The sequence below is a fragment of the Streptomyces sp. NPDC001348 genome (assembly GCF_053597535.1).
The window spans coordinates 56,819-114,489 of the sequence record NZ_JBSFIK010000002.1; the positions used below are offsets into that span (position 1 = coordinate 56,819).

Annotated in this window: 50 protein-coding genes (2 of these 50 running past the window's edge); 25 read left to right on the forward strand and 25 right to left on the reverse strand. The window is 72.9% G+C overall.

The genetic code is table 11. From position 1 onward, the window contains the following. The 12 genes from ACWC21_RS02045 to ACWC21_RS02100 form a co-directional block, all read left to right on the forward strand. On the forward strand, positions 1-664 hold the final stretch of the coding sequence (locus ACWC21_RS02045) for a purine-cytosine permease family protein (RefSeq protein ID WP_450877138.1). Its footprint begins 1,031 nt before the window's first position; 664 of the gene's 1,695 nt are visible here — the last part of the coding sequence; its start codon lies off the left edge, out of view; its stop codon occupies positions 662-664. 246 nt (positions 665-910) lie between these two features. Further along, the gene (locus ACWC21_RS02050; protein WP_450877140.1) at positions 911-2,785 is read left to right on the forward strand and encodes a M1 family aminopeptidase; all 1,875 of its coding nucleotides are present in this window, start codon (positions 911-913) and stop codon (positions 2,783-2,785) included. Positions 2,786-2,905: 120 nt separating this feature from the next. Further along, the gene (locus tag ACWC21_RS02055; protein WP_450877142.1) at positions 2,906-3,316 is read left to right on the forward strand and encodes a hypothetical protein; all 411 of its coding nucleotides are present in this window, start codon (positions 2,906-2,908) and stop codon (positions 3,314-3,316) included. Continuing rightward, positions 3,313-5,229, forward strand: coding sequence for a GMC family oxidoreductase (locus ACWC21_RS02060; protein ID WP_450877144.1), 1,917 nt, complete (start codon positions 3,313-3,315; stop codon positions 5,227-5,229). The genes ACWC21_RS02055 and ACWC21_RS02060 overlap by 4 nt, the downstream gene beginning before the upstream one ends. Beyond that, a complete protein-coding gene (locus tag ACWC21_RS02065) occupies positions 5,226-7,058 on the forward strand; it encodes a peroxidase family protein (protein WP_450877146.1) in 1,833 nt (610 codons plus the stop codon). The genes ACWC21_RS02060 and ACWC21_RS02065 overlap by 4 nt, the downstream gene beginning before the upstream one ends. 1 nt (position 7,059) lies before the next feature. Further along, positions 7,060-9,135 carry a trypsin-like serine peptidase gene (locus tag ACWC21_RS02070; protein WP_450877148.1) on the forward strand — a complete coding sequence of 692 codons (2,076 nt, stop codon included), beginning with the start codon at positions 7,060-7,062 and terminating at the stop codon, positions 9,133-9,135. Positions 9,136-9,291: 156 nt separating this feature from the next. Further along, a complete protein-coding gene (locus ACWC21_RS02075) occupies positions 9,292-10,866 on the forward strand; it encodes an acyl-CoA carboxylase subunit beta (RefSeq protein ID WP_450877684.1) in 1,575 nt (524 codons plus the stop codon). Positions 10,867-10,959: 93 nt separating this feature from the next. After that, positions 10,960-12,708: a fatty acyl-AMP ligase gene (locus ACWC21_RS02080; protein ID WP_450877150.1), complete on the forward strand. Its 1,749-nt coding sequence runs from the start codon at positions 10,960-10,962 to the stop codon at positions 12,706-12,708. Then, positions 12,705-16,691, forward strand: coding sequence for an acyltransferase domain-containing protein (locus ACWC21_RS02085; RefSeq protein WP_450877152.1), 3,987 nt, complete (start codon positions 12,705-12,707; stop codon positions 16,689-16,691). Before ACWC21_RS02080 ends, ACWC21_RS02085 begins: the two co-directional genes overlap by 4 nt. Before the next feature lie 22 nt (positions 16,692-16,713). Then, positions 16,714-17,658 (forward strand): alpha/beta hydrolase, encoded by a 945-nt coding sequence (locus tag ACWC21_RS02090; RefSeq protein WP_450877154.1) that lies wholly within the window; start codon positions 16,714-16,716, stop codon positions 17,656-17,658. Between the two features lie 122 nt (positions 17,659-17,780). Next, positions 17,781-19,046, forward strand: a complete 1,266-nt coding sequence (locus ACWC21_RS02095; RefSeq protein WP_450877156.1) for a PucR family transcriptional regulator — start codon at positions 17,781-17,783, stop codon at positions 19,044-19,046. Positions 19,047-19,129: 83 nt separating this feature from the next. Next, the gene (locus tag ACWC21_RS02100) at positions 19,130-19,771 is read left to right on the forward strand and encodes a cutinase family protein (RefSeq protein WP_450877158.1); all 642 of its coding nucleotides are present in this window, start codon (positions 19,130-19,132) and stop codon (positions 19,769-19,771) included. A gap of 72 nt (positions 19,772-19,843) precedes the next feature. On the opposite strand, the gene ACWC21_RS02105 is transcribed toward ACWC21_RS02100, so the two are convergent. Next, on the reverse strand, positions 19,844-21,577 hold the full coding sequence (locus ACWC21_RS02105) for a hypothetical protein (RefSeq protein WP_450877160.1): 1,734 nt from the start codon (positions 21,575-21,577) through the stop codon (positions 19,844-19,846). Positions 21,578-21,678: 101 nt separating this feature from the next. Continuing rightward, entirely contained in the window at positions 21,679-25,434 is a 3,756-nt protein-coding gene (locus tag ACWC21_RS02110) for an nSTAND1 domain-containing NTPase (protein ID WP_450877162.1), read from the reverse strand. A gap of 318 nt (positions 25,435-25,752) precedes the next feature. On the opposite strand from ACWC21_RS02110, the gene ACWC21_RS02115 reads away from it, so the two are divergent. Then, on the forward strand, positions 25,753-25,899 hold the full coding sequence (locus tag ACWC21_RS02115) for a hypothetical protein (protein ID WP_450877164.1): 147 nt from the start codon (positions 25,753-25,755) through the stop codon (positions 25,897-25,899). A gap of 1 nt (position 25,900) precedes the next feature. Continuing rightward, positions 25,901-26,902, forward strand: a complete 1,002-nt coding sequence (locus ACWC21_RS02120; protein ID WP_450877166.1) for a peptidoglycan-binding protein — start codon at positions 25,901-25,903, stop codon at positions 26,900-26,902. Between the two features lie 61 nt (positions 26,903-26,963). Here the strand turns inward: ACWC21_RS02120 and ACWC21_RS02125 are convergent, their stop codons facing one another. The 4 genes from ACWC21_RS02125 to ACWC21_RS02140 form a co-directional block, all read right to left on the reverse strand. After that, a complete protein-coding gene (locus tag ACWC21_RS02125; RefSeq protein WP_450877168.1) occupies positions 26,964-28,025 on the reverse strand; it encodes a type I phosphomannose isomerase catalytic subunit in 1,062 nt (353 codons plus the stop codon). Between the two features lie 109 nt (positions 28,026-28,134). Next, positions 28,135-29,622, reverse strand: coding sequence for an RICIN domain-containing protein (locus ACWC21_RS02130; RefSeq protein ID WP_450877170.1), 1,488 nt, complete (start codon positions 29,620-29,622; stop codon positions 28,135-28,137). Positions 29,623-29,929: 307 nt separating this feature from the next. Continuing rightward, a complete protein-coding gene (locus ACWC21_RS02135) occupies positions 29,930-30,811 on the reverse strand; it encodes a YegS/Rv2252/BmrU family lipid kinase (RefSeq protein ID WP_450877172.1) in 882 nt (293 codons plus the stop codon). 63 nt (positions 30,812-30,874) lie between these two features. After that, the gene (locus ACWC21_RS02140; protein WP_450877174.1) at positions 30,875-32,470 is read right to left on the reverse strand and encodes an FAD-binding oxidoreductase; all 1,596 of its coding nucleotides are present in this window, start codon (positions 32,468-32,470) and stop codon (positions 30,875-30,877) included. Between the two features lie 47 nt (positions 32,471-32,517). Between ACWC21_RS02140 and ACWC21_RS02145 the strand changes: the two genes are divergently transcribed. From ACWC21_RS02145 to ACWC21_RS02170, 6 genes are all read left to right on the forward strand, one after another. Then, positions 32,518-33,117, forward strand: coding sequence for a TetR/AcrR family transcriptional regulator (locus ACWC21_RS02145; RefSeq protein WP_450877176.1), 600 nt, complete (start codon positions 32,518-32,520; stop codon positions 33,115-33,117). Continuing rightward, positions 33,114-34,700 (forward strand): glycerol-3-phosphate dehydrogenase/oxidase, encoded by a 1,587-nt coding sequence (locus tag ACWC21_RS02150; protein ID WP_450877177.1) that lies wholly within the window; start codon positions 33,114-33,116, stop codon positions 34,698-34,700. The genes ACWC21_RS02145 and ACWC21_RS02150 overlap by 4 nt, the downstream gene beginning before the upstream one ends. A gap of 71 nt (positions 34,701-34,771) precedes the next feature. After that, positions 34,772-34,933, forward strand: a complete 162-nt coding sequence (locus ACWC21_RS02155) for a hypothetical protein (RefSeq protein WP_450877179.1) — start codon at positions 34,772-34,774, stop codon at positions 34,931-34,933. Positions 34,934-34,936: 3 nt separating this feature from the next. Beyond that, a complete protein-coding gene (locus ACWC21_RS02160) occupies positions 34,937-35,212 on the forward strand; it encodes a DUF4190 domain-containing protein (RefSeq protein ID WP_450877181.1) in 276 nt (91 codons plus the stop codon). A gap of 91 nt (positions 35,213-35,303) precedes the next feature. After that, positions 35,304-35,738 (forward strand): hypothetical protein, encoded by a 435-nt coding sequence (locus ACWC21_RS02165; RefSeq protein WP_450877183.1) that lies wholly within the window; start codon positions 35,304-35,306, stop codon positions 35,736-35,738. 7 nt (positions 35,739-35,745) lie between these two features. Continuing rightward, the gene (locus tag ACWC21_RS02170; protein ID WP_450877185.1) at positions 35,746-36,669 is read left to right on the forward strand and encodes a hypothetical protein; all 924 of its coding nucleotides are present in this window, start codon (positions 35,746-35,748) and stop codon (positions 36,667-36,669) included. Positions 36,670-36,746: 77 nt separating this feature from the next. Here the strand turns inward: ACWC21_RS02170 and ACWC21_RS02175 are convergent, their stop codons facing one another. Continuing rightward, positions 36,747-38,543, reverse strand: a complete 1,797-nt coding sequence (locus tag ACWC21_RS02175) for a CHAT domain-containing protein (protein ID WP_450877187.1) — start codon at positions 38,541-38,543, stop codon at positions 36,747-36,749. On the opposite strand from ACWC21_RS02175, the gene ACWC21_RS02180 reads away from it, so the two are divergent. Next, complete coding sequence (locus ACWC21_RS02180; protein WP_450877189.1) at positions 38,544-39,611, forward strand: WD40 repeat domain-containing protein; 1,068 nt, start codon at positions 38,544-38,546, stop codon at positions 39,609-39,611. A 34-nt stretch (positions 39,612-39,645) separates the two neighbouring features. Here ACWC21_RS02180 and ACWC21_RS02185 read toward each other — a convergent pair whose 3' ends face one another. Beyond that, the gene (locus ACWC21_RS02185; protein WP_450877686.1) at positions 39,646-40,086 is read right to left on the reverse strand and encodes an ATP-binding protein; all 441 of its coding nucleotides are present in this window, start codon (positions 40,084-40,086) and stop codon (positions 39,646-39,648) included. 211 nt (positions 40,087-40,297) lie between these two features. On the opposite strand from ACWC21_RS02185, the gene ACWC21_RS02190 reads away from it, so the two are divergent. Next, positions 40,298-40,801: a MarR family winged helix-turn-helix transcriptional regulator gene (locus ACWC21_RS02190; RefSeq protein ID WP_450877191.1), complete on the forward strand. Its 504-nt coding sequence runs from the start codon at positions 40,298-40,300 to the stop codon at positions 40,799-40,801. Between the two features lie 97 nt (positions 40,802-40,898). On the opposite strand, the gene ACWC21_RS02195 is transcribed toward ACWC21_RS02190, so the two are convergent. The 6 genes from ACWC21_RS02195 to ACWC21_RS02220 form a co-directional block, all read right to left on the reverse strand. Next, positions 40,899-42,623, reverse strand: a complete 1,725-nt coding sequence (locus ACWC21_RS02195; RefSeq protein ID WP_450877193.1) for a PP2C family protein-serine/threonine phosphatase — start codon at positions 42,621-42,623, stop codon at positions 40,899-40,901. After that, a complete protein-coding gene (locus ACWC21_RS02200) occupies positions 42,607-43,680 on the reverse strand; it encodes a SpoIIE family protein phosphatase (protein ID WP_450877195.1) in 1,074 nt (357 codons plus the stop codon). Before ACWC21_RS02200 ends, ACWC21_RS02195 begins: the two co-directional genes overlap by 17 nt. Beyond that, positions 43,677-44,126, reverse strand: coding sequence for an ATP-binding protein (locus tag ACWC21_RS02205; RefSeq protein WP_450877197.1), 450 nt, complete (start codon positions 44,124-44,126; stop codon positions 43,677-43,679). Before ACWC21_RS02205 ends, ACWC21_RS02200 begins: the two co-directional genes overlap by 4 nt. Next, on the reverse strand, positions 44,123-44,530 hold the full coding sequence (locus tag ACWC21_RS02210) for an STAS domain-containing protein (RefSeq protein ID WP_450877199.1): 408 nt from the start codon (positions 44,528-44,530) through the stop codon (positions 44,123-44,125). Before ACWC21_RS02210 ends, ACWC21_RS02205 begins: the two co-directional genes overlap by 4 nt. Then, positions 44,527-45,420, reverse strand: coding sequence for an STAS domain-containing protein (locus ACWC21_RS02215; protein WP_450877201.1), 894 nt, complete (start codon positions 45,418-45,420; stop codon positions 44,527-44,529). Before ACWC21_RS02215 ends, ACWC21_RS02210 begins: the two co-directional genes overlap by 4 nt. Positions 45,421-45,577: 157 nt before the next feature. Then, positions 45,578-46,738, reverse strand: a complete 1,161-nt coding sequence (locus tag ACWC21_RS02220; RefSeq protein WP_450877203.1) for a PP2C family protein-serine/threonine phosphatase — start codon at positions 46,736-46,738, stop codon at positions 45,578-45,580. A 146-nt stretch (positions 46,739-46,884) separates the two neighbouring features. Here ACWC21_RS02220 and ACWC21_RS02225 point away from each other — a divergent pair, with 146 nt between their 5' ends. Beyond that, complete coding sequence (locus tag ACWC21_RS02225; protein WP_450877205.1) at positions 46,885-47,370, forward strand: MarR family transcriptional regulator; 486 nt, start codon at positions 46,885-46,887, stop codon at positions 47,368-47,370. 202 nt (positions 47,371-47,572) lie between these two features. On the opposite strand, the gene ACWC21_RS02230 is transcribed toward ACWC21_RS02225, so the two are convergent. The 5 genes from ACWC21_RS02230 to ACWC21_RS02250 form a co-directional block, all read right to left on the reverse strand. Beyond that, complete coding sequence (locus ACWC21_RS02230; protein WP_450877207.1) at positions 47,573-48,751, reverse strand: GDSL-type esterase/lipase family protein; 1,179 nt, start codon at positions 48,749-48,751, stop codon at positions 47,573-47,575. Between the two features lie 133 nt (positions 48,752-48,884). Further along, positions 48,885-49,463 (reverse strand): TetR/AcrR family transcriptional regulator, encoded by a 579-nt coding sequence (locus tag ACWC21_RS02235; protein ID WP_450877209.1) that lies wholly within the window; start codon positions 49,461-49,463, stop codon positions 48,885-48,887. A 72-nt stretch (positions 49,464-49,535) separates the two neighbouring features. Next, on the reverse strand, positions 49,536-50,006 hold the full coding sequence (locus ACWC21_RS02240) for an O-methyltransferase (protein ID WP_450877688.1): 471 nt from the start codon (positions 50,004-50,006) through the stop codon (positions 49,536-49,538). Between the two features lie 154 nt (positions 50,007-50,160). Continuing rightward, entirely contained in the window at positions 50,161-50,736 is a 576-nt protein-coding gene (locus ACWC21_RS02245) for an exonuclease domain-containing protein (protein ID WP_450877211.1), read from the reverse strand. Positions 50,737-50,801: 65 nt separating this feature from the next. Next, positions 50,802-51,740, reverse strand: coding sequence for a GlxA family transcriptional regulator (locus ACWC21_RS02250; RefSeq protein ID WP_450877213.1), 939 nt, complete (start codon positions 51,738-51,740; stop codon positions 50,802-50,804). Positions 51,741-51,876: 136 nt separating this feature from the next. Between ACWC21_RS02250 and ACWC21_RS02255 the strand changes: the two genes are divergently transcribed. After that, positions 51,877-52,293, forward strand: a complete 417-nt coding sequence (locus ACWC21_RS02255; RefSeq protein ID WP_450877215.1) for a DUF6010 family protein — start codon at positions 51,877-51,879, stop codon at positions 52,291-52,293. A gap of 7 nt (positions 52,294-52,300) precedes the next feature. Here ACWC21_RS02255 and ACWC21_RS02260 read toward each other — a convergent pair whose 3' ends face one another. The 4 genes from ACWC21_RS02260 to ACWC21_RS02275 form a co-directional block, all read right to left on the reverse strand. Further along, the gene (locus ACWC21_RS02260) at positions 52,301-53,863 is read right to left on the reverse strand and encodes a hypothetical protein (protein ID WP_450877217.1); all 1,563 of its coding nucleotides are present in this window, start codon (positions 53,861-53,863) and stop codon (positions 52,301-52,303) included. 118 nt (positions 53,864-53,981) lie between these two features. After that, a complete protein-coding gene (locus tag ACWC21_RS02265) occupies positions 53,982-54,176 on the reverse strand; it encodes a hypothetical protein (protein WP_450877219.1) in 195 nt (64 codons plus the stop codon). Between the two features lie 72 nt (positions 54,177-54,248). Further along, on the reverse strand, positions 54,249-54,569 hold the full coding sequence (locus ACWC21_RS02270; protein ID WP_450877221.1) for a hypothetical protein: 321 nt from the start codon (positions 54,567-54,569) through the stop codon (positions 54,249-54,251). A 29-nt stretch (positions 54,570-54,598) separates the two neighbouring features. Beyond that, on the reverse strand, positions 54,599-55,504 hold the full coding sequence (locus ACWC21_RS02275; RefSeq protein ID WP_450877223.1) for an NAD(P)H-binding protein: 906 nt from the start codon (positions 55,502-55,504) through the stop codon (positions 54,599-54,601). Between the two features lie 132 nt (positions 55,505-55,636). Here ACWC21_RS02275 and ACWC21_RS02280 point away from each other — a divergent pair, with 132 nt between their 5' ends. Beyond that, entirely contained in the window at positions 55,637-56,515 is an 879-nt protein-coding gene (locus ACWC21_RS02280; RefSeq protein ID WP_450877225.1) for a LysR family transcriptional regulator, read from the forward strand. On the opposite strand, the gene ACWC21_RS02285 is transcribed toward ACWC21_RS02280, so the two are convergent. Then, a complete protein-coding gene (locus ACWC21_RS02285; RefSeq protein ID WP_450877227.1) occupies positions 56,491-57,222 on the reverse strand; it encodes an FG-GAP repeat domain-containing protein in 732 nt (243 codons plus the stop codon). The two genes, ACWC21_RS02280 and ACWC21_RS02285, sit on opposite strands and share 25 nt — an antisense overlap. Positions 57,223-57,239: 17 nt before the next feature. Beyond that, positions 57,240-57,671 carry the 3' portion of a lysozyme gene (locus ACWC21_RS02290; RefSeq protein WP_450877229.1) on the reverse strand. 402 nt of this gene lie beyond the right edge of the window, so the window shows 432 of its 834 coding nt (coding positions 403-834); its start codon lies beyond the right edge, outside the window; its stop codon occupies positions 57,240-57,242.

Below are 57,671 nucleotides of genomic sequence, written 5' to 3' on the forward strand. Positions count from 1 at the left end.
CTGGTCCAACTTCTTCTCCCGGCTGACCCACCGTCACCCGGGGCGGGTGGTCTACATCTTCCTGAACGTGGGCATCGCCCTGGCCCTGATGGAGGGCGGCGTCTTCGGCTTCCTCAACACGGTGCTCGGCTTCTACTCCAACGTGGCCATCGCCTGGATCGGCGCGGTCGTCGCCGACCTGGTCGTCAACAAGCCGCTGAAGCTCAGCCCCTCGTACATCGAGTTCAAGCGGGCCCATCTGTACCACTTCAACCCCGTCGGCTTCGGCTCGATGCTGATCGCCTCGGCCGTCTCCATCGCCGCGTACTTCGAGGCCTTCGGCGACTACGGCAAGGCGTACTCCCCCTTCATCGCACTGTTCCTGGCCATGGTGCTCTCGCCCCTCTTCGCGGTGCTCACCAAGGGCAGGTACTACATCGCCCGCACCGACGACCTGGCCGAACCGCTGCTCGGCGCCGACGGGCTGCCCTCGGCGGCCGTCCTGGTCTGCTCGGTGTGCGCGACCGGCTTCGAACGTCCCGACATGGCGGGCTGCCCCTTCCACCGGGGTGCCGTCTGCTCGCTGTGCTGCAGCCTGGAGAAGGACTGCCACGACTCCTGCAAGAGCGGCGGCGCCACGGGGCCGGTGGACCTGGCGCCGCCCGCCGTGCGCGCCGCGGACTGACCACCGCCGCACCCCGCCCCCGGTCCCCGGCCGGCCCGTGCTCCTCGGCGCGGGCCGGCCGGGTACCGGAGGCGCCACCACCACAGCCACCGCCACCACCGCCGCCACCACCGCGATCTGGCATGCCCCGGTCAAATCTGTCAGGCTTCGAGCGATACACGCACCCCACGGCCGACCCGGCGCACCCCAGCCGACCGGAAGGCCGCCGAGCAGGCCGTCGATCCCGGCCGCGCAAAGGAGTCACGCGTGAGACAGACCCCCCACAGACCCACCGCCCACCGGACCCTCGCGGCGGGCGTGTTCGCCGTCGCCGCGCTGGCCGCGGTCTCGCTGCCGGGCACCCCGGCGGCGGCCGCACCGCCCACCGCGGAGCGCGCCGCCGCCTGCAGTCCGGCGCAGGTGGTCGCCAACGGCGGCTTCGAGGGCGGCACTTCGCCGTGGAGCCAGTCGTCGACGAGCGTCATCAGCAGCCGCACCGGCCAGACCGCCCACGGCGGAACCTCCTTCGCCTGGCTGGACGGTGTCGGCAGCACCCACACCGACACGCTCACGCAGAGCGTCACGATCCCGAGCGGGTGCGACAACGCCACCCTCACCTTCTGGCTGCACGTCGACACCGCCGAGACCACCTCGTCCACCGCGTACGACAAGCTGACGGCGAAGATCGGCAGCACCACGCTGGCGACCTACTCGAACCTCGACAGGAACACCGGATACGTCCAGAAGTCCTTCGACGTGTCGGCGTTCGCGGGCCAGACCGTGAACCTCGCCTTCACCGGCACCGAGGACTCCAGCCTGCAGACCAGCTTCGTCGTGGACGACGTCGCCCTCGACACCTCCGGCGACACCGCCCCGCCCGCGGACTCCACCCGCACCCCGGCCGCGCCCTCGTACACCGTCAGTCTGAGCAGCGACACCAGCGGTACCGTCTGGACCGGTCACGAGAGCGCGACCTTCACCAACGCCTCCGCCACCGCGCTCAGCGAGGTGTACCTCAGGCTGTGGGACAACTACCACGGCACCTGCTCGGCGATGCCGATCACGGTCAGCAACGTCACCGGGGGCACCGCCGGCTCGCTCTCCGTCGGCTGCACCGCCCTGCGGATCGCCCTTCCGGCGCCGCTCGCCCAGGGCCAGTCGGCCACCATCGGCTTCGACCTGGGCATCACCGTACCCAGCGGCGCCGACCGCTTCGGTCACGACGGTTCCTTCAGTTTCATCGGCAACGCCCTGCCCGTCCTCGCGGTCAAGGACGGCGCGGGCTGGCACCTGGACCCGTACACGAACAACGGCGAGTCGTTCTACTCGCTGGCCGCCGACTTCCGTGTGACCCTCGACCACCCGAGCACCCTGCTGGTCCCGGCCACCGGCACCTCGGTCGACACACCCGGCACCGGCGGACGCACCGTCACCACCGCCACGGCCGCCAAGGTCCGTGACTTCGCCTGGGCCGCGGGTCCCTTCACCAAGATCTCCGGCACCTCCGCCGCCGGTACGACGGTGAACGTCTACTCCGTGTCGGGCATCAGCTCCTCCTCCGCGCAGTCGATGCTCAGCACCGCCAAGTCGGCCGTGGACGCCCACGCCGCGCGGTTCGGCGCCTACCCGTACGGCGAGTTGGACGCGGTCATCGACAACAACTACTGGTTCGGCGGCATGGAGTACCCGGGCTTCGTCCTCGACCTCGTCAGCACGACCGCGCTCACCCACGAGATCGGTCACCAGTGGTTCTACGGCATCGTCGGCGACGACGAGTACAACAGCCCCTGGCTGGACGAGGCGTTCACCGACTACGCCACCGACCTGGCGCAGGGCAAGACCGGCGGCAACTGCTGGAGCAGCGTCTCCTGGGCCTCGTCGGCGGAGAAGATCACCAACTCGATGGCGTACTGGGACGCCCACTCCTCCCGGTACTCGACGGTCGTCTACGGCTACGGCAAATGCGCCCTGCACGATCTGCGGCGCGTCCTCGGCGACACCGCCATGGCGAAACTGCTGAAGGACTACGCCACTTCGCACTGGTACGGCGTCTCGACCACCGCCGAGTTCAAGGCCGCGGCCCAGGCCGCCACGACCACGGACCTGACCTCGTTCTGGACCACACACCGCATCGACGGCTGACCGGCGCACCGGCCGCCTCGGGTGGCGCCGGCCGGCGCCACCCGAGGTGCGAGGGGGCGGTCACACCCATATCGTGGTGCTTGGAGCGCTTCCAGGGTGTACCTCTCCCCAGGAGCCGTCATGGCCAAGAAATCCGCCTCCCCCCGCTCTGCCCCGGTCTACGCCCTCGCCGGAATCCGGCTGTTCAACGGGGCCACCGGACTGCTGGCGCCCGACCTGCTGATCCGGCGTCTCGACCCCGGTCACGAGCCGCCCAGTCCGGCGGCCGTCTACGCGTTCCGGCTCTTCGGGATCCGTACGGTGCTGCTCGGTCTCGACCTGCTGACCAGCCACGGCGACCGGCTGCGGCAGGACCTGCGTGAGGGCGTCCTGATCCACGGCAGTGACACCGCGACGGCGGCCTCGCTGGGACTGGGCGGCCGGCTTCCGCCGCGTACCGCGGTGCTGACCACACTCATCTCGGCCGTCAACACGGCCCTGGCCGTCACGGCGGCCGACTCGCTCGCGGAGCCGAAGGACAACCGGAAGTGACCGCGGAGCCGCCTGCCACCGGCCCGGCCGAGACGGGCTTCGACTACGTCGTCGTGGGTGCCGGCGCGGGCGGCGGCCCGCTCGCGGCCAATCTCGCCGCCGGGGGTTTCCGTACGCTGCTGCTCGACGCGGGCGGCGCCGAGGACGACGACAACTACCTGGTCCCCGCCTTCCACGCGGACGCCTCCGAGGACCCGGTCCAGTGCTGGAACTACTTCGTACGGCACTATGCCGACGAGCAGCAGCACCGTCGCGACAGCAAGTTCGTCGCGGACCGCGGCATCCTCTATCCGCGCGCCGCGGCGGTCGGCGGCTGCACCGCGCACCACGCGCTGATCACCGTCTACCCGTACAACAGCGACTGGGACGCCATCGCCGAGGAGACCGGTGACGCCACCTGGCACAGCACGGCCATGCGGCGGTACTTCGAGCGGCTGGAACGGTGCACCTACCGGCCCCGGCCCAAGGAGCCGCCGCGCAATCGGCTGCTGGCGGCGCTGCTCGGATCCCTGCCCCTCACGTCCTCCCGGTACCGCAACGACGCCCGGCACGGGTTCGACGGCTGGCTGCCGACCGCGCTCGCCGACCCCCGGCTCGCCGTCACCGACGAGCAGTTGCTGAAGGTGGTCCTCTCCGCCGCCGAGGACACGCTCGCCGACTTCCTCGACCGTCCGCTGTCCCCGCTGGAGGGATTCGGTTCGTTCGTCGACCCCAACGACTGGCGGGTGCAGACGCATGCCCTGCAGGGCCTGTGGCAGATCCCGCTCTCCACGGCGGGCGGCCGGCGCAGCGCGGTGCGGGAGCGTGTCCGGGCGGTGCAGCGCGACCACCCCGGCCGACTGGTGGTCCGTACCCACACCCTCGCCGCCAGGGTCGTACTGGACGGAGACGGAGCGGCCAGGGGCGTCGACTGTCTGCACGAGGCGCACGCCTACCGGGCCGACCCGGGCAGACCGGAGGCCCCCCGGCCACCGGTTCTGCACCGGGTCCTCGCGTCCCGCGAGGTGATCCTGTCCGCAGGAGCCTTCAACACCCCGCAGCTGCTGATGCTTTCGGGCATCGGACCGCGCGAGGAACTGGCGCGGCACGACATCCCCGTACGGGTCGACCTGCAGGGCGTCGGCGCCCATCTGCAGGACCGGTACGAGATCGGCGTGGTCAGCCGGACGGACCGGCCGTTCCGGCTGATCGAGGACTGCGGCTTCCACGCACCCGCGCCCGGCGCGGAACCGGACCGCTGCTACCGGGACTGGCAGCGCGGCGAGGGCCTGTACACGACCAACGGCGCCGTCGTCGGTATCACCCGCAAGTCCCGGCCCGAACTGGACGCCCCCGACCTGTTCGTCTTCGGCGGCCCCTTCGACTTCCGCGGCTACCGCCCCGGGTACTCCCAGGACCTGACCCGCCACCGGGACCGTTTCACCTGGGCCATCCTCAAGAGCCGCACCCACAACACCGGCGGCCGGGTACGGCTGCGCTCCGCCGACCCCCGTGACACCCCCCTGGTGAACTTCCACTACTTCACCGAGGGCACCGACAAGGACGGCCTGGACCTGGAGGCCATGACGGGCGCCGTGGAGTTCGTGCGCGGGATGAACCGCCGGGCCTCGGCCGTGATCCGCGAGGAGCTGTGGCCCGGCGAGGAGGTCGAGGGCCGCGACGCGATCCGCCGTTTCGTCCAGGACGAGGCCTGGGGCCATCACGCGTCCTGCACCTGCCGGATGGGGCGGGCGGACGACCCGTCGGCCGTCGTCGACAGCCGTTTCCGGGTGCGCGGCGTGGACCGCCTCCGGATCGTCGACGCCTCGGTCTTCCCCCGTATTCCCGGCTTCTTCGTCGCCGCGCCCATCTACATGATCAGTGAGAAGGCGAGCGACGTGATCCTCGAATCCGCACAAGGAGTACCACGATGAGCACGCAACGAGCCGGTTACCGCACCTCACTGCCCTGGCGGATCCTCACCACCGTCGCCGAGAAGGTCGACCGGCGCGTCGGCTGGGACCGGCTGCCCGTCGTCGCGGGCCTGCTCACCATCGTCGGCCTGCGTGTGGGGCTCCGGCGGAAGAACCTCCACGACACCGGCCGGCTGCCGTCGGTGAACCTGCCCGAACCCGCGCCCCCGTCCGCGGACCACAAGGTCAACCGCACCGCCGACGGCAGCCACAACGACCTCGGTGAGCCGCGCATGGGCATGGCCGGCACCCGCTTCGGCCGGAACATCCCGCTCGACAAGATCGCCCCGGCCACGCCCTCGGACGTACTGGCCGGCCCCAATCCGCGCGAGGTCAGCCGGGCCGTGCTCACCCGCCGCGAGTTGATCCCGGCCGAGTCGGTCAACTCGCTGGTGTCCGCCTGGCTGCAGTTCATGATCCGGGACTGGTTCAGCCACGGAACCAGCCCCACGGACCGCCCCTGGGAAGTCCCGCTCACGGACGACGACCCGTGGCCGGAACACCCCATGCGGATCATGCGGACCCCGGACGACCCGACCCGCGACCCCCAGGCACCGCCCGGCACGCCCGACACCCGCGTCAACGCCTCCTCCCACTGGTGGGACGCCTCCCAGATCTACGGGTCGAACGAGACGGAACAGCGGCTGATGCGCACCGGCTCCCTCGGCAAGCTGCACCTGTGGGACGACGAGCAGTCCCCCATCCCCTCGGACCCCTCCCGCGACCCCTCGCAGGTCCCCGGCTTCTGGCTGGGCCTGGCGATGATGCACGACCTGTTCACCCGGGAGCACAACGCGATCTGCGACCATCTGCACGCCGCGTACCCGTCCTGGGGCGACGAGGAGCTGTTCCAGCGAGCCCGGCTCGTCAACGCCGCCCTGCTCGCCAAGATCCACACGGTGGAGTGGACCCCGGCCGTGATCAGCCACCCCACCACCGTCAAGGCGCTGCACGCCAACTGGTGGGGCGTCGCGGGCGAGCGCGTCCACGACCTGTTCGGCCGGATCAGCGGCAGTGAGGTCGTCAGCGGCATTCCGGGCGCGCGGACGGACCACTACGGCGTCCCGTACGCGCTGACCGAGGAGTTCGTCGCCGTCTACCGCATGCACCCGCTCATCCGCGACGAATGGCATCTGCGCTCCGCCGCGGACGACTCGACCCTGCGCCACTGCACGCTGCGCGACATCTCGGGCCCCGGTGCGCTCAAGTTCCTGGAGACCACGGAGATGACCGACCTGCTCTACAGCTTCGGCACGCTCCACCCCGGGCTGGTCACCCTGCACAACTTCCCCAGGTTCCTGCAGGAGTTCGAGCGCCCGGACGGACATCTGCAGGACCTCGCCGCCACCGACGTCCTGCGCTCCAGGGAGCTGGGCGTGCCCCGCTACAACGAGTTCCGGCGGCTGCTGCGGCTCAAGCCCGCGGAGAGCTTCACCGAGCTGACGGACAACCCGACGTGGGCCGAGGAGATCGAGCGGCTCTACGACGGCGACATCGAGAAGGTCGACCTGACGGTCGGGCTGTACGCGGAGAAGCTGCCGCGCGGATTCGCGTTCAGCGACACGGCGTTCCGCATCTTCATCCTGATGGCCTCGCGCCGGCTGAACAGCGACCGGTTCTTCACCGAGTACTACACCCCCGAGGTCTACTCCAGGGCCGGCATGGCGTGGATCGACGACAACACCATGGTGACCGTGCTGCTGCGCCACCACCCCGAGCTGCGTACGGCCCTCGCCGGGCTGGACAACGCCTTCCTGCCCTGGCACACCACCGGACGGGCGGCGAGCTGAGATGGACGCGGTGGACAGGTCCCGTGAGGAACTTCGGCGGCACATCACGGCGGCGGCCGACCGGTACCGGGAGACCAGTGACGAGCGCCGGGAGGTCGAACGGCAGCAGGACGCCGGAGTCGCGTTCCCGGACTCCCAGGAGCACCTCGCCGCACGCGCCGCACGCCTGCTCGACCGGCAGGCGGTGCCCGCCGCCATGGTGGTCGAGGCCGTACGTGCCGAGCCGCTGGCACCGCCCGCCGCGTACGAACGCATCCTCGGCGTGTCCAAGGAGCTGCAGGCGTGGAGCTTCCTGCCGCGCGGTGCGCGGGCCGCACGCACGGTCGCCCGGATCTCGGTGCGGGACGGCGGCCGTGAACTGCCGCTCGGTACCGGGTTCCTGGTGTCGCCGAGCCTGCTGATGACCAACCATCACGTGCTCACCGACGCGGACGCGGCCCGGCAGTGCTTCGTGGAGTTCGACGCCCAGGTGACCGTCGACAACGCACCGCAGGCATCGACGCGGCTGGAACTCGACCCCGACGGGTTCTTCCTGGCCGACCAGGGCCTGGACTTCGCTCTGGTCCTGGTCGCCCCGGGCCCGGACGGGCGGCCGCCGGGTGAGACGTTCGGCTGGAACCGGCTCAGCGCCCAGCCGGGAAAACTGGTCATCGGCGAGCCGGTCAACGTCGTCGGGCATCCGATGGGGCGGCTGAAGGAGATCGCCGTCCGCGACAACATGCTCCAGGTGCGGCTCGACGACTTCCTGCACTACAAGACGGACACCGAGCCGGGGAACTCCGGTTCCCCGGTCTACAACGACCAGTGGGAGGTCGTCGCCCTCCACCACAGCGGCGTACCCAGGACCGACGACCAGGGCCGGGTCCTGCGCGCCGACGGGCAGCTCTGGGAACCCGGTGACGGCGACGACGCCATCGACTGGGTGTCCAACGAGGGCGTACGCGTCAGCTCGATCCTCACGTACCTCGCCGCCCTCCCCCTCACCGAGCGGCAGCGGGAACTGCTGGCGGGGACGGGACCGGAGTCCGGCCTGCAGCAGCCCCAGCCCGCCGCCGGTCCCGCGGTGATCCCCGCCGGTCCCGCGGTGATCCCCGCCGGTCCCGCGGTGGCCCCCGCCGCCGTCACCGTGCCCGCCCCGGCCCCCGAGCGGGCCGGCCCCCGGACGGCCGGCCCGGCCGCGCGGGACGGTGCGTTCGGTGGCGACCGGCACCTGGTCTTCCTGCACGGCCGCTCGCAGGAGGGCAAGGACCCCGAGAAGCTGCGCCGCGAATGGACGGCCGGACTGAACCAGGGACTCGTCCGCGCCGGGCTCCCGCCGGTCGATCCGGCGGACGTCTGGTTCCCCTTCTACGGCGACCGGCTGGCACAGGCGCTCGCCCCGCCCGCGGCCGTCCCCACCATCGGGGAGTCCACGGTCCTCGCGGCGGCGGAAGCGGTCGCACCCGCCGCTCCGGGCGCGCACGCGGTGTACGGCGACATCGTCGGCGAGGCCGCCGCCAAGTGGGACATCCCCCGGGAGGGGCTGCCGGTCGCCGAACGGATCGGCCTGCCCGACGTGGTCGGGGCCCTGCAGCGGCAGCTGAGCTGGCTGGCCGCCCGGAGCGACCTCGACGCGCTCACGATCAGCCTGGTCTTCCGTGACGTGGCCGCCTACCTGGAGGACCGGCGCATCCGGGACGACGTCCTGGACTGCGTGCTCCAGACGGTGCCGGACGCCGGAGAGGTGGTGCTGGTCAGCCACAGCCTCGGCACGGTCGTCGGCATGGACCTCACCACCCGCCTGTCCCCCGGCGTACGGGCGGTCCACCTCACCACGGCGGGGAGCCCGCTGGGGCTGGACAGCGTGTACAGCAGGCTGCTCGTCGGCGGGGCGAAGCGGCCGGACAAGGTGGTGGACTGGCTCAACGCCTGGTGCCCGACCGACGCGGTGGCCATCGGCTGTCCGCTGGCCGACGACTGGGCGGACGGCCTCGTGGACATCGCCGTGCTCAACGCCCGCGACCGGGCCCACAGCATCGTGGAGTACCTGTCGCACGCCGAGGTGGCCTCGGGGATCGGCAAGCACCTGCTCGGCTGAGCCCGCCCACCAGGGGGCCGCCCCGCGGGGGGCGGTCCCTTGTCACGCAGGCACGAACCCCGCCGTCGCGGGACTCACATCACGCACACAGAGAGGCCATCCACTCGGCCCGTCCCCCGGTCGCTGCCATATTCGAAAGCCACTTCGGAGGTGGCTGTGACGACAGAGGCGACGACGTCCGAGGCGCGGGAGACGGGGGCCCACGGGTCCGACCGCACCGCCGACCGCATCATCGAGCTGGAGCACCGCCGAGCGCGCGCGGTGGCGCCCGGCGGGCCGCGAAGGCGGGGTGAGTTCACCGCACGGGAACGGATCGGGCTGCTGCTGGACGCCGGTTCCTTCGCCGAGACCGGCCTGTTCGTCCGGGCCCGCCCCACCGGGGACGATGCCCGCCGCCCGTACGGCGACGGGGTCGTCACCGGGCACGGCACGGTGGACGGGCGTCCGGTCTGCGTCTTCGCCCAGGACTCCGCGGTCTTCGGCGGCAGCATGGGCGAGGCCTTCGGGGAGAAGACCGTCGCACTGATGGAGCTCGCCCTGAAGACCGGCTGCCCGGTCATCGGGCTCAACGACGGGGGTGGCGCCCGCATCCAGGAGGGCGTCGCCTCGCTCGCCCTCTATGCCGAGCTGGTGCGCCGGAACGTCAAGGCGTCGGGGGTGATCCCGCAGATATCGGTCGTCCTGGGGCCGTGCGCCGGCGGGGCCGCGTACTCGCCGGCCATCACCGACTTCACCGTGATGGTGGACGGCGCCTCGCACATGTTCGTCACGGGACCCGACGTCATCGAGGCGGTCACCGGCGAGCGCACCAGCGCCGAGGACTTGGGCGGCGCCCGCACCAGCAACACGGTCAACGGCAACGCGCACTTCCTCGCCGCCGACGAGCGGGACGCCATCGACACGGTGCGCGACCTGCTGTCGTACCTGCCCGCCAACAACCTGCAGGAGCCGCCCCGGTACGCCCCTGGAGCGGCACCCGACGGACGACGGCTCGACCGGGTGGTCCCGGACCGGCTCGAGCAGGCCTACGACATGCGGGAGATCCTGCGCGAGGTCGTCGACGACGCCGAACTGCTGGAGGTGCAGGAGCTGTTCGCGCCGAACATCATCTGCGCCCTGGCCCGTGTCGAGGGCGCGTCGGTGGGCGTCGTCGCCAACCAGCCACTGCACGCCGCCGGCGTCCTCGACATCGACGCCTCGGAGAAGGCGGCGCGCTTCGTGCGGTTCTGCGACGCCTTCGGCCTTCCGCTGCTGACCTTCGCCGACGTCCCCGGCTATCTGTCCGGTGTCCGCCAGGAGCAGGGCGGGATCATCCGGCGCGGCGCCAAACTGCTGTACGCGTACGCCGAGGCGACCGTACCGAAGGTGACCGTGGTGGTGCGCAAGGCGTACGGCGGCGGGTACGCCGTGATGGGCTCCAAGCACCTGGGCGCCGACGTCAACCTCGCCTGGCCCACCGCCCGGATCGCCGTGATGGGCGCCGAGGGCGCGGTCGGCCTGCTGCACCGGCGTGAACTCGCCGCCTCCGACGACCCCGAGGCGCTGCGCGCCCGCCTCGTCACCGCCTACCAGCGCACGCACGGGACGCCCTATACCGCCGCGGAGCGCGGCTACGTCGACGCCGTCATCGCGCCGCGCGAGACCCGCGCCCACGTCTGCCGCGCCCTGTGCGCGCTGCGCGGCAAGCGTGCCCAGATGCCGGAGCGCAGGCACGGCAACATCCCGCTCTGACCGCCGCGCTCCGCCCCGCTGCTCTGACCGCCGTGACCGCGCCGCCCGCGCCGACCCGCAAGCCCGTTTCCGTGACGTGAGGAGCCATGCCCGATGGACAGCCGCCGCCCCCCGCTCGCGCCCGCGTACCGGACCCTGCCCGAGTACGTGCGGCACTGGGCCGAGACCATCCCCGACCGCCGGGCGTTCACCTTCGTCGACCATCCCGCCGCGAACTCGCGCGGCGTCCACCGCACCCTGATCTGGCGGCGCCTCGACCTGCGGGTCCGGGCGCTGGCGGCCCGGCTCACCGAGGAGGCCGGGCCCGGAGCGCGGGTCGCGCTGCTGTGCCCGCAGGGAACGGAGTACGTCACCGCCTTCCTCGCGGCGCTCACCGCCGGCCTGGTCGCCGTACCGCTGTATCCGCCCGGTCTGCCCGGGCACGGCGACCGGCTCTCGGCGGTCCTCGCGGACGCGTGTCCGGCGGTCGTGGTGACGACGAGCGGTGCGGCGGAGGAGGTGCGGGAGTTCTGCGCGGGCACGGCGGTGCGGATCGTCGTCGCGGACGAGGTGCCCGACGCCGCCGCCGGGGACTGGCGGCCGGGCACGCCCGACCCGGCAGGGCTCGCCTATCTGCAGTACACCTCCGGTTCGACCCGCACCCCGGCGGGCGTGGAGATCACCCACGGCAACGTCGTCGCCAACGCCCGCCAGGCGCTCACCGCCTACGGCGCCGACGAGCATCCGCCGACCTGCGTCGGCTGGCTGCCGCTCTACCACGACATGGGGCTCGTGCTCAGCGTCGCCGCACCGGTCCAGCGGGGTCTGCTGTCGGTGCTGATGGACCCGGTCGCCTTCCTTCACGAGCCGGCGCGCTGGCTGCGGCTGCTCGGCGCCCATCCGCGCACGGTGAGTGCCGCGCCGAACTTCGCCTACGACTACTGCGCATCGGTGGTCACCGACGCGCAGAAGGCGGACCTCCGGCTGGACGGTGTCTCCGCGCTGATCAACGGCAGCGAGCCGGTCCGCCCGGACACCGCCGACCGCTTCCACGCCGCCTTCGCCGCGCAGGGTCTCGCGCCGGGCACCCACTGCCCGTCGTACGGACTCGCCGAGGGAACCGTCTTCGTCAGCGCCGCCGGGCCCGGGGAGCCGCTGCGCGTGTTCACCCTGGACCGCGACGCCCTCGCCACCGGGAAGGCCCTGCCCGCGCCGGCCGACGACGCCACGGCCGTGCGGTTGGCCGGCTGCGGCATCCCGGCGGGCCAGCGGGTCCGCATCGCCGATCCCGTCTCCCGCACCGCCCTGTCCGAGGGAGAGGTCGGGGAGATCTGGGTGCAGGGGCCGAACGTCGGACGCGGCTACTGGAACCAGGAGGAGCAGACCCGGCGGGTCTTCGGCGCCGTCCTCGCCGGTGACCCGGCCGCCGGGGGCGGCTGGCTGCGCACGGGGGACCTGGGCACGGTCCTCGACGGCCAGCTGGTCGTGACCGGTCGGCTGAAGGACCTCATCGTCGTCGACGGCCGCAACCACTACCCGCAGGACGTCGAGGCCACGGCCCAGGACGCGCACCCGGTGGTGCGGCGCGACAGGCTCGCCGCCTTCGGCGTGCCCGGACCCGACGGGGAGCGGGTGGTCGTGGTGGCCGAGCACGTGCGGACCACGAACCTCGCGGGGATCGACGTACCGGACCTGGTGCGCGCCGTGCGCGCGGCCGTCTCCGCGCGGCACGGCCTGCGCCTCGCCGACGTGGTCCTCGTCCAGCCGGGCGCCGTTCCCCGTACCTCCAGCGGCAAGGTGTCGCGGGCACTGACCCGTGCCCGGTACCTGGAGGGCGCCTACACGGCGGAGAGCACCCGGTGAGCGCCCCCGACGAGAGCTCGGTGCGCCGCCTGATCGCCGAGCGGGTGGCCCTCTGGAGCGGCACCCCGGCCGGGGACGTACCGATGGACCGGCCGCTGGCGGACCTCGGCATGGCCTCGCGCGACGCGGTCGTCCTCGCCGGGGAGCTGTCCCGTCTGACGGGCCGTGAACTGCCTCCGACCCTGCTGTGGGAGGCGCCCACCGGCGAGGCCCTGGTGGCGCGCCTGTGCGCCACGGTGACGGAGGCCGCACCGGCCACCGGGGCCCCGGTGGCTCCGGCGGTCCCGACGGCTCCCGCCGAACCCGTGGCGGTCATCGGGGTCGGCTGCCGGCTGCCGGGGGGTGTGCACGGCCCGGCGGACTACTGGCGGCTGCTGAGCGAGGGTGTCGACGCGATCCGGCGGGTGCCGGAGGACCGCTGGCGGGACTTCACCGCCTTCCCACCCGCCGAGGCGCCCCGCCACGGCGGCTATCTGGACGACATCGCCGGATTCGACGCGGACTTCTTCCGCATCACCCCGCGCGAAGCCGCCGTCATGGATCCGCAGCAGCGGATCCTCCTCGAGGTCGTCCACGAGGCACTCGACCACGCCGCCGTCCCGGCCGCCTCCCTGGCCGGCACCGCCACGGGTGTCTTCGTCGGCGTGTCCGCCCCGGAGTACGGACAGTTGACCGGCGCCGATCCCACGGGGGTCGATCCGTGGGCGCCGGCGGGCGCGGCCCTCGGTGTCACCGCGGGCCGTCTGGCGTACGTCCTGGACACCCGCGGGCCGAGCATGGCCGTCGACACCGCCTGTTCCTCCTCGCTGGTCGCCCTGCACCACGCGTGCGTGAGCCTGCGCACCGGCGAGAGCGACACGGCGATCGCCGCGGGGGTCAACGTGCTGCTCTCCCCCACCGTGACCGTCGCGTTCCGGCGGGCGGGAGCCCTCGCCCCGGACGGCCGGTGCAAGCCGTTCTCCCCGGCGGCGGACGGCATCGGACGCGCGGAAGGGTGCGCGGTCGTGCTTCTGAAGCGACTGGAGGACGCCGAACGGGACGGCGACCGTGTGCTGGCCGTCATCCGCGCCACCGCCGTCAACTCCGACGGCCGTTCGGGCGGCCTCCTGGCGCCCAACCCCGCGGCCCAGCAGGCACTGCTGAGGAGCGCCTACGCACGGGCCGGACTCGCCGCGCAGCGGGTCGACTACGTCGAGGCGCACGGCACCGGCACCCCGCTCGGCGACCCGATCGAGGCGGGCGCGCTCGCCGCCGTGCTCGGTCCGGGCCGCGACCCGGACCAGCCGCTGCTGCTCGGCTCGGTCAAGGGCAACCTCGGGCACCTGGAGTCGGCCGCGGGCCTCACGGGGCTGGTGAAGACGGTGCTCGCGCTGCACCACGACCTGATTCCGCCGTCCCTGCACTGCGCCGACGGCAGCGCCCTGGCTGACACACGGCTGCGGGTGGTGACGGAGCCCGAGCCGTGGCCCCGCTACACCGGAACGGCCACCGCCGGGGTCTCCGGGTTCGGCTTCGGCGGCACCAACGCCCATGCGGTACTGGAGGAATGGCGGCCCGGTGCCCCGGTGCCGCCGGCCGACGGGCCGGCCACCCGGCTGCACCTGCTCGGCGACGTCGACACGGAACGGGTGCGGGACACCGCGGCCCGGCTCGCCGACTGGCTGCTCACTCCCCAGGGAGGCGCCGCGCACCCGGCCGACGTGGCACGCACCCTCGCCGGGCGTACCCGCCGCGGACCGGTGCGGGCCGCCGTCGTCGCCCGCGACCGGGAGGAACTCGCGGAGGGACTCGTCGCGTTGGCGGGCGGCCGCCCCCACGCCCGGGTGGTCACCGACGAACGCGACCTCGTCGGGCGCGGGCCGGTGTGGGTGTTCTCCGGGTACGGCAGCCAGTGGGCCGGCATGGGGCGCCGGCTGCTGGCGGAGGAGCCCGCGTTCGCCGCCGCCGTGGAGAAGCTCGACGCGCAGCTCGCCGCGGAGTGCGGTCTGTCCCTGTACGACCACCTGGCCTCGGGAGGCGGCCTGGACCGGCTGGAGGTGGCCCAGCCCGTCCTGTTCGGCCTGCAGGTGGCGCTCGCGGAGCTGTGGCGGGCGTACGGTGTCGAGCCCGCCGCCGCCATCGGTCACTCCATGGGCGAGGTGGCCGCCGCGGTGTGCGCGGGCGCCCTGGACGTGTCGGACGCGGCCCGGGTCGTCGCCGTACGGGCCCGGCTGCTCAGCGGGCTGCGGGGCGGCGCGATGGCGGTCGTCGACCTCGACGACCACGAAGCGGACTCCCTGGAACGGGACTTCCCGGGCGTGTACGTGGCCGTCCATTCCTCGCCCGGCCAGAAGGTCGTCACCGGCGAGGAGCCCGCGGTGACCCGGCTGGTGCGGCGGCTGGAGCGGGAGGGCCGGGCCGCCCGGACCATGCGGGTCGTCGGCGCCGGTCACTCCCCCCAGGTCGACGGGCTGCTGCCCGAGCTGACCGACGCGCTGGCCGACGTCCGGGGCAGGGCGCCCCGTGTCCCGTTCTACTCCACCGTCCTCGACGACCCGCGCGGCTCCTCCGCCTTCGACGCCGCCCACTGGGCCGCGAACCTGCGGCGGCCCGTGCGCCTGGACCGGGCCGTCGCGGCGGCCGCGGCCGACGGGCACACCGCCTTCGTGGAGGTCTCCCCGCATCCGGTGCTGACCCGGGCCGTCACCGGCACCGTCCCCGGCGCGCTCGCCGTCGGCACACTGCGCCGCGACGCGGACGGCTGCGAGGGTTTCCTCACCCACCTGGGCGCGCTCTACGCGGCGGGGGGACGCCTGCCGCTGCCGCCCGGCCGGGTCATCGACCTTCCCGGACCGCGCTGGCGGCATGTCCGGCACTGGTGGACGGACGGACGGCCGCCCGTCGCTGCCACGCCCGCGGCTCCCCCGGCTCACGGGGAAGCGGCCGCCGTCGCGCCGGACGACACCTCGGTCCCGGCCCGCCTGTGCCACCACATCGCCACCGTCACCGGTCATCCGCAGGGCCGTGTCACCCCGGCCACCGCACTGGCCGGCCTCGGGCTGGACTCTCTGATGGCGGTCCGCGTCCGCAGCGCGATCGAACGCGAGTTCCGCGTCCAGCTCCCCCTGCGCGACCTGTTCGGCGCCGCGACCGTCGGGGACGCGGCCGACCGCATCCAGCAGGCCCTTTCCGCAGGCCCGCTCCGCCCGCTGCGCGTCACCGGCTCCCGGCCCCCGCTCTTCCTCGTGCACGCGGCCGGCGGCACCCCGGACGTCTACCGCGCGCTCGCCGACCGGCTCGGGGACGACCGGCCGGTGTACGGGCTGGACCGGATCGAGGAGGCCCGGACGGTGCCGGAGAAGGCCAGGCGCTACGCCGAGGCGGTCGCCGCCGCCCACCCGGACGGCCCCTGCCTGCTGGGCGGTTGGTCCTTCGGCGGATTCGTCGCGCAGGAAACCGCGCGGCAGCTCACCGCCGCCGGGCGGGACGTCGGACTGGTGGTACTGATCGACTCCGTGCGGCCCCTCCCCCGGCCCGGCCGCTCCCCGGCCGACCGGCTCCGCGCCCACTTCACGGGTTTCGCCCGGCACGTCGCCGACACCTACGGGGTGCGGCTCCGGCTGCCGTACGACGAGCTCCTCGCGATGGACGACGACGGCGAGCGCATCGACACCGTGCTGCGGGCCCTGAGGGAGGCCGCCGACGTGCCGGCCGCCGCGCTGGAGCACCAGCGCGCCTCCTATCTGGATCTGAGGATCGGCGAGGCCCACCAGCCGGGCCGCCACGAGGGGCGGGTGGTGCTGTACCGGGCCACCGAACCCGCCCCGCACACCGTGCGCGACCCGGCGTACGAGCGGGACGACCAGGCGCTGGGCTGGGACGACGTGTGCCCGCGCCTCACCGTCGTGCCGGTCGCGGGCCACCATCTGTCGCTGCTCGACCCGCCGCACGTCGACGAGATCGCCGCCCATCTGCGGCGCGAGCTCGCCGCACAGAGCCGCTGAACCGGAACCACGAGGAGCCGCCATGTCCCACCCCACCACCGGAGTGTCCCGACGCGCCGTCACCAGAGCCGCGGCCGCCACCTCGCTGGCCGTCCTGTTCGGCGCCGCCACCGGCACCACGCGCGCCCGGGCGGCGACCCGGCTGGGACCACGCACCTTCGACGTGTCCGTGTCCTCCGCCGCACTGGGCCGCAGCGCGCCGGTACGCCTGATCCTGCCGACGGACCACGCCACGCAGACCGGACGGACCTACCCCGTGCTGTACCTGCTGCACGGCGCCCACGACGACTACACCTCCTGGACGCGGGAGACGGACATCGAGGCCTTCACCGAGGGCCGCGACCTGATCGTGGCCATGCCGGACGGAGGCCCCACCGGCATTCCCACCGACTGGCTGAGCGGCCCCGACTACGAGACCTTCCAGCTCAAGGAGCTGCCGTCACTGCTCGCCCGGAACTACCGGGCCTCCGGGGTACGGGCGGTCGCCGGTGTCTCCACCGGCGGCTACGGTGCCATGGCCCACGCGGCCCGCCACCCGGGCGCGTTCGCCGCGGCGGCCTCCTACAGCGGCATCCTGGACACCACCGCGCCGGGTGTTCCCCCGATCGTCGACGCCATCGTGGCCCGCGAGAAGCTGCTGCCCCTGAATCTCTGGGGCAACTCGATCCTGAACCTGCTCACCTGGCAGGACTTCAACCCGCGCGCCCGCGCCTCCGGGCTGCGCGGCACCCCCCTGTACGTCTCCAGCGGCAGCGGACTGGCCGGCGGGACCGACGAGTTGTGGCCCGAGGCGCTGGAGAGCGCCCTGTGGCTGTCCGCCCACGGCTTCACCGACACGCTCGCCCTGCTCGGCATCCCGGTCACCACCCACTACTACACCGGCGGCGCCCACAGCTGGACATACTGGAAAAGGGAGTTCACCGCCTCGTGGCCGATGCTCGCCCGTGCCCTGGGGGTACCGGAGTGATGTCGGTGCCGTCGGGGCACGGAACGGAGCGCGGGGGACGTCCGTCAGACACAGGACGCCCCCCTCACCCCACGGGCAGCGGCCCCAGGGTGAGCCGGTTCCGGGTGAAAGGAGTGTCCGCGATGGCCGTCCCCACCCCGCGCGGCGTGCCGGACGGACCGGCGGCCCCGCCGCTGCCGCCCGGCCTTGCCGAACTGCTGCGGGCCCAGCTCGAAGCGGTGGCCGACCAGGTGGAGGAGGAGGTCCGCGGCCAGGTTCCCGAGTACGCACGCCCGGCCGACGGGACGTACCGCCGCAATCTCCGGGCCGGGGTGGTGCAGGCGCTGACCCTGTTCGTCGACCACATCGCCGATCCGCGCGGTCAGGGCGACGCGATCGCCGCGACGTACTACGAACTCGGACGCGGTGAGGCCCTGGAGGGCCGCAGCCTGGACGCGCTGCAGTCCGCGCTGCGGATCGGAGGGCTGCACGCCTGGCGGCTGATGGGCCGTACGGCCAAGGAACTGGGGCTGGACTCCGCGGTCGTGGCGGCGCTGGGCGAACTCGCGTTCCGGACCGTGCACGAGGTGGCGGAGGCGGCGGCGGCCGGGTACGCCGAGGCCCAGCTGCGCAGCACGGACGAGCTGGAGCGGCGCCGCAGGCGGCTGCTCGATCTCCTGCTGGGCGACGGTCCGGTGTCGCCGGAGGCCGTGCACGACCTGGCGCACGGGGCGCGCTGGCCGGTGCCCCGGCACGTCGCCGTCGTCGCGCTCGCGGCCACCCCCGAACAGCGGGAGGAGGACCGGCCCCTGGCCACGGCCGGGGCGCTGGTGGACATGGCGTCCCGGCCGCCACGGATGCTGGTACCCGACCCGGACGGTGCCGGCCGGTTCGGCGGGCGGGCGTTCGCCCTCGCGCTGCGCGGCCGTCCGGCCGCGATCGGCCCGACGGTTCCGCTCACCGAGGCCGCGCAGTCGCTGCACTGGGCCACCCGGGCGCTGGGGCTGATGGGGCGCGGGATCCTGCCCCGGCAGGGCGTGGTGCGCTGCGCCGACCATCTCTCGACGCTGCTGCTGCACAGCGACGAGTCGCTGCTGAACCGGTTGGAGGCGCGTGTCCTCGCCCCCCTGGACGGGGTCTCCGACGGCCAGCGTGCCCGGCTCGCCGAGACGCTGCTGGCCTGGCTGCTCAGCGGCAGCAATGTGCCGGACGTCGCCGCGCGGCTGCACGTCCACCCGCAGACGGTCCGCTACCGTCTGCGCCAGCTGGAGAAGTTGTTCGGTGACGCCCTGCACGACCCCGGCACCCGTCTGGACCTCATCCTGGCACTACGCGCCGGGGAATTACGGGAACCCTCGGTACTCACACCGGCAACAAAAAACATGGAATCTCTGAATTCCCGTCCATAACAGCTGACCGGTCAACGCGAATACCTTCGGGGCATCCTTTTCCGCAGGCGCGTCAACGCGCCCCACCCCCGCAAAGGATCCCCATGCGCATCCGCTTGTGCCTCGCCGCGCTCTCGCTGCTCGGCGGGGCCGGACTGACCGCCCTTTCGGCCCCCTCGGCCTCGGCCGCCACCTGCTCGGACATCGACGTCGTCGCCGCCCGCGGCACCTTCGAGCCGGGCACGCTCGGCGCGATCGTCGGCGACCCGGTGTATTCCGCGCTGCAGAAGAAACTGACGGGCAAAAAGCTGTCCGGTTACAAGGTGAACTACCCGGCGGATCTCTCCCTCACGTCGGCCGCGCAGGGCAACGCGGACCTGGTGAACCACGTCGAGAGCCAGGCCACGGCCTGTCCGAACCAGCGTTTCGTTCTGGTCGGTTATTCGCAGGGCGCGAATGTCGTCGACAACTCCATCGGCATCAGCAGCGCCGGTGCGGTGGTCGGCAGCCCCATCGTGGCCACGATCCCGGCCGCGCTGGAGCCGAGGGTCGCCGCGGTGCTGCTGTTCGGCAACCCGATCCGTGCCCTCGGCAAGAGCGTCACCGGCACCTACCAGAGCCGCACCATCGACTTCTGCGCCAAGGGCGACCCGATCTGCGAGAACGGCGGCGGTGACGTCCTCGCGCACCTCGGCTACACCGCCGACGCCGACGCGGCGGCCGCGTTCGCCGCCGGCAAGGTCTGATTCGTTCGGACCCGCGGGCACGGCGGGGCCCGGGAGGAGATCCTCCCGGGCCCTTCGGCCGTGCCGCAGAGGTTACTTCGGGCTGCGGGCGAAGCTCGCCAGGCTGGTGGAGACCGGCTCGGGGCGCCCGTTGTTCTGCACCGGCGCCGCGGTCAGCACGTCGAGGTGCTGGTAGCCGTCGGCGACCACGGGGTGCAGGTCGGCCGGTATCCGGCCGGCCAGCAGTCCGTCGCCCGCGAGCACCGTGAGCGTCGGATCGGCGGTGAGCCCCTCCGGGTGCGCGACGAGCCGCTTCACCTGCGGGGAGGTGGCCAGTTCGAGGTCGGTGACCAGCTTGGTCGGGAAGTACTGCTCGGTGAAGTCCAGCGGCTGCTCGGCCAGGCTGCGGGCGAGCTCCCGGATGTCGGTGACCTCCTTCCCGGCGTTCGTGAAGGGCGTGCCGTCGGCCGACTTGTACCCGGGGTCGTCGGGGTCGCCGACACGGTCGTAATTCCGCCATGTGTACAGCGGCCCGTGCGGCTGCTCCGGGATCGCCTTGTACTCGGTGCCGAACAGCGCGGGCTGCCGCGATCCGCCGTTGGCGACGGGGAAGTTCTTGTCGGTGATCGGTCCGCCGTCGAAGAAGCCGACGCTGCTCTGCAGGAACGCCAGCGGTACGGAGTCGTCGTCCATCAGCGCGCCCAGTACCGCGTCGTTGCTGAGCCGGAAGTCCTTCACCGCGGGTGAGCCGGTGAGGAAGGCGGCGGCGTCCTTGGAGAACAGGAAGCGGTTGGTGGCCTCGATGTCGGTGTTGGCGGGAAGGTAGGAGGGCAGGTCGGCCTCGGCGTCCGGCGCCTGGAGGGCACCCACGCCGGCGATGGCCAGCAGGGTCATGGTCTCCGGGTTGAGCAGGACCGGCGCGGACAACGAGCGGGGCAGGACTCCGCTGTCGAGGCCGGCCTGCACGACGCCGTAACCGAGACCGATGTCGGGGAGGTCGGTGTCGTCCGGGATGCTGCCGCTGAGGTCCCCGAGATCGGTGGAGACGGTGGTGTCGAGGGCGAAGTAGCCGGCGCACTGGTTGTATCCGGCGTCCGCCGTGGTGGCGTCGTCGCCGTCGAAGTCGGCGGCCGCGAAGTACCCCGTGATCACACCGCCGAGGGAATGTCCGCCGCACAGCACCTTCCGCTTGCGCAGCTGCTGGTCGGGCAACTCGGCGGTGAGCAGGTCGTACTGGTCGCGGACCGTCTGCTCGATGCCGAGTTTCGCCATCCAGCCCAGCCGGTCGTTGCCGGTGAACCCGGCGAAGGTGCGGCCGTTCACCTTCTTGCCGCGGTAGTAGTAGTCGACGGCCGTGTGCTGGTCACCGGAGTCGATGCCGGTGTGGTCCTCGAGGCAGTTGGAGCGGCGGTCCAGGGCCCAGAACTCGATGTGCCGGCCCTGTTCGGCGGCGCGCGCCACGGTGTTGCGGGCGACGCTGTCGAACGCCCCGGCTCCCTCCAGGATGCCGGGCTGGGCGACCAGGATCCGGTCGGCGTCGGCCGAGGCGGCCGGACCGTCGGAGGCGCGGTAGCGCAGGTACGACAGCCAGTCGCACGCCGCCGGGCGGTCCCCGAAGGACGCCGGCAGCGGCACCTTCACCCGCACCACCGACTCGGTCACCCCGGCCACCGGACTCGTCGACGCGACCGGCGTCTCGGTCCGCGCGGCCGCCGCCGCCCGGGCGCCCGGGGCCACCGCGGTGAGCGTGCCGGTGGTCAGCAGCACCGCCAGCGCGGCGCTGCGCAGGGTCTTCGCGGTTCTTCTTCTGCTGCGACTCGTGTTCATAGCCGGACGGTAGGACCACGCGGGGCGCCCGACCGGCCGATGCTCACGGATACGCAGCAGCGGGGAGCGCCGTTGTCATGGCGGGCGCGATCGGGCGGGCGTCAGCACACGTTCCGGTAGGGCAGTTCGGGGAGGTAGGTGTGCCACTGGTCGCGGGTCAGGCCTCCGCCGGCCCGTCGGCATACGGTGGCGGCGATGCGGTCGGGGTCGACGGGGTACGTGCGCAGCGGGATGTGTTCGCCCGCGACCTGGAGGGTGCGGCCGTCAGGGGTGAAGGACAGATCCAGGACCTTGTCCCCGGAGGTCGGCAGGGGGAAGCCCAGTTGCTGCGCGGAGTTCACGTCCCACAGGGTGATGGTCCCATCGAGCCCGCCCACCGCGAGGGTGCTCCCGTCCGGGGAGAAGGCCAACGCGGTGACGTCGTAGGGTCCGGCGGTGAAGTCCCCGGACAGGGTCCCCGCGAGTTCGGCGAGGCGTCGTCGGCCGTCCTGGTCCCAGACGGACACCCATCCCATGTCGTCACCGACCACCAGCCGGTCGCCGGACGGACTGAAGGCCAGTACGGTGGATGTCCCGTCCCGGCTCAGTTCGCGAGCGACCGAGCGGCCGGACGGCAGCTCGACGAGCGCGGAATAGCTGGTTGCCAGAAGTCGGCCGTCCGGCCGCAGAGCCATGGAGTGCGACGCTTCGGCCCAGCTGAGGGGGCCATCGCCGGGCCGTCGGATCCGATGGCGCGCGGTTCTGTGTCGAGTGCGCAGGTCCCAGCGTTCCCACGCGTCCGCAGATGTTCGGTAGACCAGGAGGGAGTACCGGTCCGGGCCGAGTACGACGCCGTCGTCGAGGGTTGCGTCCGGGTCCCGGGGCGCAATGTCCAGGGACACGGTCTCCCGTTTCCGCCGGGTGTCCCAGACCCTGATCCGCTCCGGCCATCCTCGGGTCGACGGGCCGTCGAAGGTGCCGGTCCCGTAGGCGAAGGCACGCCCGTCCGGGCTGAACGTCAGGTTGACGACGCACTCGTCGTCCTCGTCGTCGGATTCGCAATGCGCGGACGTCAGACGGGTGCCGATGCTTCCGCTGGCGGGCCGCAGTTCGAACACGGCCGTGTTCCCGACGAGCCGAGCGGTCCCGACGAACCGGCCGTCCGGGCTGAACCGCGCCTGGCGGGCGATGGCGCGCTGATGCCACTGCACCTCGGCCGCGGTGTCGAAGGCGACCGTCTTGACCGCGGCGGGCCGCCCTCCGGCCGTCACCAGGTAGCGGATCACTCCCGCCTCCGGATCGATGTGCCCGTCCCCGGCCACTTCGTTGCGAGGTGTGTGCTGTAGGACCACACGCGGGGTGCCCGCCATCCGCCAGACGGCGACTGTTCTGCCGCCGGTCACGGCCAGATACCTGCCGTCCGCACTGAACGCCACCTCACTCGCGTCGTCCTGGTCGAGTTCCGGCAGGTCACGCCTGCGGCCGGAGGCGGTGTCCCAGACGCGCACGCCGTCGTCGGTGGTGACCGCCAGAAGTCCGCCGGCTCCGAAGGCGGAATACCCCTCACAGGCGCTTCGTCCGGCCGCGCGCACCCACGGCGCCGACACCCGCCGTCGGCCGACGACGTCCCATACCTGCAACGGGCCCTCTGTACTGGGGCACAGAGCCATCAACCGGTCGTCGGGGCTGATGAGCGCCGTCTGTGCCTCCGCGACCTTGGGTTCCAGCAGCAGCCGGTGACGCGGGACGTCCCACAGTTGCACGAACTTGTCCCCGACGACGATCAAAGTCCTGCCACCGGGCCCCAATTCCACCTGTGAGGCACCGCTCCACAACCGGAAGGTTCCGATCACCGTGCCCGAGCGGGCGTCGCGTACCTGGAAACCTCCGCTGCCCAGCGTCATGAGAAGCCGATGACCGTCCGATGACACATCCGTCAGGCTGTCGTCGGCGGACTTCTCGACCTTTCCATCAGGTCGTCGGGTGACGACGTTCCAACGCTGTATCCAGCGGCTTCCCTCGGTCACCAGAGTCCTGCCGTCAGCACTGAGGAACGGGTCGTGACCGTCCGAGCCCACCGGCACGTGGAACACCGCCCGCTCCGGCTGAGTGTCCGCCGCGAACAACGCACCCTTCGTCTCCGACGTCCCGCTCGTCCGCCACGCCGCCACACTCAGTCGCATCGCCAGCACCGGATCGGTGCCGCGCATCGAGTCCGCCAGGAAGGCCACGCGCCGGGCCGTGGCCTCCGCCCGGCGCCGGTCGCCCTCGAGGTTCTGCTGCCAGGCCACGACCCCGGCGACCAGGGCGAGTGCCAACAGCAGCGCCACGGAAGCGGTGAAGCTTCGCCGCCGTCGGCGCTCCCGGCTCCGGGTCGCGCGGGCGGCGGACAGGAAGTCCCGCTCCAGGGAGTTGAGTTCGGCGGCTGCGCCACCGGCGCCGAAGGTCTCCTCCGCCGTGGCCAGCCGGGCCCCCCGGTACAGGGCGCCGGCATCCCGCCCGAGGTCTTCCCAGGCACGCGCGTCCTCGGTCAGCCGGCGGTGCAGCAGCAACCGTTGCCGGTCCTCCTCGATCCAGCCGCGCAGGCGGGGCCAGGCCGTGAGGAGTGCCTCGTGGGCCAAGTCGACAATATCGCCGTCGAGGGTGATCAACCGGGCCTCGGCCAGGCGTTCCAGGACCTCCTCCCGGTCCCCGGCCACGGTCTGGGCCAACTCGGCCCGCTCCGCGGGACGGCGGGTGTCGGGGGTGCCCTCGCCCGGTGTGACGAGCCGCAGCAACAGTCCCCGCGCCAGGCGCGCCTGGTCGGGAGAGAGCCGGGCGTACAGGTCTTCCGCCGTGCGGGCGATCGCGCCGTGCAGGCCTCCGGCGGCCTGGTAACCGTCCAGCGTGAGGGCGCGTCCGCGGCGGCGGCGCCAGGTCTCGAGTAGCGCGTGCGACATCAGGGGCAGGCCGCCGGGCTCGCCCTCCGCCTCGGCGACGAGCCGGGCGGTCAGGGCCCGTTCCACGATCAGGCCGTCGGACGCGGCGGGTTTGACGATGGCTTCCCGTAATTCGTCACCGCTCATGGGGCCCACGGGCACGGCGGCCGTGCGCAGCACCTCGACCAGTCCGTGATGGCGCAGGCAGCGGCCGTAGAAGTCCGCCCGCAGTCCCAGGACCACGCGCAGCCGGCTGTCTGGATCCGCGGCGGACAGTAGCCGATCGATGAACTCCTGCCGCTCGGCCGGATCACGGCAGAGGGTGAAGACCTCCTCGAACTGGTCCACGACCAGCCAGGTGTCACCGGGGGCCTCGGCGGGCCGGAACAGCGCGCCATGCGTGACCATCGGCCGGTCACCCGGTGTCAGGATGCGCAGGGCGGACGGTCGTTCGCCGCCCTGGGCGCGTTGGAGGAGTGGGATGAGGCCGGCGCGCAGCAGTGAGGACTTGCCGCTGCCGGAGGGGCCGACGACCGCCGAGCACCGGGAGGCGAGAGCGACGCGGGCGATTTCGTCGACGAGCCGCTCCCGGCCGAAGAACCGGTCGTGGTCGGCCGGTTCGAAGCGCGCCAGCCCCCGGTAGGGCGGTTCGGCGTCCGGATCGTCGGCGAGTGACAGAGCGGACGCTTCCCGCTCCTCCGCCGCGGCCTGCCGCCAGCGCCGCTCCCACTCCTCCGGGTCGCCGCCGCACGCCCGTACGTAGGCCAGGGCCACCGGCAGTGTCGGAAGGCGCTCGCCCGCCGCGGCCTGCGACAAGGTGCTCGCCCCGTGCCCGGTGCGCCGCGCCATGACACGGTAGGTCGGACTGCCCGCCTCCGTGCGCAGTTCGCGCAATTCGGCGGCGAACCGCTGCACCGGGCCCGCGCCGGGATCGATCGGGCTCTCCGGACGCCCCGCCATCGGCACCTCCCCCTCCGCCCGCCTCCCCCGTGGACGCGGCGCGAGGCCCGCAAAGTACGCAGGCCCGCGGCCGTAGGGCAAGCCGGGGACGTCCTCTTCGGTCAGTGTCTCGAGGCCGGGCCCATGACCTGCGGCATCGCCGTTGTTCAGGGTGACGGATGGGGCTGCCCATTCAATTCCGGGGCCGCTGAACTCGGTGGTGCACGGCGGTCGCACAGCATCCAAGGCGGCCTCCCGAACGTACGGCGTCCGGGAGGGCGCACCTGGGTGGCGCGGCCGCTCACCATCCGCAACCAACCGATCTCAGGAGCTGCGCTCATGAGCGAGAGCGAGCAGACCCCGCCGTACCCGGCCGCAGGGGCCGGGGTGTTCGACGTCGATCCGGACCAGAGCGGTGTCAGTCAGGACCCGAACCACGAAGTGACCTCGGACATCGACGCCCTCGACGAAGACTGGGAGCTGTGACATGGGAACCGCCAAGGGCATGATCGCCGCCGCACGTCAGCTGCTGGGCACCACCGAGCACCCGCCCGGCTCGAACCACAACGTCGTCACCTCGTGGTACGGCTTCTCCGGCCCGTGGTGCGACATGTCCATCAGCTACGAGGCCGCCCACTCCGACAACCTCAAGGCCGTGATGGGCAAGTTCGCCCTGACCACCGCCCACGCCCGAGCCTTCCAGAGCCACGGCCGCTGGCACTACGGGCTCGGCGGTGTCCGGGCCGGTGACGTCGTCTTCTTCGACTGGTCCGGTGGCCGCTCCATCAGCGGTATCGACCACGTCGGTCTGGTGGAGGCCGTGCACTCCAACGGCACCGTCACCACCCTGGAGGGCAACACCTCCGACGCGTTCCGCCGCCGTCTGCGCAACTCCGCCTGTGTGGTGGGCTACGGCCGCCCGGCCTACGACGGCGCCGCGCCCCTGCCGTCCCACGACGGCATCCTGCGCAAGGGCTCGACCGGCAAGGCCGTGAAGGCCCTGCAGAAGAACCTGAACACCGTGCAGCACGCCGGGCTGACCGTGGACGGCGAGTTCGGGGCCGCCACCGACAAGGCGCTGCGCGCCTTCCAGGCCAAGCACAAGCTGACCGTCGACGGCGAGTACGGGCCGCACACCGCCGCGGTGATGAAGGCCGCCCTGGCGGGGAAGCCGGGGGTCATCAAGCCCAAGGCGCTCGTCGCCGCGGCCGAGCAGCTCGTCGTGGACGGCCAGTTCGGGCCGGCCACGTGTGCGGCCCTGCAGCGGGCCCTCAACAGCAGGACGGGCGCGGGACTCGACGTCGACGGGGCGTTCGGCCCGCTGACGATCAAGGCCTTGCAGGCCTACGTCGGGGTCACCGCCGACGGGATCACCGGACCCGACACCGTGACCGCCCTCAACAAGCACCTGGGGCTGCCGCCGCACGACAGCTGGGACGACGCCACCACGACCCAGCTCCAGAAGGCCCTCAACGCCGGCGCCTTCTGACCGTCGGCCGACCGGCCGGGTGCCCCCGTACGGGGGGGGCGGGGGCACCCATGGTGGAGGCTCAGCCGAGACCTTCGCCCAGCCTCGCCACGGCGCCGGGACCGTAACCGGCCGAGAGCAGGGGGTTCCGGATGTCGGCGTCCAGGTCGGGCACGTAGCCGGCGAGGACGTCGGCGGGGCCGTGGAGCCGTACGGCGCCGAGCGCGGCGGGCAGCAGTGCCGTCTCGGCGCGGGGCAGCGTCTGTGCCGTTCCCCCGCTGGAGAAGGTCACGGGTGCGCCGGCGTTGCTCAGTACGAGCGCGGTGGTGACGGGGCGGTCCAGCCGGGCGCCGGCCGCGACCTGCCACCGCTCCAGCGCGAAGTAGGGGCCGGCGCACAGGATCACCCGCCGGGTGCCGTCGCCCGCGGGCAGGCTCAGCCCCTGGGTGAACTCCGGCCGGTGATCCGGGTGCCACTGTTCCAGCAGCGCCTCCACGTTGGCGTGCCACTCGGCGTCGTCGAGCGGCGCGCCGTCCTGCATGCGGTGGCGCATGGCGTGCTCCTGGAGGTCCGAGGTCTGCTCGATCTCGTACACGAGCGTGCCCGGGCCGAAACTGTGCACGGTGCCTGCCGGGACGTACAGGGTCTGTCCGGCCCGGACGGGCAGCCGGCGCAGCACGGCGTCGAAGTCCTGGTCCAGGAGGGCCTGCCGGAGCCGTTGCCGTCCCACCCCGGGGTGGACGCCGACGAGGGCGGTGGCGCCGGGCTGCGCCTCGAGGATGTGCCAGGCCTCGGTCTTGCCGTTGGGTTCGCCCTGTGCGTGCGCGTCCCGGTCGTCCGGGTGGAGGTGCACCGGCAACGGGGCGGCGGCGTCGATGAACTTGGTCAGCAGCGGGAAACGCGGTCCTCGCGGACCGCGTCCCAGCAACTCCCGCGGGTGCTCGCGGACGAGGTCGCGCAGCCGCGCCCCGGCCAGCGGGCCTTCCCGCACGTGTGCTTCGTCGCCGTCCACGTCACTGATCTCCCAGGTCTCGGCGATCCGCCCCGGGGGCAGGCCACCGCGGCCGAGGCGGTCGGGGATGGCCCGGCCGCCGAAGACGTGCCGCTTGACCGCTGTGGTCAGCCGTAGTGGGTACCAGTCCACGTCCCGTCCTCGCTCGTCCTGCCCTCGCGTGCGCGTCCGCCGGGTAGCCCGGCACGGGCACGTCCACACACGCGAGGTGAGCAAGCCGGTCCGGCTCGGTGCCGCGTGGTCAGGAGACGTTCCACTGCTGGCTGGTCGCGCCGGTGCCGGTCTCCTGGTCCACCGCCGCGTTCTGGGTGGTCGAGCCGCCCGCGGCACCGATGTCCAGGTCGCTGCCCACGCCGGCGAGCATGTAGGTGCTGCCGGTGTAGCTGCCGACCAGGTCGAGGAACCACTGCTGGTTGGCACCGCCGTTGCAGGTCCACTGCTGCAGCTGCACGCCGGTGGCGGTCGACTGGTTCGGTACGTCCAGGCACAGTCCGCTCTTGACGCTCTTGACGGTGTAGACGTTGTCGGCCACCCGGGTGAGGGTCCACTGCTGGTTGGCGCCGCCGTTGGACGGCCACTGGATGATCTTCGCGCCGTTCGAGGTGGAGCCGCTCGCCACGTCCATGAGCAGGGAGCTGTTCCGGTTGGCCAGGGTGTGCACGCCTGTGGAGGGCAGTCCGCCGCCGGCGGTCCAGGTGCCCGCGCCGGGGTCGAGGGACCAGGTCGGGTACTGGCCGAGGTTGACCGTCGTCCCCCTGATGGTCAGCGGCAGCCAGATCAGCTTCGAGGCGCCGAGGTCGGAGGTGTTCCAGCGGTCGCCGGCGTAGATGTAGGTGGTTCCGGAGGAGCCCTGCACGGTGATCACGTTGGCCGTCTGGCTGCCGTAGGTGTGGGTGCCGGGCGCGGCGAAGTCACGGAACGCCGACCACGGCCCGCTCAGCGAGGTGGCGGTGGCGTAGATGTTGTCGTTCAGGCTCCAGCCCGTCAGATGGGAGCCGAAGACGTAGTAGGTGCCGTCCTTCTTGATCATGGCGGGCGCCTCGACGCTGCCGCTGCCGCTGCCGCCCAGCACCGCCACGGCGCTGTCCACGGTGAGGTAGTCGGCGGAGAGCCTGTCGATGCGCAGGCCGTTGTTGCGGTCCTCGCTGAGCAGGTAGGCGGTGCCGTCGGTGTCCTGGAACAGGCCCAGGTCACGGCTGAGGTTGCCCAGCGGCCGGAAGCTTCCCCGGTAGGTGTAGGGGCCGCACGGCGTGCTGCTGGTCGCCACACCGACCTTGGCCTCGGAGTAGTTGGTGCTGTCGATGTGCATGTACATCACGTACATGCCGGTCGACGAGTTGTAGATGACCTTGGGGCGCTCCACGATGCGGCTGGGTCCCAGGTCTCCGCTGCTCTGCCTGCTGAGGGCCTCGCCCTTGTAGGTCCAGTTGGCGAGGTCGGTCGAGGTGTAGCAGGTGATGTCCTGGAACGAGGTGTCCGACGAGGTCTCACCGGTCTTGTCCTCGCCGAAGCCGTACCAGGTGCCGCCCACCTCGATGATGCCGAGGCCGTGCAGTTGCAGCGCGTTGCCGTTCTGGTCGGTGCGTGCGTCACCCGTGGTGAACGACACCGTGGCCGCGTGTGCCTCGGTCGCCGGAAGCAGGAGGGCGGCGAGGGCGCCGAGCAGTGCCAGGAAGGCGGAGACGGCCCTGCGTCGGCGGCCGGCCGGTGGACGGGGTCTGAGGGACATGCGCTTGCCTTTCCTCGGCCATGCCCTTGTTCCGGGCGAGTCGGGGGTCAATGAGAGGGCGGGGCCGGGGTCGACGTCAAGCATCGCGATCGATTTTGTTGATCCTTGACCGGTCGGGTCGGGTTCTGCAGAAGTTCTCCACGCCGAGCTGTTGACCGCCCCGACGACCCGGCACTAGAAACGTCGTTGACTTTGAGTCTCTGTTTCTTCCTGGTCGGATTTGTTGAGACCGGCGGTGTGAGTGGTGAACGTGTCCCGTCGCGGAGGCACCTCGGCGGCCTCCGTCGTGCCGAGGCCGCGGTGAGCGTCAGTACAGCATCCGCAGCGACCCGGGCAGCACCCTCAGCGTGACCGGCAGGACCGCCTCGACCTCCCCGTCGGCGCCGTAGGGCACCTCGCGGTCCGCTTCGATCCGGATCTCCCGGCCGCGCAGGATCTCGACCTCGGGCCGCTGGACGTGGGCTCCCGAGCCGAGCTCGTTCATCAGGGTGAAGAACAGCCGGCGCGGTGCCTGACGGATCATCACGACCTCCAGCAGGCCGTCGTCCACGCGGGCGGCGGGGGCGATCATGCGACCGGAGCCGTAGTAGGGGGAGTTGGCGGCGACGACGGTGTAGCCGCGGTGCTGGTGTCGCAGGCCGTCGACGGTGACCCGGTAGTCCACCGGGCGCCAGGTGGCCGCGGCACGCAGGCCGCCCGCGTAGTAGGAGGCGGCACCGCGCAGCAGACGGGCTCGGTTGGCGTGGCGGTTGGCCAGCGCGTCGACGCCCGCGTACACGCTCCCGAGGACGACGGTCCCCCGGTGGACGGCCGAGCGCACCTCGATGGTGTCCACCGGCCGCGGGTCCCCGTCGAGCAGGGTCCGGGCCAGGGCCTCGGGCTCCACGGGCAGGCGCAGGGCCCTGGCGAAGTCGTTGCCCCGCCCGGCCGGGACGAGGCCGAGCACCGCGTCGGTGCCGCTCAGCCCGCCGCCGATGCCACCCGCGATGCCGTCGCCGCCGACCGCCAGCACCACCCGCCCCCGCTCCGCAGCGCGGCGCGCGATGTCCTGGGCGTGCCCCAGGCTGCGGCTGTACTCCGTCTCCAGTCCGGCCCCGGCCTCCCGCAGTACGCGGGCCACCCGGAGCAGGATGGCCGCCGCACCCGCTGAGCCCGCGGTGGGGTTGACGACGGCGGTGAACTGTCGCATGGGGGCGCCTTTCGAAAGCGGTGGTACGCGCGGAGTGTGCCGGGTCGGCGAGAGGGCGGTTCGTCAGTCCGTGGGCAGCAGGACGCCGGGGTTGAGCAACCGTCCGGGATCCAGACGCTGTTTGACCGCCCGCAGGGCCGCGACCCCGAGAGGACCGGCTTCGCGGACGTACCAGTCGCGGTGGTCGGTGCCCACACCGTGGTGGTGGCTGATGGTGCCGCCCGCGGCGAGGATCGCCTCGCACGCCGCCCGCTTGGCGGGGCCCCAGTGGGCCACCGGGTCGTCACCCTGGGCGCAGACGACGGTGAAGTACAGCGAGGCACCGTTGTCGTAGACGTGCGAGATGTGGCACATGACCAGGGGCGGGGTGCCGGCCTCGGTGAGGGAGGCGGTCAGGGCGGTGCGGACCGAGGCGTACAGCGCGGGGATCCGCGACCAGAAGGCGGCGGTCTCCAGTGTTTCCGCGAACGCTCCCGCGTCGAGCAGGGAGTCCCGCAGGTAGGGCGCCGAGTAGCGGCCGTGCGCCCAGCGCTCGCCCGGCTCCGTGCCGGCGTAGGTGCCGCCCGCTTCGCGCAGCACGGCGGCGGCCCGTTCCCGGCGGTGGGCGGTGTCCTCCTCGGTGCCCTCGTACCCGGCGATCGCCAGGCATCCGGTGTCCCGCGGCGCGTCGTCGGCGCCGATCGCGTCGGGCTGGGCGAGACCGACCAGCGTCTCGCTCTCGTCGGACAGGCGCAGCACCGTGGGACGCGGGCCGTCCTGGGCGAGCCGTCGCAGCGCGGCGGTGCCCTCCTCGAAGGAGGGGAAGTGCCAGCCCTCGTACCGGCGGACCTCCGGGAGGGGTCGCACCCGGACGGTGACGGACGTGATGACGCCGAACGCCCCCTCGGAGCCCAGGATCAGCTGGCGCAGGTCCGGTCCGGCGGCGGAGCGCGGAGCCCGGCCGGTCTCCAGGGTGCCCTCGGGGGTGGCGACGGTGAGGCCGAGCACCATGTCGTCGAAGCGCCCGTATCCGGCGGAGGCCTGTCCACTGGACCGGGCGGCGGCGAATCCGCCGATGGTGGCCCACTCGTAGGACTGCGGGAAGTGCCCGAGCGTGAAGCCGTGTTCGGCGAGGAGGGCTTCGGCCCGGGGGGCCCGCAGTCCGGGTTGGAGGGTGGCTGTGCGGGAGACGGGGTCGACGTCGAGCAGCCGGTCCATCCGGCGCAGGTCGAGGGCGACGAAGGGTCCGCGAGGTTCGGGGGCGAGCCCGCCGACGACGGAGGTTCCGCCGCCGAACGGGACCACCGCGAGGCCGTGTCCGGCGCAGACGCGGAGGACGGCGAGTACGGCGTCGTGAGTCGCCGGGAGAACGACGGCGGCGGGCACGTCGCTCATGTCACCGGCGCGGATCCGCAGCAGGTCCGGGGTGGACCTGCCGCGGGTGTGCCGGACGCGGGTCTCCGCGTCCCGTCGCACGTGCTCGTCGCCGCCCACGGCTTCGGACAGCGCCCGCAGGGCGGCGGGGTCGAGCGGTGCGGCGGGGACGACGACGTCGTCCAGCCGAAGCGGTGCGGCCGGGCACGGCTTGACGCCCAGCAGGTCGCGCAGCAGCGCGCTCACCGTCTCGGGCAGTGGTGCCGCCTCGGCCGGGTCGCCCCAGCCACTCCACAGCATGTCCATCGCGGTCGTCCTCGTCGCTCGCTTCCAGGGGCGTTACACTGTGACACATGACGCCTATTCGTCACAATGAGCGGGACAGCGATCCGGTGCTCGACGCGGTGCGCGACTGCGTGCTGGCCGTCGGAGTCCGTCGTACGACCCTGACCGACGTGGCCCGCCGGGCCGGTGTCTCGCGGATGACGCTCTACCGGCGCTGGCCCGATGTCCGTTCCCTCGTCGGGGACCTGATGACGCGCGAGTGGATCGGCGTGGCCACGCGTGCCATGCCGGATCCCCGGCCCGGCCGGTCCGCGCGCGACCTGGTCGTCGAGGGGCTGGTGGACGGGGTGGAGGCCTTCCGCGCCCACCCGCTCTTCCGGAAGATCGTCGACGTCGATCCCGAACTCCTCCTGCCGTACGTCCTCGACCGCCGCGGCGCCAGCCAGGACGCCCTGCTGGAACTGCTGGCCGGTGCCCTGCGGGACGGACACGCCGACGGGTCGGTACGGGTGTGCCCCCCGGGGCGGCAGGCGCGGTCCGTGCTGCTGATCGTGCAGTCCTTCACCCTGTCGCTGCGGACCATGACCGAGGAGGACGACCCGGAGCTGACCCCCGCCGCCTTCCTCGCGGAGCTGCGGACCATCCTGGAGAGGACCCTCACCCCATGAGCCCCACCGGCAGTTCGTCCCTGTCCGCCGCGCGCCGCTCCCGGGAACTGGCCGGCACCGTCGGCGGGCCGGCAGTGGACGTCCTGGTCGTCGGCCTGGGCGCCACCGGCGCCGGAGCCGCCCTGGACGCCGCGGCCCGCGGACTGACGGTCGTCGCCGTCGACGCCCACGACCTGGCCTTTGGCACCTCGCGCTGGAGTTCCAAGCTCATCCACGGCGGTCTGCGCTATCTGGCGTCCGGCCAACTCGACGTGGCCCACGAGAGCGCCGTGGAGCGGGGCGTGCTGATGCAGCGCACCGCGCCGCACCTGGTGCGCGCCCAGCCGTTCGTGCTGCCGCTCACCCCTCTGGTCCCGCGCGCCGGAGCGGCCCTCGCGTGGGCCGGTTTCCGGGCCGGCGACGCCCTGCGGCTGGCGGCCCGTACGACCCGCGCCACCCTGCCCGCGCCCCGCCGGCTGTCCCTGGAGGAGACCCGGCACCTGGCCCCGGCCCTGCGCACCGACGGGCTGCGCGGCGGCCTGCTGTCCTGGGACGGCCGGCTGACCGACGACGCCCGCCTGGTGACCGCGCTCGCCCGCACCGCCGCCGCCCACGGCGCGCGTGTCCTGACCCGGGTCAGGGCCCTGCGGCTGTCCGCCTCGGGCGCTGTCGTGCGCGACGAACTCACCGGTGAGGAGGGCGAGATCAGGGCCCGTGCGGTGATCAACGCCTCCGGTGTGTGGGCGGGCGGCCTGGTCGACGGTGTCCGGATCCGGCCGTCCCGGGGCACCCACCTCGTCCTGCGTGCCGAGCGGCTCGGCCCACTGCCGGCCGGGCTGCACATACCGGTCCCGGGCGAGACCGACCGCTTCGTGCTCGTCCTGCCGCAGGGCGACGGCCGGGTGTACGTCGGCCTCACCGACGAACCCGTCGAGGGTCCCGTCCCCGATGTCCCCGAGGTGCCGGAGGCGGACATCGGTTTCCTGCTCGACGTGCTCGGCTCCGTCCTGGACGCCCCCGTCCACCGCGACGACGTCGTGGGCGCGTTCGCGGGACTGCGTCCCCTGCTGGACAGCGCGCCGCAGCGGCCGGGAGGGACGGTCAGGACCGCCGACATCTCCCGGCGGCACGCGGTGCTGACGTCCGCCGAGGGCGTCGTCACGGTGGTCGGGGGCAAGCTGACCACCTATCGGCGCATGGCCGAGGACGCCGTCGACGCCGCCGTCTCGGCCCGGCGTCTGCCGGCCGGTCCCTCCCCCACCGCGGCGCTCCCCCTGGTGGGCGCCGCCCCGCCGTCCCGGCTCGGCACCCTGCCCGTGCCCCGGCGCCTGGTCCGGCGCTACGGCACCGAGGCCACGACGGTGCACGCCCTCGGCGACCGGGACCGCCGGCTGCGCGAACCCGTCGTCCCCGGCCATCCGGTCACCGGCGCCGAACTGCTGTGGGCCGTACGGCACGAGGGCGCGCTCGACACGTCGGACCTCCTCGACCGGCGCACGCGCATCGGCCTGGTCCCCGAGGACCGTGCGGCGGCGCTGCGGGCCGCCCGGGAGATTCTGGACGGCTCCGGGGATCTCCTGAGTGATGCGGCCGATCGCGGGTAACCCGCGATCCCATGAACGCGCTGAGGAAACGTCAGTACCTTTCCGATCCCCTGCCCGAAGGGAGGTAGCCCGTGCTCTTCCTGGTTGCCGCCCTGCTCCTGCTGGGCATCGTCGTGGGGAGCGCGGCGTACCTCCCCTGGCCCGTCACGGCCGTCCTGGGCACGGTGATCGCCGTCTGGCTGCTGGTCTTCGCGGCGCGGGAGCGTCGCCGCCGCGGGACGGGGAGGGCGTAGGCGATGCGCCTGACCGCACCCCCCTCGCGCCGGACGGGACGGCGGGACACCGAGGGCATGGCCGTGGCCTCCTTCGTCCTGGGACTCGTCGGCCTGCTCGTGCTCAACCTCGTCCTCGGCCCGATCGCCATCGTCCTGGCCGTGGTCGCGCTGCGCCGCGACACCCCGCGCCGGTTCCGGGCGCTGCTCGGTCTCGGCCTGGGCATCGCGGACATCGTCGTCCTCGCCGTGCTGGCGGCCGTGCACGGCACGGCCTCATGGTCCTTCTGGGGCGGCTGAGAACGGGCACCCCGGACGCCCCTCCGTGTCTTCCCCGCTCCGGATCGAAGCGGCTACGGTGACAGCCGGGCGAGGGGGGTGCGAGGTGGGCGTGACGGGTGACGACCGACTGCTGTACGCCGCCGAGGCGGTTCGGGAGCGGCTGGGCGAACTGGCGCCGCTGGACGGGGAACGGCTCGACGCGGAACTCGCGGAGTTGCTCTCCCGGCGGCCGGCCGGTCCCGAAGTGACGCGGCGTGTGACCGAGGTCCTGAGCAGCGACCGGCGGGTCTGGGCGTTCGTGCAGGACTGGCTGGCCCGGGCCGAGGCGTCGTCGCCGGTGGCGTACACCGCCATGCCCCAGCCGGGTTCCCTCGAGCGGGCGTCGTACGGGGCGCTGCCGCCCACGCTGGGTCCGGTGTCGGCGCCCGAGTTCGGCTGCCGGGAGCATCCCTGGGTGGAGCGCTGGTACCGGCACAGTGTGCAGGAGGCGCCGCCGCGCTGCCCGGAGCCCGGGTGCGGCCGCGTCTTCGTACGGATGGGCTGAGCGCTTCGTGCCGGTGTTCTGGAACGCGGTCGCCACACGACTCGCCGATCGCTGGGTGGCCCACGCGCTGCCCGCCTCCGTCTGCTGGCTCGGTCTGGTCGCCGCGTGGTACGCCGGACACGGCGGGCACCGCGCGCTGAGCGGCCGGCTGGACGCGCTCGCCGGGCAGCCGGGGGCGGTGCAGGTGACGCTGCTGCTGGCGGTGCTCGCCGGGGTGGCCGCCTCGGCCACGGTGGTGCAGCGGCTCACCTTTCCCGTGCTGCGGCTGCTGGAAGGTGACTGGCCGTCGGTCCTCGGCCTGCCGAGACGGGCCCTGGTGTCCCTGGCCGTGCGCCGCAGGGCGACTCGCCGCTCGAAGTGGAACGCGCTGACCCGCCAGGCGGCGCTCGGCACCATCACAGCTGCCGACCGGCTGCGCCGCGGGCGCCTCGAACAGTGGCTGCGCCGCCGTCCCGTCGACGTGGAGTCCACGATGCCGACCCGGTTCGGCAACACGCTGCGCGCGGCCATGGAACGCCCGCGGGCGAAGTACGGACTGGACGCCTCCGTGGTGTGGCCGCACATGTGGTGCCTGCTGCCCGAGCAGACCCGGGAGAACCTCGCGGCGGCGCGACGCCAGGTCGATTCCGCCGCCGCGGCCGGACTGTGGGGGCTGCTGGCCCTGCCGGCCGGACTGTGGACGCCGTGGGCCGCGGTGATCGCGGGGGCGGTCGTGGTGGTCTGCTGGGGCTGGCTGCTGCCGCACGCGGGCGTCGACTTCGCCGACCTGCTGGAGGCCGCGTTCGATCTCCACCGCGCCGAGCTGTACCGTGCGCTGCGCTGGCCCCTGCCCGCCAACCCGCAGGCGGAACGGGTGGCCGGGGAGCGGGTGACCGAGTATCTGCACCGCGGTCTGGCGGACTCACGGCCCGCGTTCGTCCGCGACGCCTGACTCGGCGCGCACCCGCCGCCCCGAGCCGTCTCCCTGTGCTCCCCGCGCTCTCCCGATCCTCGCGCCGTGCCGCGGGTTCACCCCCCGAAGTGCACGAACGGCGCCCAGGCACAGGGCGACCCGGCGGCCGCCCTGACCGTGCGCACGGCCTCGTGCAAGGCCTCGGCGGAGTGGTCCGGGTCCGCCGCCAGCCGGTAGAAGTCCCCCGCGACCTGCGCGGCGAGCCGGTCGCGCACGGCCCACTGAGAGCCGATCACCTGACGGAACCCGGCGCTGAGGAAGGCGCCCGCGAGATGGGCCGCCTCGTCGGCCAGGTCCATCGTGCCGGTGGCGGTCCGGCAGGCGGACAGGAAGGCGACCTCGGCCCGGTCCGTGCGCAGCGTGGCGACGTCGGCCCGGCGCACGGCCCGCTGTCCGGGCAGGAAGTCGTACGGGATCAGGGCGGCGGACTCCGCCGGCCGCAGCGGGTCCTGCGTGCCGTGTCCGGCGAAGTGGAACCAGGAGTGCCGGGGCAGTTCGGCCAGGATCCTCTCCCGGGTGGCGCCTGGACCGGCGAGGGTCACACCGTCGGGGACGACCCTGCGCACCCGCTCGATCTCGAGGCCGGCGTGCGGCAGCGGGTCGAAGCCGGCCGCGCGCGGCTCGACGGCGAGCAGCCGCCGTGTCCCCGGCGGGCCGCCACGAGGGCCGGGCAGGGCCTGGACGGCCGGGGTGTACGAGGAGACCACGTGGTCCAGGACGCTCTCCGCCACCCCGCCGGTCCCGGCGCCCCGGTCGAAGAGGTGGGAGCCGGCCGCGTGCAGCGGCAGGAAGGTGAGCAGCCCGGTGGGGCACCACCACACATGACCGGTCAGGCCGAGTCCGTCCAGAACGGGCGCCATGGTGCTGTGCCACAGCCAGCGCAGCACCGCCGGGACGACGGTCCGCTCGGCGAAGTCCCGCTCCCACTGCTCCGCCGACCGGTCCCCCGCCGTGCGCACCGCCCACAGGAACCGGGCGGTCTGCCGGATCAGCTGGGCGGTGGACAGCGACGGCAGCGGCAGTACCCGCAGCCCTCGTGGGGTCACCGCGAGCGCGTCGCAGCGCAGCCGGCTCACGTTCAGCACGACCACCGTGCGTCCCCCGAGCCCGGTCAGCAGGTCGCGGTGTCCGGGCCGCTGGTGCGGGCGGCGTGCCACCGCTTCGTCGAGCAGTGTGCCGCGGCCCCGTTCCAGGAGTTCCAGGGCACGTTCGGGAGAACCGGCGTGCAGGGCGGAGGCGGCGGCGTCGGACGCGATGCCGAAGAACCTGCCCACCGCGGTCTCCCGGGAACGCCGGTTCGCGTGCGCCGAGACGGCCTGGGCGAGCCCGTCCAGCGCGGCCTCGTACGTGGCGGTGGCCGTCCGCCAGTCACCGTCGGCCGCCGCGTTGCGGGCCTGGGCGACCGTGGCGCGGACGAGTCCGGTGGCCGACAGGTGGTGGCCGCCGCCGGTCAGCCGGCGCAGGATCGCCGTGCCTTCGCGGCGGGGCAGCGGATCACCGGTGAGTTCGGACCTGATTCTCAGACAGTCGGCGAGCGTCAGGGCGACGGTGGGGAAGTCGGCGTGCCCGGGCGGCCACCGGCGGGCCAGGTCCCGCAGCACTTCCTCCGCCTCGTCGAGCGCCGCGACCGCGGACGGGGCCCGGTCGCCGGCCTCCCCGGCCCGGGCACGGGCCCGGTCCAGCAGCGTCACGGCCAGGTTCTGCAGGGTCCGGTCCCGGTCCTCCGCGGTCAGGTCGGACCGGCCGAGCAGGGCCCGGTAGTCGGCCTCGGCGGCGCGCAGGTCCTGCGGATCACGGGTGACCTGGTACCGGGCCCGTCGGCCGACGGCCAGGTTGCCGACGCGGACGTGCACGTGCCCACGCTCCGGGGCACCGACGACCCGGTCTTCTCCCCCGCCTACCGGGCATCGGGACACCTGCTGGCCGTCGCGCGGTCGGGCGGCCCGGTCACCCTCTGGCGGACCGGGACCAGCCGGTCGCCGGTGCGGGCCGGGCCGGACATCACCGGACCGCCCGGCCCGCACGGATTCTCGGGAGCGGTCGCCTTCAGCCGGCGCGGCGACCTGCTCGCGGCCGGGTGCGCCGACGGTGCCGTGCAGATCCGGGACGTGACGGACCCCGCCCGCCCCTCCTGCGTCACCACGCTGCGCGGAGCGACCGGGACCGTGCAGTCGGTGGCCTTCGACCCGGTCACCGACGTGCTCGCGGTCGGCACGAGCAGCGACACCGTGTGGCTGTGGGACCTCACGCGTCCCGCACGGCCCGTGGCGCTCCCCCGGCTCCGCACGAGCACGGACAACTACGTGATGTCGGTCGCGTTCAGCCCGGACGGCCAACTGCTCGCCGCGGGCGGCACGGACCAGCGGGTGCGGTTGTGGAGTGTCGGTGCTCCCGGGCGGGCCAGGACCGCGGGCGTCCTCACGGGGTTCGACAACTTCGTCTCGGGCGTGGCGTTCGCCCCGCGGGGCGAACTGCTCGCGGCGGGCAGCGCGGACAACACCGTACGGTTGTGGCGCCTGCACCGGTCAGGACTCCCCAGCCGTTCGGGCAGGGCCCTCACCGGCGCCCGGGGGTACGTCTTCTCCGTGGGCTTCGGCCCGGACGGCCGTACCCTGGCGGCGGGCATCGGCGACGGGGCGATCCGGCTCTGGGACCTCGGCTCCCCGGCGCGGCCGGTACCGCACGCGGCCCTGTCCGCGCCCGAGGGCAGCACGTACGCCCTGGCCCTCGACCCGGCGGGCGGGATCCTCGCCACCGGTGGTTCGGCCTCGGCGGCGCATCTGTGGGACACCGACGCGGACCGGGTCGGCCGGCTGGTGTGCGAAAGCGCGGGCGACCCGGTCACGACGGCGGAGTGGACCGAGTACGCCGCGGACGGGCGTACCGCCCCCCGGGGTTGCGGCCGTGCCCGGCGACCATGACCAGCCCGTTCGCCCGCGGCCGGCGAGACCGCCCTCAGTCCAGCAGCGCGATACGCGCGGTGACGCGCTTGCCCACCGGCTCCCGCTGCGCTTCGAAGCCCTGGCAGACGGCCATCACGATCTCCAGGCCGTGCTGGCCGACCCGCCCGGGGTCGGCGGCTCGTGCCACCGGCAGCGCCGGATCACTGTCCCATACGGCGACCTCCACCAGGTCTCCCGCGACACGCAGGTCCAGCAGTACCGGACCGGGGGCGTACTTGCGGGCGTTGGTGACCAGTTCGCTGGCCACCAGCCTGGTGAGTTCCATCGCGCGTTCCGAGACCGGCAGCCCGTGCTCGGCCTGCACCCGCGCCAGGAACCCGGCCGCCAGATGCCGGGCCTGGGCGATGCAACCGTCGTCGCCGTCCAGGGCCGCCGTGGTCCGTATCGGTTCGGCGTCCCGCACGATTCCTTCGCCCCGGGTGTCCGGTCCCACCCTGCCTTCCTTCACCGCACTGCTCACGCCCGGCGCATACCCCGGCCTCCACTCCGCACGCCTCCTCGCCCGATGTCGGTTGCGTCACACCGGTGACGGCGGAGGGGCGTGTTGCGGTCCGGACAACGGCGGCTTGCTCTGCGGGTTGTCGGGTACAGCGAAGGAATGAGGTAACCCGTACGGCGCGCAGCTGATGGAAAGTGATGTTTTCGTGACCCGTCTCGGCCGGTCCGGTGAGGAGCCAGCGGAGGGAGCGGGCGATGGCCCGGAGGCCGTCGCCCTGGAGATCTCCGACGCCGTGGAGAACCTGACGACACTGTGGTCACTCGCCGCGCAGGAGGCGGTGCTGCGCCTGTCCCTGCACCAGTTGCGGGCGCTGCGGGCCCTGGAGGCGGCACCGGGCGTGAACCTGACCGCTCTGGCGCAGCAACTCGACATAGGGCTGCCGACCGCCAGCCGCCTGTGCGACCGGCTGGAGGCGGCCGGACTGCTGGAGCGCACCCTGCATCCGCACAAGCGACGTGAGGTGCAGTTGCGGCTGACCGCGCACGGGCGGCGCGTACTGGGCGATGTCGCGGCACGCCGCAAACAGGCCCTGACGAGGGCCTTGGCGACTATGCGCCCCGCGGAACGCGCGGCGCTGAGTCTCGGTCTGCGGGCCTTCCTCGCGACCCGTGACGACGCACCTCCCGGGCAGGACGGGCCCGAACCCTGAACCGCGCGCACCACTGCGGGCGCCGACCGCGCTTTCGTCCCGGTCCGCCGGCAGCCCGGTCTGAAGCCGCCCAGGCCGCCCAGGCCGCCCAGGCCGCCTAGGCCGCCTCCGGCATGGTGCGGCACAGCAGGAGGCAGATGTCGTCGTCGCGTTCGGAGTCGTGCAGCATGGGCTTGAGCAGCGAGTCGGCGGAGGCGTCGAGGTCCTCGAGTTCCGCCGGGCTCAGTGCGGCCAGGGCATGGGCGAGACGGTCGATGCCCGGGTCTATGCCGTGCGCTCTGCGTTCCACCAGTCCGTCGGTGTAGAGGGCGACGGTGGAGCCGGGGCGGATCCGGACGACGTGGTCCTCGTACTCGTAGGCGAGGGGCACGCCCAGCATGATGCCCGGCTTGGTGTCCAGTATCCGCACCTCGCCCTCGGGCGAGCGCACCACGGCGGGCGGGTGCCCGGCGGCCGCCCAGACGACTTCCGTGTCGCCGGGCCGGAAGCGGGCGATGACGGCGGTGGCGTACAGCTCGGGCTGCTGGTGGCGGAGCATGTGGTGCAGCCGGGTGAGGATCCGGGCCGGGCTGTCGCCCTCGACCGCGTAGGCGCGCAGCGCGGTGCGCAGTTGCCCCATGATCACGGCGGCGCGCAGCCCGTGCCCGGTGACGTCCCCTATGACCGCGAGCACGCTGCCGTCGGGCTGCGGGAACGCGTCGTACCAGTCGCCGCCGATGTTGAGGCCGTGGGTGGCGGGCAGGTAGCGGGCGGCCAGGGACATCCCCTGGCAGGTGGGGAGTTCGGTGAGCTGGGCGCGCTGCAGGGCCTCGGCGGTGTCCCGGTGCTGTTCGTAGCGGCGGGCGTTGTCCAGGGCGATGGCCAGGCGCCGGGCCAGTTCCAGCAGCATGACGCCGGTGTCCGGGTCGAAGCGCGGGCCGGGAGCGGTCAGTGTCAGCACGCCCAGGACACCGCGTGCCGTGAGCGGAACGCACAGCAGCGGCCGGTTCGGGGAGAGAACGGACGGCGGATGGTCATCGACGCCGGGGAGGCCGCCCGGGTGGTCGGCGGCATGCTGGGGCCGGCCGGTGCGGGCGGCGGTGACGGCGGCGGCCGGCCGCTCGCCGTGGTGGGGGACGTCCTCCTCGTCGAAGAGCCAGATGTCGACGGCGTCGGCATATTCGGGCACGAGGAGCTGGGGCAGCCGGCGCAGGATGTCCTCGTGGTCGAGCGAGGTGGTCACGACGGCGCTGGCGGTGGTCAGGAAGGTGAGCAGGCGCCGCGCGTTCTCCGCCGCGGCCCGCGCCACCCGTTCGGCGTCGAGGAGTTGGTGCTGGGCGCGGGAGGCGGCGTCGAGTTCGGCGTGGAGGGCCAGGACACCCTGGTTCGTCTGGTGCAGTTCCTCACGGTGGAAGCGGACCAGTTCCTCCAGCTCGTCCAGCCGGTCGAGGGCGGCCGCGGTTTCCTCGTCGGCGGCCAGGAGGCCTTCGGCGAGCTCCGCGGCGTCCGCGTCGGCCGGGTGACCAGTCCCCGCCGACCCCACGGGACGGTGACAGGTCAGCGTGAACTGCCAGCAGGGGGCGCCGTCGTCGGGCAGGCCGGCCGGGCGCACGTCGACCCGTACGCGCCGGTCCGCGTCCGGGGTGGGCTGCTCGGTGGTGACGACGAGGTCCGCGCCGCCCGACGCCAGGCACTGGCGCAGCCGGCCGGTGAGGGCGGTCAGGAAGCGTGCGCGTTCCAGGGTGGGCGCGCCGGCGGCCGCCGCGAGACGTGCGGCGGCGGCGCGGGCACGGGCCGCGTCGGAGACGGAGGTGATGTGCCAGACATCAGATGCTGTGGTCATGGGTGCCGGTCCGGCGGTCGGGGGCGAGTACGGCCACGCTGGTGTCGTCGCGTACGGGTCGTGCGGGGCTGCTGGCGTCCCGCAGGACGACCGCGGCGACCACGGCCGGGTCGTGGCGCAGGAGTCGGGTGTCGTCGGGTGGCGACCAGCGGCTGGGCAGTCCGTCGCTGTGCAGGACGAGCAGACTGTCCGCGGCCCACGGCACCCGCCGCAGGGGAACGTTCGCCGGGAAGTGCGCACCGACGATACCGGGGTGGGAGACGAGTGGCTGCCAGGTGCCGGCGTGGTGCAGCCGGGCACCGATGTTGCCGACGCCGGCGAAGCTGAGTTCCCCGGTTTCCTCGTCCAGTTGCGCCACCGCGACGGCGGCCCCTCGGGTGGGGCGCAGCGCCGTGTGCAGGTGCCGCAGGAGTTCCACCGGCGCCAGGTGTCCCCTGCGGCGCAGTTCGCCCACCGCGGCGCCGGATGCCTCGGCGGCCTTGGCGCCGTGACCGAGGCCGTCGGCCAGCATCAGGGTCGTACGGGATCCGGAGCGTCCCCAGCTCCAGGCGTCCCCGGAGTGCTCGGCACGGGCGAGGGACACGTTGACGCCTCCGGCGCGGACCCGGGACGCGGTTTCCGTCCGGCGCTCGGCGGACCGCTGGTCGATGCGGGCCGTCACCACCGTTCCCCGGCCGTGCGCGCTGTACAGGTCGAAGGCGCTGGACATGCGCAGGCAGGTGCCGAGGCCCGCGCCGAGGGAGGTGTCGACGGTGGTGTAGCCGTCGCGCAGGGCGGCCCCGACGTCTGCGATACCGGGGCCGTGGTCGAGTGCGAAGAGCTGCACCGACGGCCCGCGGGCGGCCTCTTCGGCGGGTGCCGGCTCGACGAGGTTGATCAGTATCCGGCCGCCGCCCGCGTGCTTGAGCAGATTGGTGGCCAGTTCCGTGGCGGCCAGCGCCGTGACCGCCGTGCGGTGTGCGTCCAGGCCGGCGTGGGCGCCGGCCTCCTCGGCCGCCACTCGGACGTCGCGCACGCGGGTGGAGTCGTGCACCGGGATGTCCCACACCCGGCTCATGGCTGCTCCGAACGGGAGGCGGGTACGCCGACGACCCAGGCGACGACGGTGACGGTGGTGCCGCGGCCGGGCTCGGTGTCGACGGCGAACTCGTGCACCAGCCGCTTGGCCCCGCTCAGTCCGAGGCCCAGGCCGCCGCCGGTGGTGTAGCCGTCCGTCATCGCCTGTTCGAGGTCCCGGATGCCGGGGCCGTCGTCGGTGAAGGCCAGCTTGAGACCCCGCATGCGTCCGTTGTCCAGGGGCGTGATCTCGGTGTGTCCCCCGCCGCCGTGCACGAGGGTGTTGCGTGCCAGCTCGCTGGCGGCGGTGACCAGTTTCGTCTGCTGTACCAGGCCGAAACCGAGGTCGGCCGCCGTGTGGCGGACCTGCTGCCGCACCCAGGCCAGATCCGCGTCCGACCGGATGGGCAGTGTCGTCGCCGCAGCAGGGCGGGAGGCCGACGTCACGTGCCTCCCTTCCTTGCGTCGGCGGAAGCCGTCGGTACGGGTTGACCGAGCAGTTCCATCGCGCGTTCGACATCGAGGGTGGTGGTCAGTCCGGGCAGGGTGAGCCCCAGTTCGACCAGCGTGATCGCCACGGCGGGCCGCATCCCGGCCAGCACCGTGCGGGCCGCCAGCAGCCGGGTGCTGGCGGCGATCTCGGCGAATATCCGGCCGAGGAAGGAGTCGACCACGTCCACACCGGAGACGTCGATCACCACACCGTTCACCCTGCTGTGGGCGATGCGCTGGGTGATGTCCTGCTGGAGCTGCTCGGCCATCCCGTCGTGCAGCTCGCCCTGGACGGTGACCAGCAGAACGTCCCCCAGTGTCAGCACCGGGACCGTGGGACCGAGGTAGCCACCGCTCACCGCGGGCTCACTCCGGCGGCCGTGCTCGGGGACACCTGGATGCCCTGCTGACTGAGCGCGTAGGCCAGGGCGTCGGCCAGTGAAGCCCGGGTGAGCACCGAGCCCAGGTCGATGCCGAGGTGCACGATGGTCTGCGCGATCGCGGGACGGATGCCGGAGACGATGCACTCGGCGCCCATCAGCCGGGCCGCGGCCACCGTCTTCATCAGGTGCTGGGCGACGAGCGAGTCGACGGTGGAGACACCGGTGATGTCGAGGATGGCGTACCGGGCGCGCTGGTCGACGATCGCCTCCAGCAGGCTCTCCATGACCACCTGGCTGCGGGCGCTGTCCAGGGTGCCGATCAGCGGGACGGCGACGACGCCCTCCCACAGGTTGATCACCGGGGTGGCCACCTCGAGGAGTTGCTGGCGCTGGCGTGAGATCACTTCCTCGCCCTCGCTGAGAGCGGTCTCCATGACGACCAGGCGCAGGGTGTCCAGGAGTACGGTCAGTGCCAGCACGCTCTCGGTGCTCTCCGGGCCGGGCGGGTCGGGGAACTCACCGCGCAGCAGGTCGACGGCCGGCGGGCGCAGTCCGGCGACCTCGCCGGCGATCTGGGCCGGGCTGTATCCCGTGCGGGTCAAGGACGCGGACATACGGCCGAGCTGGTCGCGCACGACCTCGAAGCCCGGGGCCTCGATGTCCTCCAGCCTTCCCGCGTGCGCCACCTGGGCCAGGGCGTCCACCACGGCCCTGCACGCCTCCGTCGCCTCGTCCCGGGACACCGTGAAGACCGCCCGGAACAGGGTGGCGTCCGCCCAGCGTTGGGCGATCTGCTCACGGCGCCGCTCCAGGAAGTCGCCCACCTGGCGGGCTGCCGGCTCGTCCGCCGCATGCTGGTCCGACACTTACATCGTCTCCCTACTGCACAGGCCGGGGTGCCTGCCGGTCGCCGTCGGCCCATCTGGCCGATTATTGCCGTATGACAAACATTAGCGCTGCCCGTACGGCGCGAACAACACGCGCTCGCCTCCACCGGGCAGCCCTCTCTTCTTGCTCTGCCCGTCAGCGCCCCCGCCAGTCCAGACACACCACCAAAGCGTCATCACGGGGCAGCGTACGACCGCGGTGCCCCGACAGTTCGCGCAGGAGGGCCCGCGGGACCTCGGCCGCCGGCAGCAGCCGGGTCGAGGTGATCGCCCGCGCCAGGGCGGCCTCCCCGTAGGCCACCCCACCAGGGGATGCGGTTTCGTGGACGCCGTCGCTGACGAACACGAGCCGGTCGCCGGGCTCGACCTGGAACTCCTGTGCGACATAGTCGGTCTCCTCGAACATGCCCAGCGGCAACTGCGCTTCGAGCGGGATCCTCTCCACGGTGCCATCCCTCAGGCGCAGCATCTGCGGGGACCCCGCGTCGACCACCCAGGCGCGTCCTGTGGCGAGTTCGAAGTCGAGCATGAGTACGGAGAGGTAGCAACGGCCACGGTAGTGGGCGTAGACGGCCTGGTCGGCCAGGGCCGCCTGGTCGGCGATCGGGATGCCGGCCCGCCGCGCGTTGCGCAGGGCGTTGATGGCCAGGTTCGTCAGCAGGGAGGCGTCTATGCCTTCCCCCATGCCGTTTGTGACATACAACATGAGGTGGTCCGCCGTCGCCGACCAGTCGAAGTTGTCGCCGAAGATGGCGTACGCCGGTTCGAGCTGAGCGCCGAGTTCGTACTCGGGGCGTGCGCAGGAGCGGCCCGGCAGCAGCTGCCACTGCATCTCGGCGGCCAGGGTGAGCCGGTCCTTGCGCCGCGCCTGCATGTAGAGGTCGGTGTCCCGTTCGGCCACGACCAGCTCGTGGCCGAGCACCTCCGCGACGTCCGTCAGCTCGTCCAGGCAGTCGCGTGCCCGCTCCTCGTCCGGCAGGGTCACCGACAGCACGCCCAGCCGGTCGCCGCGCACGGTGACCGGCAGGTGGACGCGTACCCGGCCGTCCCCGACGGTTTCGACGTACGGCTCCTGGGCGCCGAAGGCGCGGCCGGCCGGGCTGTTGTGCACCGAGACCGGCTCGAGGGTGTACGGCAGTTCGGAGACCGGCTGCAGTACGGACAGGCCGTAGTCGGCCATGAAGAGTTCGGCGGACTCCGCCGCGTACTGATCCGCCAGTACGCCGCGGGCGGCGTCCGGCAGGGCGTGGGGTGCCGCCCTGCGCAGAGCGCGCTCGGCGGCCACAAATCTGTTCACGATGGTAAACGCACCAATCCTTCACTGAACGGTTACAGGCCTCGTTCCCCGTACGAGGCGGTTCAGTTCCACCAGAGGACGGCTCGGGCATCTCCGGACCGGGCGGTCCCTAGTACGCTGGCGGCCGTCCCAGTGTCTGCGAGAGTGTGACAGTGACTACCTTCCGCCCCCGCCCGGAGCCCGCCGATGTCGCACGGGTGACCGCGACGGCCGCGGAACTGCTGGAGGTCCTGTGGGGCCGGGCGTCGACCGCGCCCGCGTCGGCCTCGCAACTGCGGGTCCTGCTCATCCTGGAACACCACGAGGGCATCAACCTGCGCTCGCTCGCGGACTCCCTGGCCTCCACACCGCCCTCGACCAGCCGGCTGTGCGACCGGCTGCAGGCCGCCGGCTTCGTCCGGCGCGCGGTGAGCCCTGCCGACCGGCGCGAGGTGCGCCTGTACCTCAGCAGCCGGGGCCGCGCCTTCCTGGCCGATCTGCGGACACGGCGGGAGATCACCCTCGAGGCCGTGCTGGACCTCATGCCCGCCGCCAAGCGCACCGCGCTCCTGGAGGGGCTGGAGGCGTTCTGCGACGCGGCCGCCGCGCAGATACACGACGCCGCGCAGGACCCTGGCAGCCAGAGCGCCTGAACCGCGGGCCGCGGCACCGGACACGGAGCCGGCGTGAGCCGACCGGAACATTCCAGATCCTTCCCCGTGCACGCCCGACACGGTTACTTTGTTGCCCCCCGACCATAGTTGTCAAATGGCAACTATCGCCGGGAGGCCTGTCCACGACTCGGGTACCCCGGCAGGCGGCCGCCTGCCGGGAGTGTGGCCAAGGTCTCGGGCGTCAGCGGCCGCCGAAGGCCGCGCCGGGGGCGAAGACCAGCTCGGCGAAGCGTTCGCCGATGCGGCGGTGGGTGGCGGCGTCCGGGTGGATGTCGTCGGGCAGCGGGAGCTCGGCGGCGTCGGCCTCGCCGTAGAGCAGGCGGCCGTCGAGGTGGTGCAGGTTCGGATCGTCGGCCGCGCGCTGCGAGACGATCTGGGCGAGCTCCTCCCGGATGACGCCCAGGGTGAGCTTTCCGGCGGCGCGTTCGGCCGGGTCGCCCGCGGCCCGGAACCGCGGCTGTCCGGTGGCGAGGGAGCCGGGATCGAGGAGGCTGGGGCCCGGGGTGTCCTCGTGGATGGGACACAGCAGGGGCGAGACCACCAGGAGCGGTGTGGCCGGACGGCCTTCGCGGATGGTGTCCAGGAAGCCGTGGACGGCGGGGCCGAGGGCGCGCAGCCGCATCAGGTCGGTGTTGACCAGGTTGATGCCGATCTTGACGCTGATCAGGTCGGCGGGGGTGTCGCGCAGGGTACGGGCGGTGAACGGGTCGAGCAGGGCGCTGCCGCCGAGGCCCAGGTTGATCAGCTCGACTCCGCCCAGGGAGGCGGCCAGCGCGGGCCAGGTGGTGGTGGGGCTGTCGGCGTCGGAGCCGTGGCTGATCGAGCTGCCGTGGTGCAGCCACACCCTGCGGTCGGGGTCGGGCGCGGGCTCGACGGGGGCGTCGGTGCGCAGGGCGACGAGCTCGGTGGTCTCGTTGTGCGGGAGCCAGATCTCGATGTCCTTGACCCCGTCGGGCAGGTCGGCGAAGCGGAGCGTGCCGACGGGGCCGGGCCGCCGCTCGGCCGTCCAGGTGGCCGTGTCGATGATCACGGTGTTGCCGCCCGGCACACTGCCCCGGCCGGCCGGCCGGCCGTTCACGAGGAGGTCGTACACACCGTCCGGACGGGGCGGGGCGCCGGTGTAGACGCGTTTGGTCGGCAGAGTGTCGAGTTCGAGGACGGTCGCCCGGGTGCGGAAGACCACGCGCACCCCGGAGGGCTGGGCCTCGGCCATGGCCAGCTGCGGGTCGGCGCACTGGGCACGGGCCCGGGCGGGCAGCCGGTGCGGCAGCACACCGTGCTGGGTGCGCTCCACGTCGAGGGCGCCGCGCAGGAGGCCGGCGGTGACGGGTGTGGTGATCCAGTGGTCCTGGGTGGGCATTGCGTCAGCCTGTTCCGGTCAGGGGACCCTGATCAGGGGGCTGATCAGGGGGATCTGGTCAGGGGTCTGGTCAGGGGATCCGGTCAGGGGTCTGGTCAGGGGATCCGGTCAGGGATCTGGTCAGGGGATCCGGTCACGAGGTCGGGTTCGCGGGCCAGTTCCGCAGCAGGGCGTCGAGGGCGTCCAGGATCCGGGTCCAGCTCTCCTCGGAGTCGGGGGCGCTGTGACTGAACCCGCCGCCCAGCTCAAGGCTGACGTAGCCGTGGAAGACGCTGCCCAGCAGCCGGACGGCGTGCGTCTGGTCGGGTTCCGTCAGGTCGTAGCCCCGCAGGATCGCCCGCGTCATCCCGGCATGCCGGCCGCCCGCGCTGGCGGCCGCCGTCGCCGGGTCGAGCCTCAGCCGGGCCGCGGCGTACCGGCCCGGGTGCTCCCGGGCGTAGTCGCGGTACACGTTCGCCAGTGCGGCCAAGGCGTCCTTGCCGGCCCGTCCGGCCAGCGCGGCGGCGCCCCGGTCGGCCAGCTCCTCCAGGGCGAGCAGGGCGATCCGGGTCTTGAGGTCCTGGGAGTTCCTCACGTGCGAGTACAGACTCGCCACCTTGACGTCGAACCGACGGGCGAGCGCGGAGACGGTCACCTGGTCGAAGCCGACCTCGTCGGCGAGTTCCGCGCCCGCTCGGGCGAGACGGTCGGGGGTCAGTCCTGCACGCGCCACGTCCGGCGTCCTCTCGCTCGGCTGAGCCGATTGTGCAGTTACCTAAACCCTTTAGGCAAATCCCCTAGTGGATTAGCCGCAATTGACCGCCGTGAGCACCCCGTCCCCCACCTCGTGCAGTTGGACGGCGAAGCTCCCGTCCCGCCGTACCAGCTCGTCGAACGCGGTGAGCTGCTCGCGGTGGCTCACCGCGTTGTCGACCGCCACGAGCCCATAAGGCGTCAGCACCCGCCGCAGTTGCGGCCAGTACTCCACGTAGGCGGGTCGTTCGGCGTCCAGGACGACGACGTCGAACGAAGCGTCCGGGGCCGCGGCCAGGACCTCGCCGCCGTCCCCGTGCACGACGTCCGCGTGGTCCGCGAGTCCGGCGCGCACGAGGTTGCGCCGCGCCGTCGCCGCCCGCTCCCCGTCGATCTCGACCGTGGTCAGCCTGCCGCCGGTGTCACGCAGCGCGTCGGCGAACCAGAGCGCGGAGTACCCGTTGGACGTGCCGATCTCCAGCACGCGTCCGCTGCGCTGCACACGGATCAGCAGGGCGACCAGCCGGGCCGCCTAGGGGGTCATGTTGCGCAGCCGCAGCAGCCGGTCGGCCAGCGGTTCGTCGTGCGCACGGCCCTGCGCGTGCAGATCGTCCAGAAACAGGGTCAGGTCACGGTCCACGAGGGCTCCTCCATGAGAAATCGGCTGCGCCGAGTGGTCACCGGGCCTCGTCGGGAGCCGGCCAGGCACCACGCCGGACGAGATCGAGGACCAGGGCCGCGATGTTCCAGGCGTCGTCCTCGCCCCGGTGGTGACGGCCTTCCAGCGGCAGTCCCGCGAGCCGCAGGGCCTCGGCCATGCCGGGGCGCCTCGGCAGTCCGTGGGCGGCGGTGAAGACCTGCTTGGCGTTGACGTGCCGCCGTCCGAAGGGGTACGTCACTCCGGTCGCCCGGCACTGCCGTTCGAACTGGCGGCGGTCGTAATCGCCCCAGCTCGTCCAGGGGCGCGATCCGGAGCGGTGTGCGGTGGCCAGCAGCCGGCACGCCTCGGCGAAGGACAGCCCCTGCTCCACCTCGGCCTGCGTCAGCCCGGTCAGCTCGGTGCAGAAGGCGCTGACGGTGGAGCGTACGGGCCGCACCAGGACGCGGTGCCGTCCGGTGCGCTCACCGGTCGCCGGATCGACGACGGTCAGCCCGATCTCGATGATCTCGCTGACCTCCCCGGCCGGCGGCCGGCCCGTCCAGCAGGTCGCCTCCACGTCGACGACGTTCCACAGCGTCTCCCCCTGTTCCATGCCGTCGAGCCTAGGCGGGCGACGTCACACCCAGCACCCGCATTTTCACGTACGGAAGGGCGACATCAGCTGAAGCTGCGTCGGTAGGCGTGCGGGCTGACGCCGGTGGTGCGTTTGAAACGGTCGCGGAAGGCGGTGGGCGAGCCGAAGCCGACCTGCCCGGCGATGCGTTCGACCGGGTGCCGCGTGGTCTCCAGAAGGTGCTGGGCCTGGCGGATCCGGACGCGGTGCAGCCACTGCAGCGGGGTGGTGCCGGTCTGTTCGCGGAAGCGGCGGATGAGGGTCCGGGTGCTGGTTCCGGCGTGGGCGGCGATGTCGGCGAGGGAGAGGTCGCGGCCCAGGTTGTCCTGCAGCCAGACGAGCACGGGTTCCAGGGCCGATCCCTGAGGGACCGGCGCATGGTCGTGGACGATGAACTGCGCCTGGCCGCCCTCGCGTTCGAGGGGCATCACGGACAGCCGGGCCGCGTCGGCGGCGACGGCCGAGCCGTGGTCGCGGCGGATCATGTGCAGACACAGGTCCAGTCCCGCGGCGGCGCCGGCCGAGGTGAGGAACTGGCCGTTGTCGACGTACAGGACATCCGGGTCGACCTCGATCTCCGGGTGGAGGGCGGCCAGCAGGTCGGCCGCGGCCCAGTGGGTGGTGGCCCGCAGGCCGTCGAGGAGGCCGGTGGCGGCCAGCGGGAAGGTGCCCGAGCAGATGGAGGCGATGCGCGTGCCGTCCCCGGCCGCCGCCCGCAGGGCGTCGCGGACGGCGGACGGCAGCGCGGCCTCGGGGGCGGCGGTTCCGGGCACGATGATCGTGTCCGCTCCCCTCAGCCCGTCCAGGTCCCAGGGTGCGCGCAGGACGAAGGACCCGGTGTCGATCTCCGGTCGTTCGGCGCACACCCGGACCCGGTAGGCGGGACGCCCGTCCGGGAGCCGGGTGCGGGTGAAGACCTCGATCGGGGTGGACAGGTCGAACGGGATCACCTGGTCCAGTGCGAGGACGGCGACGGTGTGCATAGCCAGAACCTACCTGTCACTTTCCCGTTGGAAGGTGTCGTCAATGCCACTGGGGCGACGGGCCGGTGGCTGGTTGGCTTCAAGGCGTCCCGCGGCCCGGACACGATCCACGGCACCCTGAGAAAGCGAAGCAGTCATGAGCTACGTCTCCCCGATCCTGATCGGCATCGGCTACGTCCTGTTGATGTCACTGGTCCGCGACGACGACCGGCGACGCCGCCTCAACGCGCTCATGGTGGGGGGCGCCTCGGCCGCCTACCTCAGCGGTGGCGGCCTCGGGGCCTGGGAGTTCGCCTTCACCACCGTGGCCACCTACGTCGCCTACCGGGGGCTCGAGTCCTGGACGTTCATCGGAATCGCCTGGCTCCTGCACACCGCGTGGGACCTGGTCCACCACCTCAGGGGCAACCCGATCGTGCCCTTCGAGCACGGCTCCTCCATGGGCTGCGCCATCTGCGACCCCGTCATCGCGCTGTGGTGCCTGCGGAGTGGTCCCCGTGTCACGCTGCCTTGGCGGACGGCGCGGACGCGGGAACCGGTCGCTCCTCAGTAGCCGCCCCTCAGTAGCCGCTCCCCAAGGTCTGCGTCGTGTAGGCGCATTCCGTGTAGATGTAGCCGGAACGGAGCTTGGCGGTGTCCGAACCCGGCGTCGCGGTGCTGTCGCCGTGCGGCTTGTGCACGAAGTAGGTGGTGCCGACCGGGAGACTGATGGTGCGCTGCGGATAGTTCTTTCCGCCGCGGCAGGGCTTGAAGCCGACCAGGAGCGTGTCGGCGAGGGTGTACGTCCTGCAGCTGCCGCAGCCCTTGAGGGTGAAGCTGCCGGTGACCGGCCCGGTGTAGAGGACGGTGACGTCGTCCGGGCTGTCGTTCTTCACCGTGACGGAGATGCTGCCGCCGGAGGCGGTGGTGGGCAGCTTCTTCCCGGCGGCCGGGAGCGTCTGGGCGACCTCCGCGGCGATGGACGTCTTCTTCGCACGGTCCCGGTTGCCGCTGTGCTTGTTGTCGGCGAGGAACTGGTCCATCGTCTTCTGCGCCGCTGCGAAGTCGCCGTCCTTGTACTGGTGGACGCCGCAGGCGTACTCCCCCGCGTCGCCGCTCCGGTCGGCCCGGCCGGCGGCCTTTCCGAGGTCGCCTGCCGCCTCGGGGGCCGTCCCCGACAGTTCGGTGATACGGGTGTTCAGACTGCGCAACTGCTCCACGGCCGCGCAGGGTTCGCCACCGCCGACCGCCTTCTCCGCTTTCCTCACCGCGGAGTCGACAGCGGGTACGACCTCCCCGGCCGGCCCGGACCGCGGGAACGTGTCCAGCAGGTCGCCGAACTTCGTGACCCAGTCCGCCTCGCCGTTCGCCAGACTGCTCGAACCGCACTCGTACAGCGCGGTGGCCAGCCGGTCGTCGGGCCAGCGCGTCAGCGAGCCGAGCTGCTTCCTCGGCATGGTGCGGGGCACCGTACGCAGGTACTTCAACGGATCGATCGCGGCGCAGTAGTCCTTGTGGCCGTAGGCCGCGCCGACCGTCTCGTAGTACGTCCTCATCCGGTCGGGCACCTGCTCGGCCGCGCGGGAGCCGGAGTGCTCGACCGCGAGGTCCCGGTAGACGTCCAGGGCGGTCCCGTAGTCGGTCCTGGCCGCGGCGAAGGTGTGCCGGCTGCCCGCCGTCACCAGGTGGTCGGCCCGCTCGAGGCGGTCGAGGAGCGACCGCTCCACGGCTTCGTCGTGCGCGTTGCCGTACCCGACGGCGGCACCGGCCGGTACGGCGAGGAGCAGCACGCCCAGCAGGAGCGCGAGCGGGGCCCGGCCCGGCCACGACAGCCGGGTGCGCAGCCCGGCGAACGCGCCGTGCACGGCCGCCAGCAACAGGAAGACGGCGTAACCCGCGAGCGCCGCCCCCGGGACGCCGTCGGCGTCCGCGGGCAGTGCCACGAGCAGCAGTACGACGGTCGCCACCCAGCAGGCGGCCATCAGGACCCATCTTCGGACAAGCGCGTAACCGAGGCCGAGGCCGCTGAGGTTGAGAAGGGCGACCGCGGCCGACCGCAGGCCGTCCGGCGGCGCCGGCGGCGGGCTCGACGGCATGGGCGGCACGTTGAACTGCTGGTACGGACCGTACGGATCCCCGGACATGGTGGCTCCCCCCACTGAACTGTGCCCGCATGTCTGCGGGTTGGCAGTGTACGGCCAGGGACGCGAACCCGACAGAGGGGTCCATACCGACGGCCCGGCGGACCATGCGGCGACGTGATCAGGCCAAGACCGCGCGGATCACGGTCTTCGACGACACCATGACGTCGGCGACGAACCGCAGGCGCCGGACGTCCAGTTGGCGCAGGGCCGCGCCGTGGGCGACGGGCACCACCGGGCGGACGGAACCCGTCCCGCCGCCGGGCATGGTCGAGGCGTCGTACCGGTCGCCTCCCGTCGAACGCTTGCGGGGCATCGAACGCTCCGGCGTCGGGGGCGGCGGACGGCCGCCCCCGACGCCGGAGCGACGGAGACCGAACGGGTGAGGTCAGCCGACGTCGGAATCGATGCCGGTGATCACCGCGGGCCCCAGGGGAGCGCTGTCCGGATCGAGCCCGGCGTCTCGCAGTGCGGAGTCGGCGAGGTCACGGGCGTCCTCCTCGGCGTGGGCGCCGCTGTCCGCCTCCACGGTCAGGCGGATGGTGAAGGTGTTGTCGTCGTTGACGGTGAGGGCGTCCAGATCCTCCGTACTGCCCGTCCGAGTGGTGTGGGGATCGGCCGGCCTCAGTGCCCGGCTCAGCCGCGCTCGCTCTTCCTCCTCGATCCCGGTGGTGAAGGTGCCGGGAACGGTGATCAGGTACGTGGTCATGACGATCCTTTCCTCGGATGTCACACCGCCTACCCCTGAGAGCCGGGTGCCATCACGGCCGGCCGGAGTACGTCCTCGCACCACTGGCGGAAGCCCGTGGGCGCCGTGTCCGGGGTGCTCGGCTGGTCGGCGCCGTAGAAGCCCTGGTCGTGCAGGGCGTCCACCATGTCGGCCAGCCCCTGCGCCCAGGCCTCGCTCACGCCGCGGCGCAGCAGCGTCTCCTTCTGCTCCGCGCTGCTGACGGCCTGGACGCGGACCGGGCGGTCCAGCACCTGGGAGACGACCCGTGCCATGCCCTCGGGGGTCAGGTCGTCGGGTCCGGCCAGCGGGACGTCGTCCTGTCCGGTCCAGGAGCCGTCGAGGAGCAGCCGGGCCGCCGTGGCGGCGATGTCGCGGGTGGCGCAGGTCCGCAGCACCCGGTCCGGCGCCGCCGCCATGAAGAACACGCCTTGGGTGCGGATCGACTCGGCCTGGCCCAGCAGGTTCTCCATCAGGAACGGCGGGCAGAGTGCCCGGTAGTGCACGCCCATGGCCGCGATCGCCTCGTCCATGGCGAGCGACGCCGATATCTGCCCGGCGTTCTTCGCCACCGAGCGGCCCAGCGTGGAGACGCCGACGACCCGTTCGACGCCGTGGCGTCCGGTCACCTCGCGCAGCGGCTCGGTGAACGCGCGGAAGTGCCCCTCGACGCTGTCGGCCGAGGGTGTCGGCGGCACCAGCCAGAACAGGCGGTCGGCGCCCGCGCACGCCTTCGCCAGGACGGCGGGGTCGGCGTGCGATCCCCGTACCACCTCGACCTGTTCGCGCACCCGCGCGGGCAGGCGGGCGGGGTCGCGGGCGATCACCCGGATCCCCGCCGTGGCGTCGGGGGTGTCGAGGAGGCGGTCGAGGACCTGCCGGCCGATCCGGCCGGTCGGGGTGGTGACGACAATCATGAACAACTCCATACAGGGATGCTGCGCCGGATGTTCCGGATGTCGCCGAGCCTGCTGCGTCGTGCTCCCGAACTGAAGGACCGGTTCGCTCCCGCTTGTTACCCTCCGGGTAACACCGAACGGAGGGGATGCATGGACTCCCGCCTGCTGCGCTACTTCGTCGCCGTCGCCGAGGAGCTCAACTTCGCCCGGGCCGCCGAGCGGCTGGACATGTCCCCTCCTCCCCTGTCCCGTGCGATCCGCCGGCTGGAGACGGAGCTGGGGGTCACGCTTCTGGAGCGGACCACCCACAGGGTGACGCTGACCGCAGCGGGCACGGTGCTTCTCGCGGAGGCGCGGATCGCCCTGGACGCGCTGGAGGCGGCAGGCCGGCGGGCCCGGCGCGCCGCCGCCTGCGAACCGGAACTGGTGCTGGCCGTCAAGGCGGACGGCGACGCGGGGCTGCTGGAGCCGGTGCTGGCGCGGTACGCGGCCGAGCCCGGGGCCGTGCCGGTCGCCGTCCGGCTGTGCGCCTGGCAGGAGCAGCCGCGGCTGTTGCGGCGCGGAGAGGCCGACGCGGCCCTGGTGCACGAGCCGTTCGACCGTACGGGACTGGACACCGAGACGCTGACCGCCGAACCGCGGGTGGTGGCCCTGGCCGCCACGCACCCCCTCGCCGCCCGCGACAGCCTGGTCCTGGCCGACCTCGGGCTGCGCCCCGGCGGTCTGCACCGGTACATCGACGAGATCCGCGGCCTGGGCCGTGACCTGGCCCAGCTGCTCACCCTGGTGGGGCTCGGCGGTGCGACCCCGGTGCTGCCCGCGTCGGTGGCCGCGCGCTATCCGCGTCCCGGGGTCGTGTACCGGCCGCTCGTGGACGCACCGCCCGCCGTCCTCGCCGTCGCCTGGCCCCAGCAGTCCCGTTCGACGGCCACGGCCGCGCTGGTGCGCGCCGCGCTGGCCGTCGCGGAGGCCGACGTCGGTGCCGGCGTCACGCGGGAGCGGAGTCATTCCCCCGCACACCTCGGATAGAACGAGAGCAGGCCGTCGGCCGGCATGTTGTCGGGTGTGTCGTCGTCCGTCTGTTCCGCGTCGACGGAGTACGTGCCGGTGTAGTCGCCGATCCCTGCGGATTTCTCACCGAGGAGGCCCCGGGTCGCGTACACGCCGTCCCCGGAGTAGGTGAACGCGGCGAGGTCGGGATACCGGTCGTGGTTGTAGTCGCCGACGGCGAGGCCGCGGGTCTCGCCGAGGTCGACGTGCCGGGGGGCGTGGCCGCGGCCGGTCCTGGAGAACGGGCCGCGCCTGAGTTCGGCCAGACGCGGCTCGATCGGTTCGTCGCCCCGCCACGGCCCCGTGGCCACGACGAGGAGGTCGGCCCATCCGTCGCGGTCGAAGTCCGCCACGACGGCCAGGTCGTCCTCCTTCCCGTGCCCGAACCCGCCGACCAGCTCCCGGACGCCGACCCGCCTGCCGTCGCCGGAGGACGTACCGAAGGTGAGGGTGAGCCGGGCACCGGTGGCGGAGGGGTCGGAGACGCGGTCCCGGTGGCCGTCCGCGTCCAGGTCGGCCAGGAGGTCCCCCGTCCCGGTCGCACACGGCCTGATGGCGGACGGTTCGGCCGGGCGAGGAGGCGCCGTTCCCTTGAAGGTGTTGAACGAGCCGGCGAAGACCGCCAGGGCCGCCGCCACGACGGCGACGATCCGGCGCGGCCGGATGGTGTGCGCTGTCAGGGGCATCCGGGCATGATGCCACGTCAGCCCTTGGCGAAGGCCCGCAGTTGGTCGCCGGAGCCGTTGAACCGGTCGTGATCGCCCACCGTCGGTCCGGTCGAGGTGTACTGCCACATGGTGTACGAGGACCAGCCGGCCGGCAGGTCGCCGACCGCCGACGCGTACCGGGCGACCCACAGGGGGTTGGTCTTCCCGAAGCCGGTGTGGCTTCCGGTGCAGGTGTTCCACCAGGAGGTGGCGGTGTAGATCACGGCGTCGCGCCCGGTGCGGGACCGGTACCGGTCGAGGAAGTCACGGATCCAGGTCACCATCGCGCTCGGTGTCTTGCCGTAGCAGTCGTCGCCGTACGGGTTCCACTCGATGTCCAGGACCCCGGGCAGGGTGACGCCGTCACCGCTCCAGCCTCCGCCGTGGTCGACGAAGTAGTCGGCCTGGGTGGCGCCGCCGCTGGTGTC

Bases quoted from the DNA above. Each gene is read 5' to 3' on its own strand.
- ACWC21_RS02250 (WP_450877213.1), bottom strand. From the start codon at position 51,740: ATGCACACCGTCGCCGTCCTCGCACTGGACCAGGTGATCCCGTTCGAC.
- ACWC21_RS02130 (WP_450877170.1), bottom strand. From the start codon at position 29,622: ATGTCCCTCAGACCCCGTCCACCGGCCGGCCGCCGACGCAGGGCCGTC.
- ACWC21_RS02230 (WP_450877207.1), bottom strand. From the start codon at position 48,751: ATGCCCACCCAGGACCACTGGATCACCACACCCGTCACCGCCGGCCTC.
- ACWC21_RS02260 (WP_450877217.1), bottom strand. From the start codon at position 53,863: ATGTCCGGGGATCCGTACGGTCCGTACCAGCAGTTCAACGTGCCGCCC.
- ACWC21_RS02120 (WP_450877166.1), top strand. From the start codon at position 25,901: ATGGGAACCGCCAAGGGCATGATCGCCGCCGCACGTCAGCTGCTGGGC.
- ACWC21_RS02140 (WP_450877174.1), bottom strand. From the start codon at position 32,470: ATGGACATGCTGTGGAGTGGCTGGGGCGACCCGGCCGAGGCGGCACCA.
- ACWC21_RS02095 (WP_450877156.1), top strand. From the start codon at position 17,781: ATGGCCGTCCCCACCCCGCGCGGCGTGCCGGACGGACCGGCGGCCCCG.
- ACWC21_RS02160 (WP_450877181.1), top strand. From the start codon at position 34,937: ATGCGCCTGACCGCACCCCCCTCGCGCCGGACGGGACGGCGGGACACC.
- ACWC21_RS02070 (WP_450877148.1), top strand. From the start codon at position 7,060: ATGGACGCGGTGGACAGGTCCCGTGAGGAACTTCGGCGGCACATCACG.
- ACWC21_RS02150 (WP_450877177.1), top strand. From the start codon at position 33,114: ATGAGCCCCACCGGCAGTTCGTCCCTGTCCGCCGCGCGCCGCTCCCGG.
- ACWC21_RS02115 (WP_450877164.1), top strand. From the start codon at position 25,753: ATGAGCGAGAGCGAGCAGACCCCGCCGTACCCGGCCGCAGGGGCCGGG.
- ACWC21_RS02265 (WP_450877219.1), bottom strand. From the start codon at position 54,176: ATGCCCCGCAAGCGTTCGACGGGAGGCGACCGGTACGACGCCTCGACC.
- ACWC21_RS02200 (WP_450877195.1), bottom strand. From the start codon at position 43,680: ATGAGCCGGGTGTGGGACATCCCGGTGCACGACTCCACCCGCGTGCGC.
- ACWC21_RS02255 (WP_450877215.1), top strand. From the start codon at position 51,877: ATGAGCTACGTCTCCCCGATCCTGATCGGCATCGGCTACGTCCTGTTG.
- ACWC21_RS02100 (WP_450877158.1), top strand. From the start codon at position 19,130: ATGCGCATCCGCTTGTGCCTCGCCGCGCTCTCGCTGCTCGGCGGGGCC.
- ACWC21_RS02280 (WP_450877225.1), top strand. From the start codon at position 55,637: ATGGACTCCCGCCTGCTGCGCTACTTCGTCGCCGTCGCCGAGGAGCTC.
- ACWC21_RS02105 (WP_450877160.1), bottom strand. From the start codon at position 21,577: ATGAACACGAGTCGCAGCAGAAGAAGAACCGCGAAGACCCTGCGCAGC.
- ACWC21_RS02285 (WP_450877227.1), bottom strand. From the start codon at position 57,222: ATGCCCCTGACAGCGCACACCATCCGGCCGCGCCGGATCGTCGCCGTC.
- ACWC21_RS02090 (WP_450877154.1), top strand. From the start codon at position 16,714: ATGTCCCACCCCACCACCGGAGTGTCCCGACGCGCCGTCACCAGAGCC.
- ACWC21_RS02135 (WP_450877172.1), bottom strand. From the start codon at position 30,811: ATGCGACAGTTCACCGCCGTCGTCAACCCCACCGCGGGCTCAGCGGGT.
- ACWC21_RS02270 (WP_450877221.1), bottom strand. From the start codon at position 54,569: ATGACCACGTACCTGATCACCGTTCCCGGCACCTTCACCACCGGGATC.
- ACWC21_RS02110 (WP_450877162.1), bottom strand. From the start codon at position 25,434: ATGGCGGGGCGTCCGGAGAGCCCGATCGATCCCGGCGCGGGCCCGGTG.
- ACWC21_RS02275 (WP_450877223.1), bottom strand. From the start codon at position 55,504: ATGATTGTCGTCACCACCCCGACCGGCCGGATCGGCCGGCAGGTCCTC.
- ACWC21_RS02080 (WP_450877150.1), top strand. From the start codon at position 10,960: ATGGACAGCCGCCGCCCCCCGCTCGCGCCCGCGTACCGGACCCTGCCC.
- ACWC21_RS02065 (WP_450877146.1), top strand. From the start codon at position 5,226: ATGAGCACGCAACGAGCCGGTTACCGCACCTCACTGCCCTGGCGGATC.
- ACWC21_RS02145 (WP_450877176.1), top strand. From the start codon at position 32,518: ATGACGCCTATTCGTCACAATGAGCGGGACAGCGATCCGGTGCTCGAC.
- ACWC21_RS02245 (WP_450877211.1), bottom strand. From the start codon at position 50,736: ATGGAACAGGGGGAGACGCTGTGGAACGTCGTCGACGTGGAGGCGACC.
- ACWC21_RS02055 (WP_450877142.1), top strand. From the start codon at position 2,906: ATGGCCAAGAAATCCGCCTCCCCCCGCTCTGCCCCGGTCTACGCCCTC.
- ACWC21_RS02195 (WP_450877193.1), bottom strand. From the start codon at position 42,623: ATGACCACAGCATCTGATGTCTGGCACATCACCTCCGTCTCCGACGCG.